Origin of the sequence: Polaromonas sp. (assembly GCF_041689105.1) — a bacterium.
GTDB lineage: Bacteria > Pseudomonadota > Gammaproteobacteria > Burkholderiales > Burkholderiaceae_C > Polaromonas.
This window is the reverse complement of the sequence record NZ_JBDNGU010000111.1, coordinates 1-55,749: the sequence shown is the minus strand read 5'-3', so window position 1 is coordinate 55,749 and position 55,749 is coordinate 1. Positions and strand designations below refer to the sequence as shown.

At 62.4% G+C, this 55,749-nt stretch carries 51 protein-coding genes and 3 pseudogenes (1 of these 54 only partly in view); 29 read left to right on the top strand and 25 right to left on the bottom strand.

What is annotated here, in order from left to right:
* The 6 genes from ACESMT_RS12225 to ACESMT_RS12200 form a co-directional block, all read left to right on the top strand.
* Positions 1–495, top strand: the final stretch of a protein-coding gene (locus ACESMT_RS12225) for a CTP synthase (protein ID WP_372826870.1). 1,173 nt of this gene lie to the left of the window's left edge; 495 of the gene's 1,668 nt are visible here — the last part of the coding sequence; its start codon lies off the left edge, out of view; the stop codon is at positions 493–495.
* 1 nt (position 496) lies between these two features.
* Positions 497–1,354 (top strand): 3-deoxy-8-phosphooctulonate synthase, encoded by an 858-nt coding sequence (gene kdsA / locus ACESMT_RS12220; RefSeq protein ID WP_372826869.1) that lies wholly within the window; start codon positions 497–499, stop codon positions 1,352–1,354.
* 36 nt (positions 1,355–1,390) lie between these two features.
* On the top strand, positions 1,391–1,696 hold the full coding sequence (locus ACESMT_RS12215; RefSeq protein ID WP_372826868.1) for a DUF1330 domain-containing protein: 306 nt from the start codon (positions 1,391–1,393) through the stop codon (positions 1,694–1,696).
* 30 nt (positions 1,697–1,726) lie between these two features.
* On the top strand, positions 1,727–3,013 hold the full coding sequence (gene eno / locus ACESMT_RS12210) for a phosphopyruvate hydratase (RefSeq protein WP_372826867.1): 1,287 nt from the start codon (positions 1,727–1,729) through the stop codon (positions 3,011–3,013).
* A gap of 290 nt (positions 3,014–3,303) precedes the next feature.
* Positions 3,304–3,579 carry a septum formation initiator family protein gene (locus tag ACESMT_RS12205; RefSeq protein ID WP_372826884.1) on the top strand — a complete coding sequence of 92 codons (276 nt, stop codon included), beginning with the start codon at positions 3,304–3,306 and terminating at the stop codon, positions 3,577–3,579.
* 125 nt (positions 3,580–3,704) lie between these two features.
* Positions 3,705–4,181 (top strand): hypothetical protein, encoded by a 477-nt coding sequence (locus ACESMT_RS12200; protein ID WP_372826866.1) that lies wholly within the window; start codon positions 3,705–3,707, stop codon positions 4,179–4,181.
* Here the strand turns inward: ACESMT_RS12200 and ACESMT_RS12195 are convergent, their stop codons facing one another.
* Positions 4,182–5,150, bottom strand: a complete 969-nt coding sequence (locus ACESMT_RS12195) for an Hsp33 family molecular chaperone HslO (protein WP_372826865.1) — start codon at positions 5,148–5,150, stop codon at positions 4,182–4,184.
* Positions 5,150–5,674: a gamma carbonic anhydrase family protein gene (locus ACESMT_RS12190; RefSeq protein ID WP_372826864.1), complete on the bottom strand. Its 525-nt coding sequence runs from the start codon at positions 5,672–5,674 to the stop codon at positions 5,150–5,152. Before ACESMT_RS12190 ends, ACESMT_RS12195 begins: the two co-directional genes overlap by 1 nt.
* A gap of 118 nt (positions 5,675–5,792) precedes the next feature.
* Here ACESMT_RS12190 and ACESMT_RS12185 point away from each other — a divergent pair, with 118 nt between their 5' ends.
* Entirely contained in the window at positions 5,793–6,608 is an 816-nt protein-coding gene (locus ACESMT_RS12185; RefSeq protein ID WP_372826863.1) for a ferritin-like domain-containing protein, read from the top strand.
* A 261-nt stretch (positions 6,609–6,869) separates the two neighbouring features.
* Positions 6,870–8,153, top strand: coding sequence for a class I SAM-dependent methyltransferase (locus ACESMT_RS12180; RefSeq protein ID WP_372826862.1), 1,284 nt, complete (start codon positions 6,870–6,872; stop codon positions 8,151–8,153).
* 305 nt (positions 8,154–8,458) lie between these two features.
* Here the strand turns inward: ACESMT_RS12180 and xerD are convergent, their stop codons facing one another.
* Entirely contained in the window at positions 8,459–9,352 is an 894-nt protein-coding gene (gene xerD / locus ACESMT_RS12175; protein WP_372826883.1) for a site-specific tyrosine recombinase XerD, read from the bottom strand.
* A 288-nt stretch (positions 9,353–9,640) separates the two neighbouring features.
* On the opposite strand from xerD, the gene ACESMT_RS12170 reads away from it, so the two are divergent.
* The 3 genes from ACESMT_RS12170 (at position 9,641) to ACESMT_RS12160 (ending at position 13,171) form a co-directional block, all read left to right on the top strand.
* Entirely contained in the window at positions 9,641–10,591 is a 951-nt protein-coding gene (locus tag ACESMT_RS12170; protein WP_372826861.1) for a TAXI family TRAP transporter solute-binding subunit, read from the top strand.
* A gap of 112 nt (positions 10,592–10,703) precedes the next feature.
* A complete protein-coding gene (locus ACESMT_RS12165) occupies positions 10,704–12,740 on the top strand; it encodes a TRAP transporter permease (RefSeq protein WP_372826860.1) in 2,037 nt (678 codons plus the stop codon).
* Positions 12,737–13,171 (top strand): DUF1850 domain-containing protein, encoded by a 435-nt coding sequence (locus tag ACESMT_RS12160; RefSeq protein ID WP_372826859.1) that lies wholly within the window; start codon positions 12,737–12,739, stop codon positions 13,169–13,171. Before ACESMT_RS12165 ends, ACESMT_RS12160 begins: the two co-directional genes overlap by 4 nt.
* 110 nt (positions 13,172–13,281) lie before the next feature.
* Here the strand turns inward: ACESMT_RS12160 and ACESMT_RS12155 are convergent, their stop codons facing one another.
* Positions 13,282–14,256, bottom strand: coding sequence for a tripartite tricarboxylate transporter substrate binding protein BugE (locus ACESMT_RS12155; protein WP_372826858.1), 975 nt, complete (start codon positions 14,254–14,256; stop codon positions 13,282–13,284).
* A 127-nt stretch (positions 14,257–14,383) separates the two neighbouring features.
* Between ACESMT_RS12155 and ACESMT_RS12150 the strand changes: the two genes are divergently transcribed.
* Positions 14,384–15,289 (top strand): AEC family transporter, encoded by a 906-nt coding sequence (locus ACESMT_RS12150; RefSeq protein ID WP_372826857.1) that lies wholly within the window; start codon positions 14,384–14,386, stop codon positions 15,287–15,289.
* Positions 15,290–15,302: 13 nt separating this feature from the next.
* Here ACESMT_RS12150 and ACESMT_RS12145 read toward each other — a convergent pair whose 3' ends face one another.
* The 3 genes from ACESMT_RS12145 to ACESMT_RS12135 are packed head-to-tail and all read right to left on the bottom strand — an operon-like array spanning position 15,303 to position 17,583.
* The gene (locus ACESMT_RS12145; RefSeq protein ID WP_372826856.1) at positions 15,303–16,142 is read right to left on the bottom strand and encodes a substrate-binding domain-containing protein; all 840 of its coding nucleotides are present in this window, start codon (positions 16,140–16,142) and stop codon (positions 15,303–15,305) included.
* The gene (locus ACESMT_RS12140) at positions 16,139–16,828 is read right to left on the bottom strand and encodes a phosphate ABC transporter ATP-binding protein (RefSeq protein ID WP_372826855.1); all 690 of its coding nucleotides are present in this window, start codon (positions 16,826–16,828) and stop codon (positions 16,139–16,141) included. The genes ACESMT_RS12145 and ACESMT_RS12140 overlap by 4 nt, the downstream gene beginning before the upstream one ends.
* The gene (locus tag ACESMT_RS12135; protein WP_372826854.1) at positions 16,825–17,583 is read right to left on the bottom strand and encodes an ABC transporter permease; all 759 of its coding nucleotides are present in this window, start codon (positions 17,581–17,583) and stop codon (positions 16,825–16,827) included. The genes ACESMT_RS12140 and ACESMT_RS12135 overlap by 4 nt, the downstream gene beginning before the upstream one ends.
* A 140-nt stretch (positions 17,584–17,723) precedes the next feature.
* Between ACESMT_RS12135 and ACESMT_RS12130 the strand changes: the two genes are divergently transcribed.
* Entirely contained in the window at positions 17,724–18,833 is a 1,110-nt protein-coding gene (locus ACESMT_RS12130; protein ID WP_372826853.1) for a substrate-binding domain-containing protein, read from the top strand.
* Between the two features lie 326 nt (positions 18,834–19,159).
* On the top strand, positions 19,160–19,717 hold the full coding sequence (locus ACESMT_RS12125; RefSeq protein ID WP_372826852.1) for a hypothetical protein: 558 nt from the start codon (positions 19,160–19,162) through the stop codon (positions 19,715–19,717).
* 589 nt (positions 19,718–20,306) lie between these two features.
* On the opposite strand, the gene ACESMT_RS12120 is transcribed toward ACESMT_RS12125, so the two are convergent.
* The 3 genes from ACESMT_RS12120 to senA all read right to left on the bottom strand — a co-directional run bounded on the left by ACESMT_RS12120 (position 20,307) and on the right by senA (position 23,892).
* Entirely contained in the window at positions 20,307–20,864 is a 558-nt protein-coding gene (locus ACESMT_RS12120; protein WP_372826851.1) for a Panacea domain-containing protein, read from the bottom strand.
* A 108-nt stretch (positions 20,865–20,972) separates the two neighbouring features.
* Positions 20,973–21,908 (bottom strand): IS1595 family transposase, encoded by a 936-nt coding sequence (locus ACESMT_RS12115; RefSeq protein ID WP_372826850.1) that lies wholly within the window; start codon positions 21,906–21,908, stop codon positions 20,973–20,975.
* Positions 21,909–22,671: 763 nt separating this feature from the next.
* Positions 22,672–23,892, bottom strand: a complete 1,221-nt coding sequence (gene senA, locus ACESMT_RS12110; RefSeq protein WP_372826849.1) for a selenoneine synthase SenA — start codon at positions 23,890–23,892, stop codon at positions 22,672–22,674.
* A 427-nt stretch (positions 23,893–24,319) separates the two neighbouring features.
* On the opposite strand from senA, the gene ACESMT_RS12105 reads away from it, so the two are divergent.
* Together ACESMT_RS12105 and ACESMT_RS12100 are read left to right on the top strand one after the other, a co-directional pair.
* Positions 24,320–24,949 (top strand): TRAP transporter small permease subunit, encoded by a 630-nt coding sequence (locus ACESMT_RS12105; RefSeq protein ID WP_372826848.1) that lies wholly within the window; start codon positions 24,320–24,322, stop codon positions 24,947–24,949.
* Positions 24,950–24,964: 15 nt separating this feature from the next.
* Positions 24,965–26,806, top strand: a complete 1,842-nt coding sequence (locus ACESMT_RS12100) for a TRAP transporter large permease subunit (protein WP_372826847.1) — start codon at positions 24,965–24,967, stop codon at positions 26,804–26,806.
* A 127-nt stretch (positions 26,807–26,933) separates the two neighbouring features.
* On the opposite strand, the gene ACESMT_RS12095 is transcribed toward ACESMT_RS12100, so the two are convergent.
* From ACESMT_RS12095 to ACESMT_RS12075, 5 genes and pseudogenes are all read right to left on the bottom strand, one after another.
* A complete protein-coding gene (locus ACESMT_RS12095; protein ID WP_372826846.1) occupies positions 26,934–28,016 on the bottom strand; it encodes a TRAP transporter substrate-binding protein in 1,083 nt (360 codons plus the stop codon).
* 167 nt (positions 28,017–28,183) lie between these two features.
* Positions 28,184–29,251, bottom strand: a pseudogene (locus ACESMT_RS12090) (TRAP transporter substrate-binding protein).
* Positions 29,252–29,407: 156 nt separating this feature from the next.
* Positions 29,408–31,303: a 1-deoxy-D-xylulose-5-phosphate synthase gene (dxs, locus tag ACESMT_RS12085; RefSeq protein WP_372826845.1), complete on the bottom strand. Its 1,896-nt coding sequence runs from the start codon at positions 31,301–31,303 to the stop codon at positions 29,408–29,410.
* 62 nt (positions 31,304–31,365) lie between these two features.
* Complete coding sequence (locus ACESMT_RS12080; protein ID WP_372826844.1) at positions 31,366–32,277, bottom strand: polyprenyl synthetase family protein; 912 nt, start codon at positions 32,275–32,277, stop codon at positions 31,366–31,368.
* A gap of 4 nt (positions 32,278–32,281) precedes the next feature.
* Positions 32,282–32,521 (bottom strand): exodeoxyribonuclease VII small subunit, encoded by a 240-nt coding sequence (locus tag ACESMT_RS12075; protein WP_372826843.1) that lies wholly within the window; start codon positions 32,519–32,521, stop codon positions 32,282–32,284.
* 217 nt (positions 32,522–32,738) lie between these two features.
* Here ACESMT_RS12075 and ACESMT_RS12070 point away from each other — a divergent pair, with 217 nt between their 5' ends.
* The 4 genes from ACESMT_RS12070 (at position 32,739) to ACESMT_RS12055 (ending at position 38,615) form a co-directional block, all read left to right on the top strand.
* Positions 32,739–33,869 carry an aromatic ring-hydroxylating dioxygenase subunit alpha gene (locus tag ACESMT_RS12070; protein ID WP_372826842.1) on the top strand — a complete coding sequence of 377 codons (1,131 nt, stop codon included), beginning with the start codon at positions 32,739–32,741 and terminating at the stop codon, positions 33,867–33,869.
* 98 nt (positions 33,870–33,967) lie between these two features.
* Positions 33,968–34,909 (top strand): DMT family transporter, encoded by a 942-nt coding sequence (locus ACESMT_RS12065; RefSeq protein WP_372826840.1) that lies wholly within the window; start codon positions 33,968–33,970, stop codon positions 34,907–34,909.
* Positions 34,910–35,063: 154 nt separating this feature from the next.
* On the top strand, positions 35,064–35,963 hold the full coding sequence (locus tag ACESMT_RS12060) for a sulfurtransferase (RefSeq protein ID WP_372826839.1): 900 nt from the start codon (positions 35,064–35,066) through the stop codon (positions 35,961–35,963).
* A 78-nt stretch (positions 35,964–36,041) separates the two neighbouring features.
* Positions 36,042–38,615, top strand: a complete 2,574-nt coding sequence (locus ACESMT_RS12055) for a PAS domain S-box protein (protein ID WP_372826838.1) — start codon at positions 36,042–36,044, stop codon at positions 38,613–38,615.
* Between the two features lie 107 nt (positions 38,616–38,722).
* On the opposite strand, the gene ACESMT_RS12050 is transcribed toward ACESMT_RS12055, so the two are convergent.
* Positions 38,723–39,205 (bottom strand): hemerythrin domain-containing protein, encoded by a 483-nt coding sequence (locus ACESMT_RS12050; protein WP_372826837.1) that lies wholly within the window; start codon positions 39,203–39,205, stop codon positions 38,723–38,725.
* Positions 39,206–39,468: 263 nt separating this feature from the next.
* Between ACESMT_RS12050 and ACESMT_RS12045 the strand changes: the two genes are divergently transcribed.
* The 3 genes and pseudogenes from ACESMT_RS12045 to ACESMT_RS12035 all read left to right on the top strand — a co-directional run.
* Positions 39,469–39,639 (top strand): hypothetical protein, encoded by a 171-nt coding sequence (locus ACESMT_RS12045; protein WP_372826836.1) that lies wholly within the window; start codon positions 39,469–39,471, stop codon positions 39,637–39,639.
* Positions 39,636–40,664 carry an SDR family oxidoreductase gene (locus ACESMT_RS12040; protein WP_372826835.1) on the top strand — a complete coding sequence of 343 codons (1,029 nt, stop codon included), beginning with the start codon at positions 39,636–39,638 and terminating at the stop codon, positions 40,662–40,664. Before ACESMT_RS12045 ends, ACESMT_RS12040 begins: the two co-directional genes overlap by 4 nt.
* A gap of 185 nt (positions 40,665–40,849) precedes the next feature.
* A pseudogene (locus ACESMT_RS12035) lies at positions 40,850–41,014 on the top strand (sugar kinase); the annotation flags it as partial.
* Positions 41,015–41,230: 216 nt separating this feature from the next.
* Here ACESMT_RS12035 and ACESMT_RS12030 read toward each other — a convergent pair.
* The 5 genes from ACESMT_RS12030 to polA form a co-directional block, all read right to left on the bottom strand.
* Positions 41,231–41,551, bottom strand: a complete 321-nt coding sequence (locus ACESMT_RS12030; protein WP_372826834.1) for a hypothetical protein — start codon at positions 41,549–41,551, stop codon at positions 41,231–41,233.
* Positions 41,552–41,554: 3 nt separating this feature from the next.
* Positions 41,555–41,716, bottom strand: coding sequence for a hypothetical protein (locus tag ACESMT_RS12025; RefSeq protein WP_372826833.1), 162 nt, complete (start codon positions 41,714–41,716; stop codon positions 41,555–41,557).
* Positions 41,717–41,833: 117 nt separating this feature from the next.
* Complete coding sequence (locus tag ACESMT_RS12020; RefSeq protein WP_372826832.1) at positions 41,834–42,622, bottom strand: ZIP family metal transporter; 789 nt, start codon at positions 42,620–42,622, stop codon at positions 41,834–41,836.
* A gap of 138 nt (positions 42,623–42,760) precedes the next feature.
* Entirely contained in the window at positions 42,761–43,660 is a 900-nt protein-coding gene (locus tag ACESMT_RS12015; protein WP_372826831.1) for a dienelactone hydrolase family protein, read from the bottom strand.
* 162 nt (positions 43,661–43,822) lie between these two features.
* Positions 43,823–46,657 carry a DNA polymerase I gene (polA, locus tag ACESMT_RS12010; RefSeq protein WP_372826830.1) on the bottom strand — a complete coding sequence of 945 codons (2,835 nt, stop codon included), beginning with the start codon at positions 46,655–46,657 and terminating at the stop codon, positions 43,823–43,825.
* Between the two features lie 64 nt (positions 46,658–46,721).
* Here polA and ACESMT_RS12005 point away from each other — a divergent pair, with 64 nt between their 5' ends.
* The 4 genes from ACESMT_RS12005 (at position 46,722) to ACESMT_RS11990 (ending at position 49,717) form a co-directional block, all read left to right on the top strand.
* Entirely contained in the window at positions 46,722–47,090 is a 369-nt protein-coding gene (locus tag ACESMT_RS12005) for a hypothetical protein (RefSeq protein ID WP_372826829.1), read from the top strand.
* 14 nt (positions 47,091–47,104) lie between these two features.
* Positions 47,105–48,106 carry a homoserine kinase gene (locus tag ACESMT_RS12000; protein ID WP_372826828.1) on the top strand — a complete coding sequence of 334 codons (1,002 nt, stop codon included), beginning with the start codon at positions 47,105–47,107 and terminating at the stop codon, positions 48,104–48,106.
* A 124-nt stretch (positions 48,107–48,230) separates the two neighbouring features.
* Positions 48,231–49,001, top strand: coding sequence for a BPSS1780 family membrane protein (locus ACESMT_RS11995; RefSeq protein WP_372826827.1), 771 nt, complete (start codon positions 48,231–48,233; stop codon positions 48,999–49,001).
* On the top strand, positions 48,998–49,717 hold the full coding sequence (locus tag ACESMT_RS11990) for an iron dicitrate transport regulator FecR (protein WP_372826826.1): 720 nt from the start codon (positions 48,998–49,000) through the stop codon (positions 49,715–49,717). The genes ACESMT_RS11995 and ACESMT_RS11990 overlap by 4 nt, the downstream gene beginning before the upstream one ends.
* Before the next feature lie 46 nt (positions 49,718–49,763).
* Here ACESMT_RS11990 and ACESMT_RS11985 read toward each other — a convergent pair whose 3' ends face one another.
* Both ACESMT_RS11985 and ACESMT_RS11980 read right to left on the bottom strand, forming a co-directional pair.
* Positions 49,764–50,234 (bottom strand): tetratricopeptide repeat protein, encoded by a 471-nt coding sequence (locus tag ACESMT_RS11985; protein WP_372826825.1) that lies wholly within the window; start codon positions 50,232–50,234, stop codon positions 49,764–49,766.
* Positions 50,235–50,358: 124 nt separating this feature from the next.
* Complete coding sequence (locus ACESMT_RS11980) at positions 50,359–51,198, bottom strand: IclR family transcriptional regulator (RefSeq protein ID WP_372826824.1); 840 nt, start codon at positions 51,196–51,198, stop codon at positions 50,359–50,361.
* A gap of 179 nt (positions 51,199–51,377) precedes the next feature.
* Here ACESMT_RS11980 and ACESMT_RS11975 point away from each other — a divergent pair, with 179 nt between their 5' ends.
* The gene (locus ACESMT_RS11975) at positions 51,378–52,517 is read left to right on the top strand and encodes an ABC transporter substrate-binding protein (RefSeq protein WP_372826823.1); all 1,140 of its coding nucleotides are present in this window, start codon (positions 51,378–51,380) and stop codon (positions 52,515–52,517) included.
* On the opposite strand, the gene ACESMT_RS11970 is transcribed toward ACESMT_RS11975, so the two are convergent.
* Together ACESMT_RS11970 and ACESMT_RS11965 are read right to left on the bottom strand one after the other, a co-directional pair.
* Positions 52,510–52,875, bottom strand: coding sequence for a hypothetical protein (locus tag ACESMT_RS11970; protein ID WP_372826822.1), 366 nt, complete (start codon positions 52,873–52,875; stop codon positions 52,510–52,512). The genes ACESMT_RS11975 and ACESMT_RS11970 overlap by 8 nt on opposite strands.
* Positions 52,876–52,920: 45 nt before the next feature.
* Positions 52,921–55,359: a UvrD-helicase domain-containing protein gene (locus tag ACESMT_RS11965; protein WP_372826821.1), complete on the bottom strand. Its 2,439-nt coding sequence runs from the start codon at positions 55,357–55,359 to the stop codon at positions 52,921–52,923.
* 23 nt (positions 55,360–55,382) lie between these two features.
* On the opposite strand from ACESMT_RS11965, the pseudogene ACESMT_RS11960 reads away from it, so the two are divergent.
* Positions 55,383–55,749 (top strand): annotated as a pseudogene (locus ACESMT_RS11960) (hypothetical protein); the annotation flags it as partial.

Below are 55,749 nucleotides of genomic sequence, written 5' to 3'. Positions count from 1 at the left end.
GAATTTGCGCGCCATGTCGCGGGACTGACAGACGCCAACAGCACCGAGTTCGAGCCCAACACACCGCACCCGGTCATCGCGCTGATCACCGAGTGGGAAGACGCCGACGGCACCATCAAGACGCGCGACGCGAAGTCCGACCTGGGCGGCACCATGCGCCTGGGGGCACAAAGCTCCGACGTGGCACCTGCCACACTGGCGCACAGCATTTACGGCGACGTCGTGACCGAACGCCACCGCCATCGCTACGAAGCCAACGTCAACTACCTCGACAAGCTGCGTGCGGCGGGACTGATCATCTCGGCCCTGACCCAACGCGAGCAACTCACTGAAATTGTCGAGCTGCCGCGCGATGTCCACCCCTGGTTCGTCGGTGTGCAGTTTCACCCCGAGTTCAAGTCCACACCCTGGAACGGGCACCCGCTGTTCAACGCCTACATCGAGGCAACGCTCGACCACCAGGCGGCCGGAAAATCATTGAAAGTAGTGGCTTGACATGAGACTTTGTGGCTTTGACATCGGCTTGGATCAGCCGTTCTTTCTGATTGCCGGCCCGTGCGTCGTCGAGTCCGAACAGTTGCAGATGGACACCGCCGGCACACTGAAAGAAATCACGGCGTCGCTGGGCATTCCCTTCATTTTCAAATCGAGCTACGACAAGGCCAACCGTTCCAGCGGCACCAGCTTTCGCGGCCCGGGCATGGACAAGGGCCTCGAAATTCTGGCCAAGGTCAAACGCGAGCTGGGCCTTCCCATCCTCACCGATGTGCATTCCGAAGCCGAGATCACGACCGTGGCTTCGGTGGTAGATGTACTGCAGACGCCGGCCTTTTTATGCCGCCAGACCGACTTCATCCACGCCGTCGCGCAGTCGGGCAAACCCGTGAATATCAAGAAGGGCCAGTTCCTCGCGCCTGGCGACATGAAAAACGTCATCGACAAGGCGCGTGCCGCCGCGCGCGAAAAAGGCCTGAACGAAGACAACTTCATGGCCTGCGAACGTGGCGCCAGTTTTGGTTACAACAACCTGGTGTCCGACATGCGCAGCCTCGCCATCATGCGCGAGACCCGCGCGCCGGTGGTGTTTGACGCCACCCATTCGGTGCAGTTGCCCGGCGGCAACGGCACCAGCAGCGGTGGCGTGCGCGAGATGGTGCCAGTGCTGGCCCGCGCGGCGGTTGCGGTCGGCATTTCCGGCCTCTTCATGGAAACCCATCCTGATCCCGCCAATGCCATGAGCGACGGCCCCAACGCCGTGCCGCTCAAACACATGAAGGCCTTGCTGGAGACGCTGCTCGAACTCGACCGCGTGACCAAGAAAAACGGCTACCTCGAAAACAACTTCAGCGCCTGAACCTGGCCTGCCAGCAACCACACGCAGGGACGACCCATGACACCCGCCTACATCATCGTTGACATGAAGATCACCGACCCCGAGCAGTACAAACAGTACATGGCGGCTGCGCCCGCCGCAGTAACGGCTGCCGGCGGTGAATATCTGGTGCGTGGCGGCAAGTTCGAGGCGCTGGAAGGACACTGGCAGCCCGCGCGTGTTGCCATGCTGCGTTTCCCCAGTTATGACAAGGCCAAGGCCTTTTACGATGACGAGATGTACCGTGCCGCGCGCGCCAAACGTGCAGGCACCACCGAATTTTTCAATATGGTGCTGGTCGAAGGCGTTGCCGCCCCGGTCTGATCGCCTCCCCTCTACAAAAAAAGGAACTCAATGAGCGCAATTGTTGATATCGTCGGCCGCGAAATCCTGGACAGCCGTGGCAATCCCACCGTCGAATGCGACGTGCTGCTGGAGTCCGGTGTGATGGGCCGCGCCGCCGTACCCTCGGGCGCCTCCACCGGCTCGCGCGAAGCCATTGAGCTGCGTGATGGCGACAGCGGGCGTTACCTCGGCAAGGGCGTGCTCAAGGCGGTCGAGCACATCAACACCGAGATCTCCGAGGCCGTGCTGGGCCTGGACGCCAGCGAGCAGGCCTTTCTGGACCGCACGCTGATCGATCTGGACGGCACCGAGAACAAGTCCCGCCTGGGCGCCAACGCGATGCTGGCTGTCAGCATGGCCGTCGCCAAAGCCGCCGCCGAAGAAGCCGGCCTGCCGCTGTACCGCTACTTTGGCGGCATGGGCGCGATGCAAATGCCGGTGCCCATGATGAACGTCATCAACGGCGGCGCGCATGCCAACAACAGCCTGGACCTGCAGGAGTTCATGATCGTGCCGGTGGGCGCGCCCAGCTTCCGCGAAGCCCTGCGCTGGGGTGCCGAGGTGTTTCACGCGCTCAAGAAGATTCTTCACGACAAGGGCATCAGCACCGCCGTGGGCGACGAAGGCGGCTTTGCGCCCAGCGTTGAAAATCATGAAGCTGCGATTGCGCTGATTCTGGAAGCCATCGACAAGGCCGGCTACACCGCCGGCGAGCAGATTGCCCTGGCGCTGGACTGCGCCGCCAGTGAGTTCTACAAGGATGGCGAGTACGTGCTCGAAGGCGAAGGCGGCCTGCGCCTCTCCGCCCAGCAATGGACGGACATGCTGGCCACCTGGTGCGACAAGTACCCCATCATCAGCATCGAGGACGGCATGCACGAGGGCGACTGGGACGGCTGGAAAATCCTGACCGAGCGCCTGGGCAAGAAGGTGCAGCTGGTCGGCGACGACCTGTTCGTCACCAACACCAAAATCCTCAAGGAGGGCATTGACAAGAACGTTGCCAACTCCATCCTGATCAAGATCAACCAGATCGGCACCCTGACCGAGACCTTTGCTGCGATTGAAATGGCCAAACGCGCCGGCTACACCGCCGTGATTTCGCACCGCTCCGGCGAAACCGAAGATGCGACGATCGCCGACATTGCCGTCGGCACCAACGCGGGCCAGATCAAGACCGGCAGCCTGAGCCGCTCGGACCGCATGGCCAAGTACAACCAGCTGCTGCGCATCGAAGAAGATCTGGGCGACGTCGCGACCTACCCCGGCCGCGAGGCCTTCTACAACCTGAAGTAGATGGCCCCCACGCTCGTCGCTTCGCGTACTTCGCAGCCCCCCGAGGGGGCGCGTTTTTCCTTGGGGCGGCCCGGCGGTAAAACCCTGGCCTTGACGTTTAAGGACCCTCTGCATAACTCTGGCGAGGCTGTGGCAGTTGGGTCGGGATGGGCTGCAAGGCGTCTTTTTGCAGGCAATAGCCCAGCTATTGCCAAGAAAAACAACGCAGCAGACCGCCCGAGTCCGGCTGATCACAGGCCGCAGGGAGTTATGCAGAGGGTCCTTAAAGCCTTCCAGCGGCATTGACCACTGTGGGAAGCCGCATCGTCCCCGCTCTGTTGATCGTGTTGCTGGTCATCGTGCATGCACAGCTGTGGATAGGCCGGGGCAGCCTTCCCAGCGTCAACGAGATGCAGCGCCGGCTCAGCGAGCAGGCCATCCAGAATGCCAAAGCCGAGGCCGACAACGAACGCCTGGCTGCCGAGGTCAAGGACCTCAAGGAGGGTCTGGAGATGGTCGAAGAAAAGGCGCGCGAAGAGCTGGGCATGGTCAAGCCCAACGAAATTTTCGTCCAGATCGCCCCCTGAGCGGAGACCGCCTGCGCCAGTCTGCGCCAGGCAGTGATTCCATTTCACTATGTTTTCGATAGCTGCTAACGCCCGACCTGAAAGGGCTGGAGCCTATTTTTATGTATAGGCTGACGGACGGAGTCATGCTGCATATCGATCTGCTCGGCGCACCTCGAACGGGCAAGACACAGCTCGCGCAGGACCTGGCAGTGGCACTGTCGGGTGGCGGCTGCCCTACCGCCTGGTTGGCGATTCACGACAACCCGCCCTTCCCCGCGCGCCCCGCCATCCCGGTTGCAAAAGGCCTGGCCTTGCTGATGGGGCTGGACCTGGCGACTTCGTCAGTGGCAAGCCGCGGGCAGCAGAGCGCCGACCAGGCGCTGCGCGACGCGCTGTCGCAAGCCGGCATCGCCTACCAGGTGGTTTACGGCCAGGGCTCTGAACGCCTGCGCAGCGCCCTGCAAGCGCTCCAGGCATGGCAGCGGGCTGTAGCAGCACCGGCCGCCCGGCCTGGCGACGGCCAGTCAGCGTGGATCTGGTCCTGCGAGACCTGCAGCGACCCGAAATGTGAACGCCGCCTGCTCAGCGACCTGCTGGCGACGCGCACTGCGGCGCCCTGATCACTGCACCGTCGGCGCCGGCGGCACCTGACCTGCAGGGTGAGTGAATATCTGCGCCGCGTCCACCGGGTCAAAGCCGTACTGCGCGCCGCAGAACTCGCAACCCACATCGATGCGACCCTGCTCGGCAATGATGCTTTCGACCTCGTCCGTGCCCAGGCTGCGCAGCATGCCGCTGACACGCTCCTGCGAGCAACTGCAGGCAAACGTCGGTGTGTTGGGCACAAAGCGGGTGATTTTTTCTTCCCAGAACAGGCGGTGCAATATCGTGTCGGCGTCCAGGCCCAGCAGCTCTTCACGCTTGAGGGTTCCGGCCAGCAGCGCAATGCGCTGGTAGTCCTCGTTGCGGCCGATCTGGTCCTCGTCGGCATCGCGGTCGCGCTGGCTTTCCAGGTTGCCCTCTCCCTTGACCGGCAGGCGCTGGATCAGCAGACCCGCCGCCACCTTGTCATCGGCGGCCAGAATCAACCGGGTATCGAGCTGCTCACTTTGGAGCATGTAGTGCTCCAGCACCTCGGCGATGTTCCCGATCTTTTCCTTGTGGTCTCCAAAAAGCGGCACCACCCCCTGGTAGGGCTGGCGGCCCGGCAATTTGTCTTTCGGGTCCAGTGTGATGGCGCAACGGCCCTGGTTGTTGACATTGACGAGCTCGCTCAGGCCAGCGCCGGGCGTCACCTCGCCCGTCACCGTGGCGGTGGCGCGCAGGCTCAGGTCGGACTGCACCTCGGCCACAGCCAGCTTGACCGGGCCGTCACCAAAAATCTGCAGCACTAGCGCACCGTCGAACTTGATGTTGCCCTGCATCAGTGCGCCGGCCGCCGTCATTTCGCCCAGCAGCTGCAGCACCTCGGGCGGGTAACCGCCGCCGGCCTCGCGGCGTTTGAGGATTTCCTGCCAGGCGTCGGTCAGGCGCACCAGCATGCCGCGTACCGGCAGGCCGTCGAAAATGAATTTATGCAGTTCGGACATCACGCAATCTTTTTGAAGCCGGCTTTATAGCGGCGAGCATTCTCTACATAGTGGTGCGCGATCATTTTTAAACCCTCTATCTGCTCGGGCGACAGCTGGCGCACCGCCTTGGCCGGGCTGCCGAGGATCATGGAGCCATCGGGAAACTCCTTGCCCTCGGTCACCAGCGAACCCGCGCCCACCAGGCAGTTTTTGCCGATCTTCGCGTTGTTCAGCACCACCGCGCCTATGCCGATCAGCGAGCCGTCTCCGATGGTGCAGCCATGCAGCATGACCTGGTGGCCGATGGAGACGTTCTCGCCGATGATCAGCGGCACGCCGAAGTCGGCGTGTAACACGCTGGCGTCCTGCACGTTGGAGCCGCGCCCGATGCGTATGGTTTCGGTGTCGCCGCGTATCACCGTGCCGAACCAGACGCTCACACCCTCCGCCAGTTCGACGTCGCCAATCACTTGCGCGCTGTCGGCCACCCACGCGGTTTCGTGCATCTTGGGGGTCAGGTCGTCGAGCTGGTAAATGGCCATGGCTTTGCTTCAGAAAGGGTGGGGGAAAGGAACAGACCCTGATTGTAAGGAGCCGCCCCGCCGCCTGCCCGCTCTGCAGCCCGGCGCGCCACCCGGCGCTTTCGCCGACAATCCAGGCATGCGCCCGCCCTGTCCCCCGCCCGAACTGCGCCAGCAGGCCCTGCAAGCGCTGCTGGCGCCGGATCCTCAACAAAAAGTGCTGCTGGCCCTTTCCCTGCGGGCGCAAGCAGCTACGTTTTCGATAGCAGACCGGCTGGACATCGAAACTCCCGCTGGCCTGCCCGGGTGCCCGGCGCGGCCCGAGCTGCGCTCGCACCTGGATGTGCCCAAGCGCTCGCCCTTCACGCCCCAGGGCCTGGGCGCCCTGCTGCATGCGGTCACCCACATCGAGTTCAATGCGATCAACCTGGCGCTGGACGCGGTCTGGCGCTTTGACGGTATGCCGCCGGCCTATTACCTCGACTGGGTCACGGTGGCCGCCGAAGAGGCGCAGCACTTCAGCCTGCTGCAGGACCATCTGCAGAGCCTGGGCTACGGCTACGGCGACTTCCCCGCCCACACCGGGCTCTGGGACATGACCCATAAAACCGCCGGGGATGTGCTGGCGCGCATGGCGCTGGTGCCACGCACGCTGGAGGCGCGCGGCCTGGACGCCACGCCGGCGATGCAGGCCAAGCTGCGCCATGTCGGCACACCCGCAGCCCTGCGCGCGGTCGAGATCCTCGACATCATCCTGCGCGACGAAATCGGCCACGTCGCCATCGGCAACCGCTGGTACCGCCACCTGTGCGCCCAGCGCGGGCTGGACCCGATTGCTACCTATGCAGAACTGGCCGCGACTTACGGCGCGCCACGTCTCAAGGGGCCGTTCAACCTGGACGCGCGCCGGGCTGCCGGGTTTGATGAGGACGAACTCGCGCTGCTGGGCAACTGAAACCAGGGGGCGCAACACCCTGCCTGAAGGCTACGCCGGACCCACTTCGCGATCGCGGGATCTCTTGCCACCGAGTAGAACCATAGAAGTAAAACACCGGCGTGGATATGCCCGTCATTTGGAAACAATCCGTTTTTTCCTACAGACGAAACCCTGAAGTTCACGCATATTCGGGACTTGCCAATGGGTCAATGGCAATCCGGTCGCCGCTGCGGCCGTCCTCGTTCCAGACCCACTTGAATGCAGAACAGGAGTGCGCCCATGATCCGGCATCTCGTTCCCCATCTGGAGTCCCGGCTGGTTGGCCTGTCGTCCCCGGTGTCCGTGCAGTTGCCCGAGGGCCAGGTCCTCGGGGCTCTGGACGCGCCGGTCAAGATGAGTTTTTCACACTGGTCCAGCCTCACGCGCCTGCGTGCCGGCTTGATCGGCGCGCTCGCGGAGGAGTACGTCGAGGGCAAGCTGCATATCGAAGGTCAAATGCGCGACGTGATGGCGGTCGCGGCCAGCCTGCTGCCGGCCAACCCCGTGCAGAGCGATGCCGGCTGGTGGACCGGCCTGCAGCGCCAGATCCGTTCGCTGCGCGCGCATTCCCCCGTAAAAGACACCGAGCAAATCCAGTTTCACTACGACGTCTCGGACGATTTTTATGCGCTGTGGCTGGACCCGCGCCGGGTTTACTCCTGCGCCTATTACCTTGACGACGCCATGTCGCTGGCCCAGGCCCAGGAAGCCAAGCTGGACCATATCTGCCGCAAGCTCATGCTCCAGCCCGGCGAGCGCTTCCTGGACATAGGCGCAGGCTGGGGCGGACTGCTTCTGTGGGCCGCCGAGCACTACGGCGTGGACGCCACCGGCATCACGCTGTCAAACAACCAGCATGCGCATGTGCAGCGCCTGATTGAGGGCAAAGGCTTGCAGGGCCGGGTGCGCGTCGAGCTGCGCGACTACCGCCACCTCGACGAAAACCTGCCCTTTGACAAGATCTCGTCGGTCGGCATGTTCGAGCATGTAGGCCGCAACAACATGACGGCGTATTTCAGCAAGATCATGCGCATGCTGGTGCCGGGCGGTCTGGTGATGAACCACGGCATCACCGCCGGCGGCCTGGACAACCATCAGCTGGGCGCCGGCATGGGTGACTTCATCGAGAAGTACATTTTTCCGGGCGGCGAATTGCTGCATGTCAGCGACGTGCTTACACACCTGGCGCGCTCGGGCCTGGAAATGGTGGACACCGAAAACCTGCGGCCGCACTATGCGCGCACACTGTGGGATTGGTCGGACGCGATGGAGGCCCGGCTGGACGAGGCACTGCAAGTCCTGTCAGCCGATGGGCATCCACCGCGCGCCGAAAAAATCCTGCGGGCTTACCGCCTCTACCTGGCCGGTAGCGCGATGTGTTTCGAGCAAGGCTGGGTCAGCCTGCACCAGATGCTGGCGGAGCGGCCGGCAAATGACAGGGGCGGTGACGGTGACACCATCAAAGGCGCGCAAAGCCGCTATCCATTCCGGCGCGACTACATGTACGCCCGGCTAGCTTCATAAGTCAAATCGGCCTCCAGCCCTTTGGTGACTTGCGCAAGCAGCTATTAAATCCATAGCAATCCCGCGTGCGCCCAGTCGGCCTTGATCTGCGCGGCTTTCGCGATGCGGGCGTTGTTGGCCAACTCCTGCGCGATCGGACGCGCGAACTCCGCCGCGCGACCGGCGGGCGGCGGCCTGCAAGATGCGGGAGCTACACGCGGTGAGCAACCGTGGGGACTCCGGCCGCAGCGACGGGCCGCCCCAAGCAAGGCCAGCCCCCTCGGGGGGCAGAGAGCTACACGCAGTGAGCGAACGTGGGGGCTCGTCTATCCCCGCGGATGATGCTGCGAATGCAGCGCCTTCAGGCGTTCACGCGCCACATGGGTGTAGATGGTGGTCGTGGAAATATCGGCGTGGCCCAGCAGCATTTGCACCGCGCGCAGGTCGGCGCCATGGTTGAGCAAGTGCGTGGCAAAGGCATGGCGCAGCGTGTGCGGCGACAGCGGTGAGTGAATGCCAGCACGCAGCGCGTATTTTTTGACCAACATCCAGAACATCACGCGGGTCATGCCGCTGCCGCGCGCGGTGACAAACAGGTCGTCGGTCTGCTGCCCGGACAAAATGGCCGGACGCGCGCCTGAAAGGTAGCGCTCGATCGCCTGCCGCGCCACCTGACCGAAGGGCACGAGGCGCTCCTTGCTGCCCTTTCCCATCACCCGCAGCACGCCTTCGTTCATGCCAACGTGAAAGGTCTTGAGCCCGACCAGCTCGCTCACGCGCAGGCCGCTGGCGTACAGCAGCTCCAGCATCGCGCGGTCGCGCAGGCCCAGAGGCGCGTCCTCATCAGGCGCGGCCAGCAGGGCCTCGACCTGGGCTTCGGACATGAGCTTGGGCACACGCAGGGCCTGCCTGGCCGACTGCAGTTTGAGGGTGGGATCGGCGCTGATGAAGCGTTCGCGCAGGGCCCAGCGGAAGTAACGCTTGAACACCGTCAGCCGCCGGTTTGCCGAGGTGGCCTTGGTCTGCGCGTGGCGCTCGCCGAAATAGGCATGGAGATCGGCCTCGCCAGCGCCGTTGAGCATCTTGCCGTGCCGGGCCAGCCACTGTGAGAACAGCATGAGATCGCGTCGGTAGGCCTGCAGCGTGTTGCGCGACAGGCCGTCCTCCAGCCACAGGGCGTCGGCAAAGGCGTCGGCAGACGCCCCGCTGGCGGTCAGCAGCGGCGAAGCCACGGGACCGGCCGGGTCGCAGACCTGGCGCGCAGCGCTTGAAGCCACTCCATCACCCCTCAAAACAGTTGTACAGACAGAGGACGCTAACACATGCGCCCACCGCCACCCGGGCCACAACATGGCGATGGCAAGTAGGCGGCTACCTGCGCCCAGCGAGCCAGTGCGGGCCCTGTTGTGCGCCTGCACGCGCGGGTTTGCCCCTATGCGTTATCCACAAGTGTCAAGCGCCGCGCTGGGGTTTAGGATAAGGTCAATCGTTTTTGAAGGAGTTTCACCATGCAACGTCGTTCCCTTATCGCCCTTTCCGCAATAAGTCTGGTTCCAGGTGCAGTCTTTGCACAGCAGCAACAGTTCATCAACGTCCTCACCGGCGGCCAAAGCGGTGTGTATTACCCGCTTGGCGTAGCGCTGTCCCAGATTTACGCCAAGGCCATTCCCAACGTCCGGGCTACCGCCCAGGTCACCAAGGCTTCGGCTGAAAACCTCAACCTGCTGCAAGCCGGTCGCGGTGAACTCGCGCTGGCCCTCGCCGACTCCGTCTCCAACGCCTGGAAAGGCGAGGCTGAAGCCGGCTTTCCCAAAAAACTCGACAAGCTGCGCGGCCTGTCCGCCACCTACAGCAACTACATCCAGATCGTGGCCAATGCGGACTCCGGCATCAAGACGCTGGCCGACCTCAAGGGCAAACGCATTTCGGTCGGTGCCGCCAAGTCGGGAACCGAGCTCAATGCACGCGCCGTCTTCAAGGCTGCCGGTCTGAGCTACAGCGACCTGTCCAAGGTCGAATACCTGCCGTTCGGAGAATCGGTTGAACTCATCAAGAACCGTCAGCTCGATGCGACCCTGCAGTCGGCCGGGCTGGGCGTGGCCTCCATCCGGGATCTGGCTACCTCGGTCAAGATCATCGTGGTGCCGGTGCCTGCCGACGTGATCGCCAAAATCGGCGATGACGCCTACCAGGCGTCAGTGATTCCAGCCAACACCTACGCAGGCCAGACCGAGGACGTGGCCACGGCTGCCATCCCCAACTTCCTGGTGACGCATTCGGGCGTGTCTGACGATCTGGCTTACCAGATGGCCAAGACCATGTACGAAAATATTGACACCCTGTACGCCGCCCACAATGCGGCCAAAGTGATCAAGCGCGAAAACGCCGTCAAGGGCATGCCTGTGCCGGTACACCCGGGCGCCGCACGCTACTACAAGGAAGTCGGCCTGATCAAGTAAGTCTGGCCCAGCGCCAGCTGATCACCAGCTGATCGCCAGCTCCAAACGGCCCCGACACAATTGGGGCCGTTTCTGTTTCCAGTTTTTGCTTCCAGTTCCCGGGGGAATTTTCATGAGTGACACCCACACCAGCCACGACCAGAACCTGCGCGGCGCGATTTTCTGGATCGCCCTCGCGTTTTCGAGTTTCCAGCTCTGGACTGCGGCTTTCAGCCCTTTGTCGAGCCAGGTCGTGCGCGCCATTCACGTGGGCTTTGTGCTGCTGATGGTGTTTGCCCTGAAACCCGCCTTTCGTGGGGACGGTCCGGGCCAGCCGGTGCTGGCATGGCTGCTGGGGCTGACAGGTTTCGCCTTCAGCTTCTACCACTGGTTTTTTGAGGCCGACCTCACCTTGCGCGCGGGCGAGCTGACGCCCGCCGACTGGGTCATCGGCACGGTCACCATCGTGCTGGTGTTCGAAGCGGCCCGCCGCATGATGGGCTGGGGCTTGCCGCTGATCTGCGGCATCTTCCTGGCCTACGGCATGTTCGGCCAGTATTTGCCGGGAGCCATGGCCCACCGCGGTTTCGGACTGGACCAGATCGTCAGCACGCTCGGCTTTGGTACCGAAGGCATTTACGGCACCCCCACCTATGTGTCGTCAACCTACATTTTCCTGTTCATCCTGTTTGGTGCTTTCCTGGAGCAGGCCGGCATGATCAGGCTGTTCAACGACTTCGCGATGGGCACGGTGGGCCACACCCGCGGCGGTCCGGCAAAAGTCGCCGTGATTTCATCCGGCTTGATGGGCACCATCAACGGCTCCGGCGTGGCCAATGTTGTCACCACCGGCCAGTTCACGATTCCATTGATGAAACGTTTCGGCTACAGCCCGGCGTTCGCCGGTGGCGTGGAAGCCACGTCCAGCATGGGCGGCCAGATCATGCCGCCGGTGATGGGCGCGGTGGCTTTCATCATGGCGGAAACCATCAACGTCCCCTACATCGAGATCTGCAAGGCCGCGTTGATCCCGGCCATTCTTTATTTCGTTACTGCGTTCTGGATGGTGCATCTGGAGGCGGGCCGCAAAGGCCTGCTGGGCCTGAGCAAGGAAGAATGCCCCAATCCCTGGACGGCGGTGCGCGAGCGCTGGTACCTGCTGCTGCCACTGGCAGGCCTGGTGGGCCTGCTGTTCTCGGGTTACACGCCGCTGTTTTCAGGCACCGTCGGTCTCGGGTTGACCGTGATCCTCATTTTCGGCGCTGCCGTGATCAGCGGCGTCAAAGGCCTGCCATTGCGCGGCCTGTTCTGGGTCCTGCTGGGCTTTGCCTGCGCCGGCTTTTTCCAGTTCGGCGTTGGCACCTTTTTTGTGCTCGCCGCCCTGCTGGTGGCACTGACCTACATCCGGCGCACCGGCGCCGACGCGCGCAAGCTGGCCGTGCGCGCGCTGGTCGACGGCGCGCGCCATGCGTTGCCGGTGGCCATCGCCTGCGCGCTGGTGGGCGTGATCATCGGCGTGATCAACCTGACCGGCGTGGCCGCCGAGCTGGGCGGTCACATCATCGCCATCGGCGAAAAAAGCCTGTTCCTGGCGCTGCTGCTGACCATGGTGACCTGCCTGGTGCTGGGCATGGGCATCCCGACCATTCCCAACTACATCATCACCAGCTCGCTGGCCGCACCGGTCCTGCTGCAGCTCGGTGTGCCGCTGATCGTCTCGCACATGTTTGTGTTTTATTTCGGCATCATGGCCGACCTCACGCCGCCGGTAGCGCTGGCAGCCTTTGCGGCCGCCCCGATCGCCCGCGAGTCCGGGCTGAAGATCAGCCTGCAGGCCATCCGCGTGGCGATCGCCGGCTTCATTGTTCCCTTCATGGCGGTTTATACGCCGGCCCTCATGCTGCAGGGCGGTGACTGGACGGACACCGGCTACGTGGTGTTCAAGGCCCTGGTGGCCATCGCCATGTGGGGTGCGGGCGCCATCGGTTTTCTGGCCGGACCGCTGAACTGGGTGGAGCGCGTGACGGCCATTGCCGCAGCCAGCTTTCTGGTCGCGGCATTGCCGATGACGGACGAGATTGGCCTCTCCGCCGTCGCCGTGTTTGTCGTCTGGCACGTCTGGCGCACGCGGCAGCTGCGTGGCGCAAGCGCCCGCCCCGGCACGTCATGAGCCTCGGGCTGGCAGGTGTCTGCCTTGCGCTGGTGACGGCTGCAGGTGCCACCTCCGGCTCCGTGGTTTTCGTACCCGTGCTCAGCTTCACCCTGGCCTGGACGCATTCGATTGAAAAGGTTCGCTGGGAAGAGGACTATGTCGTGCGGCCGGGCAAAACGCCAGGGGCAGCGCCCGTGCTAGAAGCGGTGGCCGCGCGGGTGCGCGGCTCAGGCGCCGGCATGGAACCACCGCCGGATGCCCGGCTGAGGCACGGCTGGTACGAATACACGCCGACCCTGCGCCATCCTGCCGAGTTACGCCTCACGCGTTCAGGCTTCACGGCGGACTACGACTGGTGCACCGGGGGACGTTGCCGCTCCATGGCCGGCCTGCTGCCGTCCAACGGCGGCGTGACCGTGCTGACAGCCTGCAGGTCGGCGCCTCCCTGAGAAAACCATCGCTTGCAGACGGCAGGCGGCCAAAAAAAATACCCCGCCAGGCAGAGCCTGCGGGGTGGCTGGCGCGCACCAGGCCGGGCGGCCTGCGCCGCTTGGGCAGCTTAGTCGAGCGTGAGCTTGGCGTTGGCCACCACCTGTTTATAGACCTCGTACTCGGCCTTGATCTGCGCTGCGAACTGCTCAGGCGTGTTGCCAACAATGATGGAGCCGGTGTCTTCAATGCGCTTGCGCACCACCGGGTCCTGCAACGCCTTGAGCGCGGCGGCGCTGACCTTGTCGACCACCTCTTTTGGCAGGCCTTTGGGGCCGAGGATGCCGTAATACGCCATGCGGTTGACCGGCTCCAGGCCGATTTCCTTGAAGGTCGGCACGTCCGGCAACACGGCCAGGCGCTGCGGCGCTGCCACCACGATGGGGATCAGGCGTTTTTGCTGGATGAAGGGCAGCGCCGAAGGGATGTTGTCAAAAATAATCTGCACCTGGCCGGCCACCGTGTCGTTGAGGGCCGGACCAGCGCCGCGGTAGGGAATGTGGGTGACAAAGGCGCCGCTCAGGTTCTTGTACAACTCCATCTGCAGGTGGCCGATGCCGCCGGTGCCCGAGGAGGCGTACGAGTATTTGCCGGGATTTTTCTTGAGCTCAGCGATGAACTCCTTGTAGTTGCGGGCCGGAAAACTGGGGTGGACCGCGATGATGTTGGGCGTGGCCGCGATGTTGATGATGGGCGTGAAATCATTGATCGGGTTGTAGGGGATCTTGGTGTTGATCGCCGGATTGGCGGCGGTTGTGGACACCGTGGCCATGCCCAGTGAATAACCGTCAGGCGCGGAGCGCACGGTTTCCAGCGCGCCGACCACGCCGCCGCCGCCAGCCTTGTTCTCGATGATCACGCTCTGGCCCAGCGCCTTGCCCAGCGGCTCGCTGATCACGCGGGCCACGATGTCGGTGGTGCCGCCCGGCGCAAAAGGCACTTGCAGCTTGACCACTTTGTTCGGATACGCCTGGGCAAATGCGGCACCCGTGGCAAAGGTCGCGAGGGCCACTGCGGAAAGAGAGAGAAGATAACGGCGTTGCATGTGTAGTTCCTTTCGTTCGACGAGGTTGACTCGGCAATCCTAAGCGCACAAGCACCGCCCGCGTGTTGTGGATTACGCATAGGGGCAAACCCGGGGTGGCCGGAGGATTTCGGGTTATTCTCAACGGGTGAATTACGCCCAACTGCTTTTCCCTGATTTCTCCCTCATTTTGTGCGGCTACCTGGTCTGCCGCTATACCGCTCTGAACCGCACTGTCTGGCAGCAGGTGGAAAGCCTGGTGTATTACTTTTTATTTCCGGTCCTGCTGTTCCATTCCATCGTCAGAAGCCCGCTGGATCTGGGGGCCGCGTCCAGCCTGATTGCCGCTGGACTCAGCATGGGGGTGCTGGGCATTGCGCTGGCCTACAGCCTGCCCTACCTGCCCTGGATTGGTGCGCATATCGACAGGCGCGAGCATGCGGCCAGTGCGCAAATCGCCTTCCGTTTCAACTCCTTCATCGCATTGGCGCTGGCCGAACGGCTGGCCGGCGCCGAAGGCCTGCTGCTGATCGCCATACTGATTGGCGTCTGTGTGCCTTTGTTCAATGTGGGCGCGGTCTGGCCGATGGCGCGGCACGCCAGGATCGGCTTTGTCGGCGCCCTGGTGCGCAACCCGCTGATCATTGCCACCGCCACTGGCCTGGCGGCCAACCTGCTGGGCCTGCGAATCCCCGTCTGGCTGGAGCCGACCGTCACACGCATAGGCGCGGCCTCGCTGGCCCTGGGGCTGCTGGCGGCCGGCGCGGGCATGCAGTTCCGCTCGCTGGCGTCGGCAAAAACCCTGGCGGTGTCACTGTTGGCGATCCGCCATTTTTTCATGCCGCTGATCGCGCTGGGCCTGGCCTGGGTGTTCCGACTGTCGCCGGTACAGACCACCGTGCTACTGTCGTTTTCAGCGCTGCCGACGGCCTCGAGTTGTTACGTGCTGGCCGCGCGCATGGGTTACAACGGCGCCTTTGTAGCCGGCCTGGTCACGCTGTCGACCCTGCTGGGCATCGTCAGCCTGCCGTTTGCGCTGGGCTTGCTTAGATAGCCCCCACGCTCGCTCACTGGCGGGTGGCGTTGGGGAAGAACAGCTGCTCGCCGCCTATCTTGTAGCTGGCAATGGCAGACTGCCCAGCTGGGGAGGTCACCCAGTCCACAAATTTCTGGGCCTGAGCGGCCTTGACGTGCGGGTGTCTGGCCGGGTTGACCACCATCACACCGTACTGATTGAACAGGCGCGTATCGCCTTCAACCAGCACCACCAGCTCACCGCGGTTTTTGAAGTTGAGCCAGGTGCCGCGATCGGTCAGCACGTAGGCACTGGACGAGGAGCCGATATTGAGCGCCGGGCCCATGCCGCAGCCGCAAGCCTTGTAGCCTGCGAACTGCGGGTTGTCGACAGCGGCGCTTTTCCAGTAGCGCAGCTCGGCGGCGTGGGTGCCGCTCTTGTCGCCGCGCGAGAAAAAAGTTGCGTTGGCTGCGTGGATTTTTTTCAGGGCCAGGGCGATGTCCTTGCCTTTGGTTTGGGCCGGATCGGCTGCCGGTCCGACCAGGACGAAGTCGTTGTACATGACCGGGAAACGCTTGATCGCAAAGCCTTCGGCCACGACTTTTTCCTCGGCCACCTGGTCGTGCACAAACAGCACATCGGCGTCCCCGCGTCGTCCCATGTCGATGGCCTGGCCGGTGCCCAGCGCCACCACCTTGATGTCGATGCCGCTGGCCTGCCTGAAGGCCGGCAGCAAGGCACCGAACAGGCCGGACTGCTCGGTCGAGGTGGTCGAAGCCATCACGATGGGTTGTGTCTGTGCTATCGAAAAAGTAGCTGCCAGAGCAAGCGAAACAAGGGCTGCAGCCCTGAAAACCTTGGAGAAATCGGCGTAGGAGTGACAAGAGGTCATACAATTTCTCCTTTGACAAAAATTTCGGCTTCCAGCGGCAAAGGACCGTTGAAAAAATCATGCGTAGGCAGATCGGCCAGCAGCCGGCCATGCTCGAGGTACATCACGCGGCTGGCCAGGCGCTTGACCTGGCCGAGGTTGTGGCTGCTGAAGATCAGCGTCATGCCGGCCTGCGCGAATTCGGCCATCAGGGCCTCGACCTCGCGTTTGGCACCGGGGTCCAGGCTGGCCGTCGGCTCGTCGAGCAGCAACACATCGGGCTGCAGCGCCCACGCCCGCGCCAGCGCCAGACGCTGCTGCTGCCCGCCCGACAAGGCCTTGGCATTGCGCTGCGCCAGTGCGCCCAGGCCGACTCGCTCCAGCGCGCGCAGCGCCTGGTTGTTGGCCTCATTCCAGGCCACGCCTTTGAGCCACAAGCCCAGCGCCACATTGGCCCGGGCGCTGGTGCGCAACATGTAGGGGTGCTGAAACAGCATGGCCTGGCGCGCGGCACCGTCAACCTGCAGCGTTCCCACGGTAGGCCGGACCAGGCCGTGCAGGGTGCGCAGCAAGGTGCTTTTGCCGCTGCCGTTGGAGCCCACCAGCGCCACACGTTCGCCGGCGTTGATGCGCAGCGCGCACGCCTGGAGCGCCTGCACCTTGCCGAAGTGCACGCCAACACCCTTCATGTCGAACAGCACCGTCATGGAGCGATCCCCGGCTGCCGCGCCTGCAGCGGCGAAGCGTCCGCCGGCAGGTCCTGATCAACCCGTTCGCGCCAGCGCCGCACCAACGCGATCAACACGTTGAGCAGCAGCACCACGGCCAGCAGCAACAGCCCCAACGCCAGCGCCAGCGGCAAGTCGCCTTTGCTGGTTTCCAGCGCAATCGCCGTGGTCATCACACGCGTGAAACCGTCGATGTTGCCGCCCACCACCATCACCGCACCGACCTCGGAGATGGCACGGCCGAAAGCGGCAATCAGCACCGTGAGCAGCGTATAACGCTCGTCCCAAAGCAGCAGCAGGCTGCGCATGCCCTTGCCTGCGCCCAGCGACTGGAACTGCTCGCCATGCAGGCGGTCGGCGTCTTCAATGGTCTGGCGCACCAACGCGGTCACCACCGGCAGCACGAGTACCGTCTGCGCCAGCACCATGGCCTTGAAAGAAAACAGCCAGCCCAGAAAACCCAGCGGCCCGGAGCGCGACAGCAGCAGGTAGATCACCAGCCCGACAACCACGGAAGGCAGGGCCAGCAAGGTGTTGAGCACGGTCAGCACCGCACCGCGCCCGCGAAAACGCGCCACCCCGAGCCACGCGCCCAGCACCAGCCCGGCGCTGCAGGCCAGCAGGCAGGCGCAGGCGCTGACAGCCAGCGAGCGCAACACAATGCTGCCGAGCAAGGGGTCCAGGGAGGCGATGAGCGAAAAAGCCGTGCTGACGCTGTCGGAGAAGGTATTCATGCGGATCAAAAAATTTGGCCTATGGTAGGCAGGTAAGCCTTGCAGAGCCATCCGGACTCACGAGTTATGAAACCAGCTGCATAGGTTCGGGCCGGTCAGGTCCCGGCCTTGCGCTCATAATCAGGACACCCCGGTCTGCCATGCACAAAGTCGAACTCTCCTACCTGCTGTCGCCCGAACGCAGCAAGAGCGCGCTGATCCGCAACCCGCTGATGGATCTGCTGCAAGCGGTGCGCGAGCACGGTTCGATCTCGAAAGCAGCGCGCGCGCTGGCGCTGTCCTACCGCCATGTCTGGGGCGCACTCAAGAAGTGGGAGCAGACGCTGGGGCGCCCGCTGATCGTCTGGGACAAAGGCCAGCGCGCGCAGCTCACCGAGTTCGGCGAAAAGCTGCTCTGGGCCGAACGCCAGGCCCAAGCGCGGCTGGCCCCGCAGATCGAGGCCTTGCGCGGCGACATTGAACGCGCCTTCTCCACCGCTTTCGACAACGACGCCCATGTGCTGACGCTGTACGCCAGCCACGACACGGCGCTCAGCGCGCTGCGCGACGACGCCGCCACGCGTGGCCTGCACCTGGACATCCGCTTCATGGGAAGTGTTGACGCTATCGCAGCGCTCAACAGCGGGCGCTGCATGATGGCCGGCTTTCACACGCTGGACCAGCCGGGCACGGCCTCGCTGGCGGCACGCACCTACCGCAATCTGCTCAAGCCGGGCTTGCACAAGCTGATCGGTTTTGGCCACCGCAGCCAGGGCCTGATCGTGGCCAAAGCCAACCCGCGCCGGATCCGCCAGTTGGCCGACATGCAGCAACCCGGCTTGAGGTATGTCAACCGCGCGCAGGGCACGGGCACGCGTGTGCTTCTCGATGAACTGTTGGCTGAAGCCGGCCTGGACGCCCGCAGCCTGCGCGGCTACGACACCCAGGAGCCCTCCCACACTGCCGTGGCTCAGGCGGTGGCCAGCGGCGCCGCTGATGCCGGGCTCGGCATTGAAGCCGCCGCGCGCGAAAAAGACCTGGACTTCGTGCCGCTGGTACAGGAGCGTTATCACCTGGTGTGCCTGAAGTCCGCGCTGCCGCAGGCCCCGGTGCAGGCGCTGCTGGCAGAACTGCAAAGCGAAAACTGGCAGGCCACGCTGGCCCGCCTGCCGGGTTACAGCGGCGAGCGCGCGCAAGGCGGACAGGTGCTGTCTCTGCGGGCGATGTTGCCCTGGTGGAATTACCGGAAAGCCAAGGCTTCCCAGCCTTGAGGATAATTTCGGCGAAGTATGTACTTGAAAAACCTAAAGCTACTTTAAGGTTTGCAGCCTGATCAACAGGCACTGAACACCTCTACTGCTTGGGCGTTGGAGGGGTTTTCTCTTTTGGCTTTGGTGGCGTCTCTAACATGCGGCGCAACACTTCATCCATTGGATTAACTGGCGGAGGCTCTGGTGTAGTCATTATTGAATTATCGACGCGGCAGCGGGAACTGCAACATTCACGCCTCTTGTGTCTTTACAATATCTTTACACGAACAGTGTTATCCAGTCCTTAAGCGTCTGTTGTTCCGCGTCTGTTATGGTAATATATCGTTATGGACATCGACCAACTCATCACTGATAAGCAGGACACGCTAGCCAAGCTAAAGCGTGCGGCCTCGGATATTGAGGCGCAACTAGTGACGCTGCGAGCGGCTGCTGCTGCGGCTAAGCCGACCGAGTTCGAACTGATGCTCAAGAAGCCCACGGTCAGCACAGGGAGTGAGATTTTCCAGCCAACACAAGCAAACCCAATTCTTGATCCAGTCAAGATTGTTCCGGCGGGTAATGAGAAGCCACGGGTTGATTTGTTTGCAGGGGTCAAAAACACTGAAAGAGTGCGAAATCCCAAAGGCAGCGTAGACAAGATAGCGCGTTTGGCCCTAACGCAGGAAAAACAGACGCTTGACGCGTTGGAAGTCACTATCAATTCCCGCGCTGAAAAGCCAGTTTCCCGCGCAGCCGTTCGTACGCTGATGATGAATCTTAAAAAGGACGGCTATGCCGTCAGTGATGCGCCGGGCGTTTTTCGTCTGGCTGAAAAGGGCGAAGCCGCTACAGACTCGCGATCTGTAACGGCTTCAAGTGCAACTGAGTCTAGCGGCTCGAACTGAAAGGACACCAGTGCTAACAACACCATGGAGACGGTACGCGGGTAACGCCATCCGGTTATCAATCAGCCCTAGCCTTGCGAACTAGGGCGTAGAGATTTTAGCACCTAAGGCGCGGCTTGTCCGCGCCTTTTGTCGTTTCTGGCGGCGTGTTGCGTATGTGTATTCCAGGCAGTAGCGTGGATAAGACATAACCCGCTTGAGCGGGTTATGTCGGGCAGTTTAGAAGCGCCTTAAATCTGCGGTCAATTTGAGCGGAATGGCAAAGCCCTAGACGCAGCTTTTGCAAAAGCTGAGCGCTTACGACCTCGTCTCGCGGCGCCGTCATCGCATCTAGTGCCGATGCATCGTCGGTGCGTATCGCCCGATAGTAGACATAACTTGGATGCTTAATAAACGGGTGGTCGCCCACATCCAGAACGCAAGCTGCGTCGTGTGGAGATCCGGGATAGATGGAAGTTATGCCTACGGAAATCATTTGCGGCTTGCTTGCGCGGAATGGAACGTCAGTCGGCCCCCAAATTACAACGTACAGGTGTTTTCCAACAGGGCCGCAATCAACCAGCAGCGTGTCCCCGATTGCGGCCATCGGTCAAGCGAAAGCGAGATTTATGTTTCGCTCGGCGACTATTCGACGCCGAAGATCGTCCGACACATCGGACGAAAACCCGATAGCTTTAAACAGATCGTCAAACTCAATTGACATGCTGCTGCCTCGCGGGTCTTTCCACTCAGGAAGGGTGTGAGTGTATTTCACTAGGTCCCATCGGCTCATGTGGCCAAACCTTGCCCAAACCTCCCCTAATACCTCAAGATCGCTATCGCTAAGCGCCATCAAGTCATTTTCGGGAGTGTCGCCCACTACGCCGTCGCGCAAAGCAACCATATGATCAGCGCGATCAGAAACCCACGAATCCCAACCATTCTCTTTTGAGCGAATGGCACCATTCATGTGATTGAGGGTGGTGGAAAGGACGGGGCCATAGTCCATTGAAACAAGCGAATCGCCGGTCAACGGCACCCCGTATCGTTCAAATGACAGGCGCTCAGAAAGATACATGAGCTTAACCAGAGACAAAAGGTAAAGCTTTCCCTTCGCGCGACTTAGCAAGAAAGCGGCAGCTTGCGCGGCTTTTTCTTCGTCATACATGCTTGCGGATTCCTTCTGGCTCAGAACGGCCAAGTTGCCGAACACTAACATTTTATGCCTAATTGGCAAACTTAGCCAGCGCGACGCATCAGCAGGTGCAGCAGGGTCTCAAGCGTTGGCTTCTTGCTGGCCGTTAATCCGCCGATAGGTCAGACGCTTGCCTGCGATACCTTTGAGCGCTGCATCAGCACGGTCTGAATCAGTGAATCCGTTGCCCAGTCGGAAATTCCAGCGGAAATCAAACTCGTTGGCGTAGCGCTGTAGATGACGCTCAGAGACGCTGTGGAAAGTGCCGTTAAGGCCGCGCTTGAAAATGGCGAAGGACGCCTCTACGGTGTTGCTGGTGACGTTACCGCGTGCGTATTCTTTGCGGCTGTGGTTCACAGTGCTGTGAGCGTCAAAATCCTTGCCGATGCGCTTGTAGACTACGGATTCATCGGTCATCAGGTGAGTGTCTGCATGCACTTGAGACTTGAGAATTGCGCCGACAGTTTCGGAAGTGACGTTAGCCACATGGAAAGAGCGCTTTTGGCCTGACTCGCGCTCGACGAGGGACACGACTTTCATTTTGTGTGCAGGGCCACGGCTGCCTTTGTAGAGGTTGCCCCAATAGGTTTCGTCAGCTTCCACGATGGTGTCAGGGCCGCCCATTGGGCCGGTGGCGGTGTGGTCAGGGGTCATTGCTTCGCGGATGCGATGGCACATGAACCAAGCTGTTTTGTAGGACACGCCCAACATGCGCTCGATCTGCTTGGCAGATACGCCCTTTTTGCTGGCGCTCATCAGGTGGACAGCTTGCAGCCAGATATGCAGTTTGATTTTTGAACGTTCAAACACGGTGCCCACGGTCACGGTGAACTGATCGGAGCAAGCGCCGCACTTGTACAGGCCAGGGCGCGTAGAGGTGCCCTTGAGTTCATAGTGACCACCAATCACGCCGCAATGAGGGCAGACAACACCGTTAGACCAGCGCAGAGCTTCAAGGTAAGCGCGGGCAGCGTCCTGGTTCTGGAAGTGGGGTTGATTCAGGATTGGTTCAGCCATGATCGTCTTTCGGTATGGCTCTATTATCCCTATTTATTAGGGTTTGTCAAGTACATACTTCACTAATTTCGGCCTCTAGCCCATGTCGGACGGGCGCGAGCAGCTATTGAATTCATAGCGGATCATTCTCGCGGCTGTCATCCCGGACTTGATCCGGGATCCATGGTCACTGACTGTTTACGTTGTTCAAGGTGCGGTAGCTTGCCAACAAGCCGGGGCTTGCCCGGCGGCAACTCACTTTCTTTTTGCGTCGCCAAAAAGAAAGTAAGCAAAGAAAAAAGCGACCCGATGGTCTGGGTCCCCTGCGCTGCGCTTCGGGGCAACCTGTGGTGCTCGCCAAAAGCGGGGTCGAGCTCGAACTCGCCTTCGGCTCAGACAATCGCTCGCCCTGATCCGTTTTCGGCTGTGCTCCTCGGCCCAGCCCGACGGGTGGGGAGCGGACTCGAATCCGGGTCGGGGATGGATTCCGGCCTTCGCCGGAATGACAACCGGTGTGTGCGCGCAAAGCGCACACACCGGTGAATACGCGACCGCCAGGTTTGCACGCGAGCGCAGCACACGCGGCCAAATGGGGCTCCCTTCTCTCGCCCAGCGGGGCGAGAGAAGGGTCGGGAGTGGGGAGTTGCGCCTACTGTCCCGGGCGAGCCGGAGACGCAGCGTGACGCCTTACAGACGGCGAACCCGCTCACACAGTCGATTTCATGAAGAAATTAGCCTCTAGCCCTTATGTAGCAAGCGCAGAAAGCTATCAAACCGATAGCGCCTACAACGCACAGGACCGAAACCCGCAAAAGATGTCATCCCGCTCCGGGAGGTAGAAATTGCGGTACTTCAGATGTTTCATGCGCGCGCGGGTCGCCATCGAGGCACCGCGCAGCACCTTGTGGGTGCCGAACCAGGGTTGCGAATAGTCGGCATAGGGACCGGGCGTAAAACCCGGGTAGGCCCGAAAGCTGCTGCCCGTCCATTCCCATACATCGCCCCAGCGAAACCCGCGCCGCGCGGCAGTGTGCGCCGCCACCTCCCACTCGACCTCGGCCGGCAGCCGCCGCCCGGACCAGCGGCACCAGGCGTCGGCCTCCCACCAGCTCATGTGCATGGCCGGCTGGTTGCCGAGCATGCGCATGGGCTGGCCAAACCGCGTCTGCATCACCGCGCCGCTGGCTACGCCAATCTGCTCCACATAACGCGGACCGCGCCGTCCTTCACGACTCGCCGTGGCCTGCAGCCAGTCCCAGCCTTCGCGCTGCCAGAACTCCGGCTGGTCATAACCGCCGTCATCGACAAACTCGACAAACTGTGCCCAGCTCACCGGTTGGGCGTCTATCTCGAACTCGGGGACACTGACATCGTGTTGGGCCAGCTCGTTGTCAAACACAAACCCTGGTGCTGCGGCACTACCGAGCCTCCAGACGGTGGCCGGCACCAGCAGCGGCTCACGCAGGGTCATGGGAGGCGGCGCAAAAGCCTGCAAGAGCGCCTTGTCCAGGCTCAGACCCAATGTCTGCGCGGTGTAGCTCAGGGCCTCGGCATGCATGTCTTCGTGGAACAGGCAAAGACGGAAAAAATAGAGGGCGTCATCGTCCTCTTCCGTTTTTTCCAGCAGCTCCAGTGTGCTTTCAAGCGTATCGAGCAAATAAGAACGGCAACTCGCGACCTCGGGAAGGTCCAGCGTCCAGCGCTGGTGGTGCGGCACGTTCGCCGAGTCCCACCAGCGGTCGGCGTCCGGTTCGATGGAAGCCAGCCGCGCGTGAACGGGCTCACAGCGGACACCGCGCGCCCGCTGCATGTTGCGGCCCGTCCACCACTCCTGAAACCAGCCGATATGCCCCAGCTCCCAGACGGGAGGATTGAGGACGGGCAGCTCGGGCACCACAAAGTTGACGGCCTCCAGCGCCTGCTGGTACTGGCCAAACAGGTGCAAGGTGTGGTTGCGTGCATCCATCAGGGCCAGCGAGAGGGCATCCCGTCCGGCACTGCGCATCAAGGGCGAATCAATCAGGCTGGCCGCTTGGGCCGCAGATGAATGGGCAGATGAAGGAGGTAATGAGGGAGGTAAAGAGGGGAGTGGAGGGTCTGAAGCCAAAACCGTCGTCCTGGTAAGCCGGCTGCAGCCTGCCAACCCTGGCAAGTGCGCACCGCGCATGGGGTGAGCCAGAATAGCAGACAAGCGTATGCCCTGAGTTGGTCCGAGGCACCCAAGACCCGTCAGCTCACTGGTGCCAGTGCCTCTGCTGCTTGACCTCTGGTTGCCCGCCTCCCCAAGACCCTCTACCAGACAAAATTCAGGGTTAACCCGAAAATTCTCCCTCTCCTGCTTTCAGTGCTGCGTCAGGCTTACCGCTTAACATCAGGGAACCGAAGAGTCACTTCCTGCACAGCGCTTTTCCTCTTTTTCTCGGAGACCTCTCTTGTCCGCACTTCTCAAACTGGCGAAAGCCATCGACTGGCTGAATGCCCAGGTCGGTAAATACGTGATCTGGCTGATCTTTGCAGCCACCATCATCAGCGCCGTCAATGCCATCGTGCGCAAAGTTTTTGACATGAGCTCCAACGCCTATCTTGAAGCCCAGTGGTATCTGTTTGCCTGGTCCTTCCTGATGGCGGCCGGCTACACCTTGCTGCACCGCGAGCATGTGCGGATTGACGTGCTCAACAGCCGCTTGTCCAAGCGGACCCAGGTGTGGATAGACATCTTCGGCCTCACCTTCTTCCTCACACCTCTGTGCCTCGTCGTACTCTATTTCAGCGCACCGATGGCCGTGCAGATGTACCAGAGCGGCGAAACATCAGGCAACTCTGGCGGTCTGATCCGTTGGCCGGTCTGGGCCGCCCTGCCCTTCGGTTTTCTGCTGCTGATGCTGCAAGGGTGGTCTGAACTCATCAAGCGCATCGCCTTTTTACGCGGCCAGGGACCGGACCCCATGGGCCGGCTCACGGACAAGTCGGCCGAAGAGGAGTTGATCGAGGCGCTGCGCGTCCAGGCCCTTTCCGAAATCCCTGAAACCAGCCTTCCGGCCGGCAACCCCACTCAACGCTGAGCGCGCGGACTTTTTATGGAATTTTTCACCACCAATTTCGCCCCCATCATGTTTGTGGGGTTGATCATGTTTTTGCTGCTGGGTTTTCCAGTGGCCTTCAGCCTCGGCGCTTGCGGGCTGTTTTTCGGCTTCGTTGGCATAGAGATGGGCGTGTTCCCTTCTTCGGTGATTGCGTGGTTGCCGCAACGCCTGATCGGCATCATGTCCAACGACACCTTGTTGGCGGTGCCCTTTTTCACCCTGATGGGGCTGGTGCTTGAACGCACCGGCATGGCCGAGGACCTGCTCGACACCGTCGGCCAGGTGTTTGGCCCCCTGCGCGGCGGCCTGGCGCTTGCCGTGATTTTTGTGGGCGCCCTGCTCGCGGCCACGACCGGCGTGGTAGCGGCCTCGGTGATCTCCATGGGCCTGATCTCTTTGCCCATCATGCTGCGTTATGGCTATGACCGGCGACTGGCCAGTGGCGTCATTGCTGCCTCCGGAACTCTTGCACAAATCATTCCCCCCTCCCTGGTGCTGATCATCATGGCCGACCAGCTCGGCCGCAGTGTCGGCGACATGTACAAAGGTGCGTTCCTGCCGGGCTTCATGCTCATGGGCCTGTACGTGGGCTATGTGCTGTTGCTGGCATTCTTCAAGCCCGAACGGGTTCCGGCGCTGCCACAGGAAGCGCGCACTTACCGTGAAGCCGATGGCAGTGGCGGTTACACCTCGCTGGCGATATTGGCAGCGCTGTCCACCACGGTCGCCGTCTTTCTGGCACGTCACATGGAGGACTTGCACAGCTGGTGGCAGGGCAAGGAAGTCGCCATGGTCGCGACCGACGAAAAAGTCGTGGTCGCGTTGTGTGGCGGCGTGTTTGTGGCGCTGGTCATTGCGCTGCTCAACCGCAGCGCCAAGCTTGGCCTGCTGTCGCGCCTGGCCGAACGCGTGACGTTTGTACTGATCCCGCCGCTGCTGCTGATCTTCCTGGTGCTGGGCACCATTTTCCTGGGTGTGGCGACGCCGACCGAGGGCGGCGCCATGGGAGCCATGGGTGCGCTGATCATGGGTTGGGCGCGCAAACGACTGAACATGAAACTGCTCAAGCAGGCATTGGCCTCGACCACCCGGCTCTCGAGCTTTGTGATGTTCATTCTGATCGGCGCGACCGTCTTCAGCCTGGTGTTCCAGGCCGCAGATGGCCCTGTCTGGGTTGAGCATCTGCTGGCAAACCTGCCAGGAGGCCAGGTCGGATTTCTGATTGTGGTCAACCTGCTGATTTTCTTCCTGGCCTTCTTCCTCGACTATTTCGAGTTGTCTTTCATCGTGGTTCCCCTGCTTGCGCCGGTCGCCGACAAGCTGGGCATCGACCTGATCTGGTTTGGCGTGTTGCTGGCGGTGAACATGCAGACATCGTTCATGCACCCGCCCTTCGGGTTTGCCTTGTTCTTCCTGCGCTCGGTGGCCCCCGAAAAGCCTTATGTCGACCGCCTGACCAAGAAAATCATGGAGCCGGTAACCACCATGCAGATCTACAAGGGCGCCATTCCCTTCGTGATCATCCAGCTGACCATGGTCGGCCTCCTGATTGCCTTCCCGCAGTTGGTCACTGGCAGCCTTGACAAAAAGCAGGTTTACAACATGGAAAGCATCGGCGAGCAGATGCGCGACAGCTTGCCATCGACAGACTCACTCTACGGCTCAGAAGAGCCAAAACCAGCCGAGGAAGCGCCTGCCGAGGAAGCCCCCAGGCCGGAGGCTGCTGAACCGGAAAGTCCAGGTGCCGAAGACGATCCGATGAAGGCCATGCAGGAAGCCCTCAAGGACAAGAGCGGCAGTAAAGACAGCAAGGCAAGCAAAGGGATCAAGAACTAGCCACCCCGCTCCGCCGGGGCGCAGCCACTTCCTTCCGATCAAGCCGCAAATCCCCGCCCAATAAAAAAGCCGCCCTGGGGCGGCTTTTTGCATGATCACCTGCCTTGAAGGGCAGGTAGTCAACAACTCAGATCTTGACCGTGTTCATGTACTGGTTGAACGGGTACTCGGAGAAGCGGTTCCACAGGATTTGGTCGCGCTGGAAAGCACGCATGTCCTGGTGGATCTTCTTGAACTCGGGTGACTTGGCTTCATGCTCGGCAAACACCTCCATGGAGGATTTGTAGCCAGCGTCCATGACGGCCTTGGGGAAAGCCACGAGCTTGGTCTTCTCGGCCACCAGTTTTTTCAGGGCGATCGGGTTGTACGCGTCGTACTTGGCAGTCATGTCGGACGCTGCAACCTTGCAGGCGGCATCCAGAATGGCTTTGTTCTCGTCCGACAGCGTGTTGAACTTCTTGATATTGATAAAGAACTCCAGGTCGGCGCCGCCTTCCCACCAGCCGGGGTAGTAGTAGTAAGGGGCAACCTTGTTGAAGCCCAACTTGGCATCGTCGTAAGGACCGACGAATTCAGCGGCGTCCAGCGTGCCCTTTTCGAGCGCCTGGTACACATCACCGGCGGGCATGTTTTGTGCCACCACGCCGAGCTTGGCCATGGCCTCGCCGAACAGACCGCCACCCAGGCGCATTTTCAGGCCTTTGAGGTCGGCCACGGTCTTGATCTGCTTGCGATACCAGCCACCCATCTGGGTACCAGTGTTACCGCCGCTGGCCGTCTTGAAGTTGTACTGGGCGAAGAAGGCATCCAGCAGCTTGCGGCCATTGCCGAAATCTTTCCAAGCGGCGTTCTGACGTCCTGTCAACCCAAAAGGCACGGCAGTGCTGAACGCAAAAATGGAATTTTTTCCGCTGAAGTAATAAGCGGCCGTCTGGGCCATATCGATCGTGTCCGCCTGCAACGCGTCCACCACGCCGAAAGCGGGCATCAGCTCGCCAGCAGGATGCACCGAAATTTCAAACTTTCCGCTCGACAGCGTCTTGACGGTTTTGGAGAGCATCTCAGCGCTTCCGAAAATGGTGTCCAGCGATTTGGGGAAGCTCGACGCCAGGCGCCAGCGGACTGCAGCCTGCGCATGGACCGCCGGTGCAATACCGGCAGCCAGCACGCCGGCGATGCCGGCATTTTTGATAAGGGAACGACGATCCATGAATTCACTCCAGGTGCATTAAAAAAAACACGGCTTGTGGCCGGGTCACCAACTATTTTCAAGTTGTTTTCGATTGTAAAACTCGCCCTCAGGGGTCCAAGGGCGGGTTTACCCTGCGGGGCGTTGCGCGCCAAACAAGCAGTCAGTCGGCTGTCAGCACGGAGCCTTCATAGCTTCTGGCTTTGCATGAAGCGGTCAAACGTTGATTCGGTGAAGCGGAACCAGAGGTTCTGGTCGCCGCGAAATCTCGCATAGTCGGCATACACCTTGCGCCAGTTTTCGTTGCTGGCCGACAGTTCGCCATAAAGCTGCATGGATTCCTTGAATGCGGCATTCATGACGTCCGCGGGGAATGGCCGGAGCCTGGTGCCGGCCCCGACCAGCTGCTTGAGCGCCGTCGGGTTCCTGGCATCGTATTTGGCCTGCATTTCCACATGGGCCGCAGAACTGGCGATTTTCGCGACCGCCTTGTTGGCGCTGCTCAGAGCCTCATAGGCCTTCTGGTTGATGTACAGGTCCAGCTGCAGGCCGCCTTCCCACCAGCCAGTTGGGCGCGACTTTGTTGAAGCCCAGCTTCTGGTCATCGTAGGGTCCTATCCATTCGACGGCATCGATGCTGCGCTGCTGCAGCGCCTGGTAGATGTCGCCGCCAGGCAGGTTTTGCGGCCGCGCGCCCAGGCGCTCGATGACCTTGCCGGCGAACCCGCCGATCCGGAATTTCAGGCCCTTCATGTCCGCGACGGAGCGGATCTCCTTGCGGAACCAGCCCCCATCTGCGCCCCGGTATTGCCGCAGGCGAAATTGATGATGTTGTAGCCGGCATAGAAATCGCGCATCAGCTTGAGGCCGTTGCCCTCGAAGGTCCATGCGCTCATCTGGCGGCTGTTCAGGCCAAAGGGAATCGCGCCGCCAATGGCAAAGGTTTCGTCCTTGTCCGAGAAATAATAGGGCGCCGTATGGGCCGCTTCGATCAAACCATTTCGCACGTTGTCGACCACATCAAAGGCGGGCATCAACTCGCCAGCCGCGTGGACGGAGATTTCAAACTTGCCGCCCGACACGGCCCGGACATGCTGGGCAAAACTTTCCGCCCCGCCGTAAATCGTGTCCAGTGACTGGGGGAAGCTCGACGCCAGGTGCCAGCGGACCGTTGCCTGCGCATGCACAGCTGGCGCCACGTCAGCCGCTAGCACGCCGGTGATACCCGCATGTTTGATCAGGGCGCGACGATTCATGAAGGACTCCGAAAAGGGAAAGCCAGCTTGCACGGGACCGCGGATCAAGGACAGACGCAGAAGTTACTTCTTGAGCGATTGTAAAAAACCTGGCGCACAGGGGCTTCGTCGGCCCTTGCGTTTCAGCGCTTTCGGAGCCACGCCGCGCCGACGCCGCTAACTCACTGACTTCAGCACCGGCTGGGTCGCCCTTGAAGGGGCCAACAAGCTGTTGAAACGCGCGGTGATCGAATGCGCAATGCCCGCAGCATCCAGGCCCTGCAGTGCCAGCAACCTGGCCGGATCGCCGTGCTCGGTGAACTCATCGCGCAGACCCAGTTGCAGCAACGGTTTGCCGATGCCGGCCTGGGCCAGCGCCTCGGCCACCGCACTGCCGGCGCCACCCATGACGGCGCCCTCTTCCAGCGTGACCAGCGCCTCGTGGCTGGCTGCCACCTGCAGCAGCAGGTCCAGGTCCAGCGGCTTGGCCCAGCGCATGTTGACGACGGTGGCGCCGAGTTTTTCGGCGGCTTGCAGCGCCGGATACAGCAGCGTACCGAAGGCCAGAATCGCGACGCCCGCGCCCTGGCGGCGCACCTCACCCTTGCCGAAAGGCAGGGCATCGAGATTGGGCTGGGTCGCCACGCCGGCACCTGCACCGCGCGGGTAACGCACGGCCACCGGGTGGTTTTGCTCAAACGCGCTGCTCAGCAGCATGCGGCATTCGTTCTCGTCAGCGGGGCAGGCCACGCTCATGTTGGGGATGCAGCGCAGGTAGGCGATGTCGTAGGCGCCCGCATGCGTGGCGCCGTCGGCCCCCACCAGGCCGGCGCGGTCGAGTGCAAACACCACCGGCAGATTCTGCAGCGCCACATCGTGGATCAACTGGTCATAACCGCGCTGCAAAAAGGTCGAATAGATCGCCACCACCGGCTTGAGGCCTTCGCAGGCCATGCCTGCGGCAAACGTGACCGCGTGCTGCTCGGCAATGCCGACGTCGTAATAACGGTGCGGAAACCGCTGGTGAAACTCGACCATTCCCGAACCCTCGCGCATGGCCGGCGTGATGCCAACCAGCCGACTGTCTTTTTCAGCCATGTCGCACAACCAGTGGCCGAACACCTGGGTGAAGGTCTGTTTGGCCGGTGCCGTGGATTTTTGCAGCCCCATGGCCGGGTCAAACTTGCCAGGGCCGTGGTAGGCCACCGGGTCGGCCTCGGCCAGCTTGTAGCCCTGGCCTTTTTTGGTCACCACATGCAGGAACTGCGGGCCCTGCAAATGCTTGATGTTTTCCAGAGTCGGGATCAACGACTCCAGGTCGTGGCCGTCAATGGGACCGATGTAGTTGAAGCCAAAATTTTCAAACAGCGTGGCCGGCACCACCATGCCCTTGGCATGGGTCTCCAGCCGCTTGGCCAGCTCGAACAGCGGCGGTGCGACCTTGAGCACCTGTTTACCGACGTTTTTGGCCGAGGCATAGAACTGCCCGCTCATGAGCTGCGCCAGGTAGCGGTTCAGCGCGCCAACCGGCGGGCTGATGCTCATGTCGTTGTCGTTGAGCACCACCAGCAGCTTGCAGTCACACACGCCCGCATTGTTGAGCGCCTCAAAAGCCATGCCCGCGCTCAAGGCGCCGTCGCCGATGATGGCCACCGCGTGGCGGTCTTCGCCCTTTTGCCTAGCCGCCATCGCCATGCCCAGCGCGGCGGAAATCGAGGTGGACGAATGCGCGGTGCCGAAAGTGTCGTATTCGCTTTCTTCGCGGCGCGGAAAGCCGCTGAGGCCGCCGAGCTGTCGCAAGCTGGCCATGCGCTCACGCCGGCCGGTCAGGATCTTGTGCGGGTAGGTCTGGTGGCCCACGTCCCAGACCAGGCGGTCGTCCGGCGTGTTGAATACATAGTGCAACGCTACCGTCAGCTCGACCGTGCCCAGGTTGGAGCTCAAATGCCCGCCGGTTTGCGACACGCTGTGCAGCACATACTCGCGCAATTCGTCGGCCAGCGTCTTGAGCTGGGCGCGCGGCAGCAGCCGCAGGTCTGCGGGGCTGTTGATGGTTTCAAGCAGTGGGTACATCGTGGCGTGCCTTGTTGTTTGCGGGCGCTGCGCGCCTCATTCCTGTTGTTCCTGGCGCATGCTCAGGTCTTTCGGTTCACCAGCATGTCGGCCAGCGCACTGAGCGCCTCCGTGTGCCGGAGTTCGCTGGCCTTCAGGCTGTGATGCGCCTGCGACAGCAGCTCTTGCGCATAGTTGCGCGAGGCAGGCAGGCCCATCAGCGACACAAACGTGGGCTTGTCCTGGGCCGCGTCCTTGCCGGCCGTTTTGCCCAGTGTGGCTGAATCGGCCGTCACGTCGAGAATGTCGTCAACCACCTGGAAAGCCAGGCCAATCGCCGCGCCGTATTCGCGCAACGCGTTCTGTGCCGCCGGCGAGATCGCGCCGCAGGCTGCCCCCATCATCACACTGGCCTGCAGCAGGGCGCCGGTTTTCAGGCGGTGCATGTCGTGCAACTGTTCCGACGACAGGGCCTTGCCCACGCTGGCCAGGTCAATCGCCTGCCCGCCGGCCATGCCCTGGTAACCGGCTGCCCGGGCCAGCATGCGGCACAGCACGGCCTGCGACCGCGCATCGAGCGAGCCGTCCTCCGGCGTCAGGAATTCAAAGGCCAGCGCCTGCAGCGCGTCGCCGGCCAGAAGGGCCTGCGCCTGGCCGAACTTGACGTGCACCGTGGGTTTGCCGCGCCGCAGGATGTCGTTGTCCATGCAGGGCATGTCGTCGTGCACCAGCGAATAGGCGTGGATCAGTTCGACCGCGCAGGCCACACGCAGGGCGGCGGCCGGGCTGCCCTCCACCGCTTCGCAAGCGGCCAGCACCAACAGCGGACGCAGTCGCTTGCCGCCGTCGAGCACCGCGTAACGCATCGCGTCCCCCAAGCCGGCCGGGGCCGGCACCGGCTCGGGAGGCGCGACCCAGTGCATCAAGGCCTTTTCTACGGCAGCGAGTTGCCGGGCGCTCCAGGCGTCCAGCGCAAAAGAGGTGTGCTCAGTCAATGATTTACTCTTGGTTCCAGGGCTTGAGCTCGCCGCCTTCCAGCACCTTGATCTGGCCCTCCACCGCTTCGAGCTTGCTGCGGCAGAACTTGAGCAACTCGGCTCCTCGCTGGTAGCCGGCGAGCAGCTGGTCCAGCGGCAACTGGCCCGATTCGAGCCGGGCCACCAGGGCTTCGAGCTCTTCCAGCGCAGCTTCATAACTGGCCGGGGGAGTGGGGACGGGAGAGGAGGACGTTTTTGCCATGGTATTGGTTCAATGCCTGATTTTAGGCTGTTACGCAGCCTCTGCCGGCGGGCTGTCACTGTCAGCGGCGGCGGGGCCCCTCTGCGGGCCGCGATCCATGCCCGGCGCCAGGGTGCTCACGTTACAATTAACCTTGGTTTCCGTCCTGGCGGCCCCGGCCATGTGGCAAGCCGCCTGCCTGTTCCTCTACCCCCGAACCGCCTCTTTCGGCAAACCCATGTCAGACTTAAGCCTTCGCTTGCTGCAGGCCACCAGCCAGCTTCCCATCTCCAGCTATTTTGATGTCGGCCTGTACCAGCGGGAGCAGCAAAAGCTCTTCACCCGCGGCCCGCGTTATGTGGGGCATGAGCTGGCGGTGCCGAACCTGGGCGACTACTACGCCCTGCCGCAGGAGCTGGGCGGGCGCGCGCTGGTGCGCAATGCGACCGGCGTGGAGCTGATCTCCAACGTCTGCCGCCACCGCCAGTCGACCATGCTGCAGGGCCGCGGCTCGCTGGGCAATGGCGCCGACAGCAACATCGTCTGCCCGCTGCACCGCTGGACCTACAACACCACCGGTGAGCTGATAGGCGCGCCTCACTTCCAGGTCGACCCCTGCCTGAACCTGAACCGCTACAAGACCAGCAGCTGGAACGGCCTGGTGTTCGAGGACAACGGCCGCGACATTGCCGCCGAGATGGCACCGCTGGGCCCGATGCAGGACCTTGATTTTTCCGGCTACCAGCTCGACAAGATCCACCTGCACGAGTGCAACTACAACTGGAAAACCTTCATCGAGGTCTATCTCGAGGACTACCACGTCGGCCCCTACCACCCGGGCCTGGGGGCCTTCGTCACCACCGACGACCTGCGCTGGGAACTGACGCCGCATTACTCGGTGCAAACCGTCGGCGTGTCCGACAAGCTGGGCAAGCCCGGCACCGACACCTACAAGAAGTGGCACGACGTGGTGCTGCAGTACCGCAATGGCGTGCCGCCCAAACACGGCGCGATCTGGCTGACCTGCTACCCCAACGTGATGGTGGAGTGGTACCCGCACGCGCTGGTGGTCAGCACGCTGCACCCGCAAGGCCCGGACAAGACCCTCAATGTGGTGGAGTTTTTCTACCCCGAGGAAATCTGCGCTTTTGAGCGCGAGTTCATCGAGGCCCAGCAGGCTGCCTACATGGAGACCTGCGTCGAGGACGATGAAATCGCCCTGAGCATGGACGCGGGCCGCAAGGCACTGATGCAGCGCGGCGACAACGAGTTCGGCCCCTACCAGAGCCCGATGGAAGACGGCATGCAGCATTTTCACGAGTGGTACCGGCGCGAGATGGGCGCCAGCAAAACCACGCAAATGCTCTGAGGCCGCAGCAGGGGCTGCACTCTATTACTGATTTGATAGCTGCTCGCGCCCGACGCATATGGGCTAGAGCCACTTTCTACTTATAAAAACAGGACACAATGCAAGCCCTCTGGATGCTGGCCGCCGCCTTCTTCTTCGCAACCATGGCGGTCTGCGTCAAGTTTGCGTCCGAGTATTTCAACAGCGCTGAACTGGTTTTCTACCGTGGCCTGCTGGGCATGTTTTTCATGTGGGTGCTGGCCCGCACACGTGGCGTGGCGCTGGCCACCCGCTATCCTGCCATGCACATGTGGCGCAGCCTGGTCGGCGTGATCTCGCTGGGTTCCTGGTTTTACGCCATCGCGCATCTGCCGCTGGCTACCGCGATGACCCTGAACTACATGAGCAGCGTCTGGATCGCCACCTTTCTGGTCGGCGGCGCGCTGCTGATGGGCTTGCTGCCGGCGCGCGGTGACGGCGCAGTACCCGGAGCGAAAGGCGTGGGAGCTCTGTCCAGCCAGGGGCCCCTCGTCCTCACCGTGCTCGCCGGGTTCATCGGCGTCATCATGATGCTGCGCCCGACCATCGAGCAGAACCAGGCTTTTGCGGGCCTGATCGGTCTGATGTCCGGCCTGCTGGCCGCCTTTGCCTACATGCAGGTGATGGCACTGGCACGGGTTGGCGAGCCCGAGACGCGCACCGTGTTTTATTTTGCCGTCGGGTCAGCAGTGGCCGGCGGGTTGGCGATGTTTGTAGCCGGCACCTCCGACTGGAACTGGCATCACGCGCTCTGGCTGATCCCGCTGGGCGTGCTGGCCTCGCTGGGCCAGTTGTGCATGACGCGGGCCTACACCCAGGCGAAAACCCGCAGCGCCACCCTGGTGGTGGCCAATTTGCAGTACTCGGGCATTGTGTTTGGCGCCATCTACAGCCTGGTGCTGTTTGGCGAGCGGCTGCCGCTGATCGGATGGGCTGGCATGGCGCTGATCATGGCCAGCGGCATTGCAGCCACCGTGCTGCGCGCCCGCGCCGCGCCAGGTGCGCCCGCGGAAGAACACTAAGACCAGCCGGGGGCACTTGTCCGACACCACCCGATGCCAAAAGCCAAAAGTCCTTGCAGCCCCTTGCCCCTGCGCGAGATACTTGGCAACACCCTGCGCTGGCCCGCGCTGGCAAATTCCTACCCAGAATTCCATTTTTTGAGCACCGTCTGCCATGTACACCACCCTGATCTCCGCCGAACAACTGCAGGCGCTGGTCGCCGCCCAGCAGCCCCTGCGCGTTTTTGACTGCAGCTTCGAGCTGACCCAGCCGCACGCGGGCAAACAGCACTACCTGCAGGCGCACATTCCGGGGGCGGTGTACGCCGACCTGGACGTCCATCTCAGCGCCAAACACGGCTTGCCCGGCTCGCACGGCGTGGTCACCGCCGGCGGGGCCGACCACCCTGCCTCCGGCGGGCGTCACCCGTTACCCAACCGCGAAAAATTCGCCATCTGGCTGTCCAGCGCGGGTTTGACCAACAACATGCAGGCCGTGGTGTATGACCGCAACGGTGCCAACTATTGCGGCCGGCTGTGGTGGATGCTCAAGTGGGCGGGCCATGAGGCGGTGGCCGTGCTCGACGGCGGGCTGCAGGCCTGGCAGGCGGCAGGCGGCGCCGTGGCCAGCGGCGAGGAGGCTTCTCACTTCCAGTCCAACTTTGAGCTCGGTCCTGAACGCGCCGTGCTGGTCGATGCCGGCCAGGTGGCAGACAGGCTCGGGCGACCGGCGCAAACCCTGATCGACGCCCGCGCTGCCGCGCGGTTCCGCGGCGAGGTCGAACCGCTGGACCCGGTGGCTGGCCACATTCCCGGCGCATTGAACCGCCCCTTCGGCCAAAACCTGGGCGCAGACGGCAAGTTCAAGCCGGCCAGCGAACTCCGGGCCGAGTTTGATGCCCTGCTGGGCGGCCGTGAGCCGGCCAGCGTGGTGCATCACTGCGGCAGCGGCGTCAGCGCCCTGCCCAACCTGATCGCCATGGAAATCGCGGGTCTGGGCCGCACCGGCCTGTATGCCGGCAGCTGGAGCGATTGGTGCAGCGACACGGATCGTCCGGTTGCGCGTGACGCGTGACGCGTGACGCGTGACGAATAAAAATAGCGCCCCCCGGTGCCGCACTGCGCTAGCATCAAGTTGTAACCCATTGCCGCCATGCCCGCCATTCCCCCGCTGGAGTCGGCCTATCTTCTGCCAGAAGAGCTGATTCAAAAACGCCAAACACGAGACCTGCAGACCGTGTCGCTGGTGCTTTTGGTCGGGATGCCGATTCTGATCGCCATCTCGGTGCTGCAAAAACGCCTGTGGTTCGAAGCCCTGATTTGTCTTGCCACCCTTGTCACGGCGGGTGTGGCGCTCTGGCTGCTGCGCCGTGGCCGCTACCTGTGGGCAGGTCACCTGTTGGTATTTTCAATGATCGCCTGCGCGGCGGTGGGCATTTATGCCTTTGGCTCCGTGCGCAGCGCCCTCGTCGTGGGATTCACGGGCGCGGTGGTGACCGCAGGGATGGTCCTGGGCAAAAAGGCGTTGGTCGCGGCGGTGGCGCTCAGTGCGGCAGCGCTGGGCGTCATGACCTGGGCCGAGCGGGCCGGCCTCATGGGCCAGCCCGACCTGTCGGTCGGTCTGCTCTTCTGGCTGCTGCATGTGCTGCTGCTGGTGGGAACCGGTATTGGCCTCTACACCAGCCGCGAGGTTGCCCTGCGCGCCCTGCGCGAGCAACGCACCCAGTTGAAGCGGCGCCAAGAGGCAGAGGCCGAACTGCGCCTGAGCGAAGACCGCTTCAGCCGCATCTTCCGCAGCAGCCCCGCCGCCATCGTTGTGCAGACTTTCGGCAGCATGCAGGTGCTCGACGTCAATCCGGCCTTTGAGCGTCTGTACGGCTACAGCCGGGGTGAATTTATTGGCGGTACCGATGCCGCACTCTGGAACTCACCGGAAGACCGAAAAACGTTTGTACATCAGATGGCCAAAGCCGGTCGCGTGATCAACCTGCCGATGGACGGGCGCACCAAAGACGGTCGCCAGATTCATATCCTCCTGTCCACCGAGATTGAAGGGGATGGCCCGGGCCGCATCGTGGTCTCCACCATCACCGATGCCACCGCCGAGCACCAGGCCAGGCAGGCGGCACGCCAGTCGGCAGAGCTGTTTTCGAAGGCCTTTGATTTCAGCCCCATCAACATGACCATCACGCGGGTGGCCGACGGCCAATTCCTGGCCGTCAATGCGGCCGACGACCAGGTGCAGGGCTTTACCCCGGCCGAATTGATAGGCCGCACGTCGGTGGAGGCCGGGGTTTGGCGCAATGACGCCGAGCGCCAGCAATTCATCAAGGAACTGCGTACACACAGCCATGTAAAAACGCGCGACACGCAGATGCGTCACAAAAACGGCGCCCTGGTGGATTGCCGGATTTGGTCAACGATCGTTGATATTGACGGTGAACCCTGCGTGCTGAGTTCAACCATCAACATCAGCGAAGAAAAGCGGCGAGAGGCCGTGCTGATCGACATCGCCAAGGGACTGTCGGCTGAAACCGGCGAAGCCTTCTTCCGCGCCGTGGTCGAGCACCTGGGCAAGGCCGTGGGTGCTGACCTGGTGATGGTGGGCGAAACGGCCGACGACCGGACGGTGAATTCACTGGCCATGATGCAGGACGGCGTGCTCAAGCTTCCCCTCAGCTATGCGCTGGCCGGCACACCGTGCGACATGGCTATCGCCCAGGACGATTTGTGCGTGTACGGCGACGGTGTGCAAAAGCTGTTTCCGCAAGACCAGTTCCTGGTGGACGGCGGTTTTCAAGCCTATGCGGGCGCAGCGCTGCGTGATGCGGACGGCTCGGTCATCGGTATCGTTAATGCTTTCTGGCGTCGGCCGCAAGCCGCTTCACCCGACCGCAATGCGTTGTTGCAGATTTTTGCCAGCCGCATCACGGCCGAGCTGGTGCGGCTGCGCCGTGACCGCGAGATCCAGCGCCTCAACGAAACGCTGGAGCAGCGCGTCAACGAGCGCACCGAACAGCTTCAGGCCACCAATGCCGAGCTGGAGTCCTTTGGCTACTCGGTTTCGCACGACCTGCAGTCCCCGCTGCGCAGCATCGAAGGCTTCAGCGTGCTGCTGGCCCGCCGGCTCAAGGGCCGGCTCAGCGACGAGGAAGAACGCCTGTTTGACCGGGTCCGCAGCAACGTCGTGCGTATGCACGAACTGATCAACGACCTTCTGGCCCTGGCCCGCGCCAGCAAGGGCAAGCTGGTCCTGGAACGTGTGGATCTCAGCAGCATGGCCAGTCAGGTGCTTGCACAGCTGCGCCAGCGCAATCCGCAGCGCCAGGTGGAGGTGACGATACAGAGCGGCATCAGCGCGCGCTGCGACAGCAAGTTCGCGCGCATCATTCTGGAAAACCTGATCGGCAACGCCTGGAAATACTCACGCGACAAGGACGACGCCAGCATCAGCTTCGGTGCCCTGCCGATCCGCGAAGACGGACGCCGGATGCTGGCCGTCAAAGACAAAGGCGCCGGTTTCAACATGGCCTTTTCAGCCAGTTTGTTCAAACCTTTCCACCGCCTGCACCATGACAACGAATTTGAAGGCAGTGGCATTGGCCTGGCTACCGTGCACCGCATCCTGGAACGCCATGGCGGCCTTATCCGGGCCGAGTCGACCGAAGGCGCGGGCGCAGTTTTCTACTTTTCTTTCGATCCGCGCGGAGGCGTTGCGGGTAGCTGAACCTGCTGCTTGCGGCAGCGTCGCCTGAGAGGACAAGGGTAGCTGCCCGGTTCAGCCGCACGCAAGGGTTGCCGCAGCCAGCGGCGAACCCAGCGTACGGCCTTCACTCAGGCTGTGGCGCTGTCGTTGGCCAGCAACTCTTCCTTGAGCGCGGTGAGCTCGTCCACCATGCCTTTGAGGTCCATATCGCTTTTTCGGGCTTTTGGAAACATCTCGTTGCGCTCTTCTTCAACGTGGTGGTCGATGTATTCGCCCAGCACGATCACCTTGGCATCAAACAGCGCTTCGTCGGGGTCCATGGCGGATATCTGGGCAATCAGGTCCTTGGCGCTGGCATGCTCGACTTCCGCTTCATCGAGCAGCGGATCGTCGGCGATGGCCTCGCGCGCGGCGGGATAGAAGATCTGCTCTTCAATCTCTGCATGCACCGTCAGCTCCGTGCAGATCTTGTCGGCAATCGCCTTGCGCTCGTCACCGGGCGCCTTCGCTTCACTGAGTTTCTTGAACTGGGTAAACATTTTTTTGACAGCAATATGGTCGGCATCGAGCAGGTCGACCGCATCGTTCATCTTGGGGGGTGCTTTGCTCATGTTGAGGTTCCTTGTTCGTGGGTCATTTCACTTCACAGCAAGGTGTGTGTGCTTGCTGTATGCATGGCGGACATGCCAAACACAAAAAAGACTTTAGGTAGCGCCAGCAGGCGCCTGTGTCGGACGCCTTTGATGTTGTTGTAGGACAGTGCGCGGGGGCGCCTGCGCATGATTTGTCCTACACGCAAAGACTGACCGGGTTGACAAGCGCCCCGCGCAGACCCTGCTCAGATGGCCTCATCTTTTTTTCAAGGAGCAAGGCCATGCCGCAAGGAGACAAATCAGCCTACACCGACAAGCAAAAACGCCAGGCCCGGCACATCGAGGAAGCTTATGAAAAAAAAGGCCTGCCTGAAAGCAAAGCTGCGGCTCGCGCCTGGGCCACGGTCAACAAGACCGACGGCGGCGGCAAGAAAAAAAGCGGTCAGGCATGACCGCCTCCTCCAAAAAACCTGCGGCAAGAAAAAGACCTGCGGCCAGGGGTGATCGCGACGAGGCGACTTCCACGGTGCGCAAGCAGCGCAGCATCCAGGCTGACCAGGATGCCAGAGACAGGCGCAAGCCCAACAAACTGCCTGCCAAAAAGGCGGTTCAGGCCGGCGCCCGCGACCAGCCCGCCACACCGCTGCCGGCGCAGCACCTGGACAAACCCGGCCTGGAAGCCGGCATGGCGCTCAAGCCCAACTTCCTGGCGCCTGCCTACGAAGGCAGCAACAAGCTGCGCGGCAAAGTAGCGCTAATCACCGGTGGCGACTCCGGCATAGGCCGGGCCGTGGCCGTGCTGTTTGCGCGCGAGGGTGCCGACATCGCCATCGCCTACCTGAACGAACATGAGGATGCCCGCGAGACCCGGCGATGTATCGAGGCCGAAGGCCAAGCCTGTGTACTGATCCCGGGCGACGTCAAGAACCCGGCTTTCGCGCGCAAGGCGGTGGCAAAAACCCTCAAGGCGTTCGGCCAGCTCGACATCCTCGTCAACAACGCCGCCTTCCAGGAGCACGCGCAAAGCCTGGAGGAACTCGACGAGAAGCGCTTCGAGGAAACCTTTCGCACCAATGTCTTCGGCTACTTCCACATGGCCAAGGCGGCCGTGCCGCACCTGCGCCGCGGCAGCTGCATCATCAACACCGGTTCAGTGACAGGCCTCGAAGGCAGTGCCCAGCTGCTCGATTACTCGGCCACAAAGGGCGCCATCCATGCCTTCACCAAGTCGCTGGCCAGCAACCTGATAGACAAGGGCATACGCGTCAACGCGGTGGCGCCGGGTCCGGTCTGGACGCCGCTGAATCCGGCCGACAAATCGGCGGCCGACATCCGCAAGTTCGGTGAAAAAACCGACATGAAACGCCCGGCGCAGCCCGAAGAGATTTCGCCGGCCTATGTGTTTCTGGCCGCGCCGGTGTGCTCGGGCTACATCACCGGCATCGTGCTGCCCATCACCGGCAGTGTGGGTGCCTGAAGGCGGGGCCGCCGGGTTTTCATTCAAAATCGGGCTGCTGCCCTTGACCAGTATGGGAAAGCAGCTATCAATTAGATAGCCATTTTGGAATACCAGGGACACTCTGTATAACTCTGACGAGGCTGTTGCAGTCGGGCCGGGATGGGCTGCAAGGCGTCTTTTTGCAGGCAATAGCCCAGCTACCGAGCATGGACCTGATGTGCCGCGCCGGGCGCACGGTGTCGTTTGACCCCAACCTGCGACCCACGTTGTGGGCCACGCCGGAGCTGATGCGTGAAGCCATCAACGACCTGGCGGGGCGCGCCGACTGGGTCCTGCCCGGACTGATGGAAGGCCGTTTCCTGACCGGATAATCCACGGCTGAAGGCATTGCCCACTCTCAGCCCTTTGCGGTCGGGCGTCAGCGGCTATCAAAAAGGGAGCGTTTGCCTTGTCGCGCATTGCGGTCACCCGTGCCACGGTATCAGGCGCGGGGAAATCACATCGGCTTCGGCGTGGGCTGGACCTGACCGGGGTTCGGCGGAGTGGTCAAGGGCTGCACCGGCTCGGGCGGCGGCACGTTGGGATCAGTGGCCATGTTTGCTCCGTGTGGTTGTGCCTTCGGGCTTTTTTTCGGGAGAAGGCTCGACTGGCTTGTCCAGCTCACGGATCATGCCCTCGCCTTCCCGGTCTCGGCCGTCGGAAGGAAGGTCGCGTTCATGGTGGATATCAGGCTCTGCCTTGTCGTGATTTTTGAGGGGTTGACGGGTGCTTCCCGACGAGCCTGCCGGATTGCGCCCAGGGATATTGCGGTCAGGCTCCGCAGGCAGCGGCGGTGTCGGGTCGTCGTTGCTGTCGTCGCCCGGCGGCACAGACTCTTGCTCCGGGAGGCGCGGGACGGCGTGCATGACTCAGAACCCCGTGACCAGCAATATCGGCGCGGTTTCTTTGACCACAACTGCCGCAGCAGCCATGCTGGCGCAGACGGTGGTGAAGTAAGCGACGTACGCGGCCAGCAGGCGGCGCGCGCGGCGGGGTTTGGCGGGGCGGTATTGGGGGGTGAGCGGGTTCATGGCGCATTCCTTGAAAGATTGATTCCATGATCTCCCCCGGGCAGCGCCCCGGTTATAGGCAGCCATGCCCTGTTCTTGTCAGCATCCGGCTGACACGGCCGCAGGCATCCGGAACGCTCAGCGCGCGTGCGCCAGCGCGCTGACGAGCGTCACCAGGGCAATGCCCACGCCCAACCAGCCGATTTGCGCAAAGGTTTCACGCGCGCTCAGACGTTTTTGCAGTTGCGGGATCAGGTCGGCCAGCGCCACATAAACAAAGCTGCTGGACGCAACCACCAGGAAATACGGCAGCCAGTCGTGCAGCATGTCGACCAGCGCATAACCGACCAGGCCGCCCAGCGCCGTCACGGCGCCCGCCAGCGACACCTTGACCAGCGCGGCGCGCTGATTGCTGGAGGTCTGGCGCAGCACCACCAGGTCGCCCATGTGGTGCGGTATCTCGTGCGCCAGCACGGCCAGCGCCGTGATCACACCCAGGCGCATGTCGGCCACAAAGGCCGACGCGATCAGGATACCGTCGCCAAAAGCATGAACACTGTCGCCCGTCAGCACGGCCCAGCTGCCCGACAGGGGCGCATGGCTGTGTGGGTGGTGGTCGTTGTGCCCATGGCCATGCTCCTGCGAACTGTGGTGCTCATGGCCATGGTGATAAAGCTCGGCCTTGTCGAGCAGAAAGAAAAACACCAGCCCGACCAGCAAGGTGCCAAACAGCTCCTTCGCGCCAGCCTGGCTCTCGAAGGCTTCGGGCAGCAGATGCATGAAAGCGGTGGCCAGCAAGGCACCGGCCGCCAGGCTCAGCATGTGGGTGGTGTAACGCGCCAGAATGCCAAAACTGAGCAGCGCCGCCAGCCACACGCTGCCAATGCCGGCGGCCAGCGTACCAACCAAAATTGCTATCAATGTCATAGCTGCTTGTGCCCGATCCATAAGGGCTGGAGCCCTAATAAGTTATAAAAAACTGCCCGCCGCCGAAAAGCGCACGAAAAAGCCGCCACACATTGCTGTGGGGCGGCTCCATGCCGGCTCGCTTCCAGTGCTTCTGGTTTAAGCGACGCCGTTGGCCTTGAACCACGCCAGAGCGCGTTTCCAGCCGTCTTCTGCCGGCTCCTTGCGAAAGCTCGGGCGGTAGTCGGCGTGAAAAGCGTGCGGGGCATTAGGGTACACCACAAACTGCGATGCCTTCGCCGCCGGGCTGCCGGCGGCAAGAGCCGTTTTCATCTTATCAACTGTGTCAAGAGGGATGCCGCTGTCCTGCCCGCCGTAGAGGCCCAGCACCGGCCCATTGAGGATGGGCGCGATCTCCACCGGGTGTTTCGGTGTCATGGGCGTGCTGGCGCCGACCAGGCGGCCGTACCAGGCCACGCCGGCCTTGACGCTGGGGCTGTGCGCTGCATACAGCCAGGTGATGCGGCCACCCCAGCAAAAGCCGGTGATGCCGACCTTGCCAGTGTCACCGCCATTCGCGCCGGCCCATTTGACCGCGCCGTCCAGGTCGGCCATGACCTGGGCATCAGGCACCTTGGAGACAACTTCGGCCATCAGTTTGGCGATTTCTCCGTATTGCAATGGGTCGCCCTGGCGCGCGTACAGCTCGGGCGCGATCGCCAGGTACCCGGCTTTGGCAAAACGGCGCGCGGTGTCGGCAATGTATTCATGCACGCCGAAAATCTCCTGGATCACCAATACAACCGGGAGATTGGTCTTGCCGGCCGGCGCGGCGTAATAAGCGGGCACCTTGAAACCGTTGACCTCGAAACTCGTTTCGCCGGCCTTCAGGCCGTCGGCAGGGGTCTTGATGGCGGTCTGCGCCATGATGGGCAGGGCCGTGGCGGCATAACCCACACCCAGTGCAGCCTTGAGCGCGGTCCGGCGGGTGGCACCGTTTTCGGTGCTCTGGCCGGGCAGCAGGGAATCAAACTCGTTTTTCTGGTCCTTGTTGAGCATGGTGGTTTCCTCAATATCTGGGTTGATGGGGAGTGAAAGAGCCGTGAACGAAAGCAGACGGAGTCTAGGTGGTCGCGCAAGTTGTTGCCGGTGCAGGGAATTATCGGAGGGTATGCCCTGCCGCCCATTCGCTGGCCGCCTTGTGGCCTTTACCCTGCGGATTCAATGTGCCTGTTCCCAGTTCGGGCCGATGCCGATTTCAGCGAGCAGGGGTACCCGCAGCTCGGCCACGCCGGCCATCAGGCGCGGGATTTCGGTGCGCACCCACTCGACCTCCGCTTCGGGCACCTCGAACACCAGTTCGTCGTGCACCTGCATGATCATTTTGGTGGCACGTTTTTCAGCGTCCAGCACCTGCTGCACCTTGACCATGCTGAGCTTGATCAGGTCGGCTGCCGTGCCCTGCATGGGTGCGTTGATGGCTTGACGCTCGGCGGCCTTCTTGCGCGGGCCGTTGCCACCGTTGATCTCGGACAGGTACAGGCGGCGGCCGAAGACGGTTTCCACAAAATGGTTCTCCTGTGCAAACACCACGGTCTGGTCCATGTAGTTCTTGACGCCCGGGTAGCGCTGGAAATATTTGTCAATGTAAGCCGCCGCGGCCTTGGTTTCAATGCCCAAATTGCGCGCCAGGCCGAAGCTGCTCATGCCGTAAATCAGGCCGAAGTTGATGACCTTGGCATAACGTCTCTGCTCGCTGCTGACCTGATCGACCGCCACGCCAAAAACCTCGGCGGCGGTGGCGCGGTGCACGTCCAGGCCGTCAGTGAAGGCGCGCAGCAGCGCCTCGTCGCCGCTGAGGTGGGCCATGATGCGCAGCTCGATCTGGGAGTAGTCGGCGCTGGCGATCACGCTGCCGGCAGGGGCCACAAAGGCCTCGCGCACGCGCCGGCCTTCCGGTGTACGCACCGGAATGTTCTGCAGGTTGGGGTCGTTGCTGGACAGCCGCCCCGTCACCGCCACGGCCTGCGCATAGTGCGTGTGCACCCGGCCCGTGCGGGGTGAGGCGAGCTGGGCCAGCTTGTCGGTGTAGGTGCCCTTGAGCTTGCTGAGCGAGCGGTGCTCCAGCAGCTTGGCCGGCAGCGGGTAGTCCTCGGCAAGTTTTTCCAGCACCTCCTCATCGGTGCTGCGCGCGCCGCTCGGTGTTTTCTTGATCACCGGCATGCCCAGCTTGTCGAAAAAAATCTCGCCTAGCTGCTTGGGGCTGCCCAGGTTGAAAGGCTGGCCGGCGATCTCGTAAGCTTCGGCCTCGAGCTGCAGGATGCGCTGGCCGAGCTCGTGGCTTTGCGTGGCCAGCATGGGCGCGTCGATCAACACGCCGTTGCGCTCGATGCGGTAGAGCGCCTCGCTGCTCTGCATTTCCAGTTCATACACAAAGCGCAGCCGCTCGTTGGCCTGCAACTGCGGCCAGAGCACACGGTGCACGTCCAGCGTCTGGTCCGAGTCCTCGCAGGAGTATTCGGCGGCTTTGGCGATGTCGACCTGGTTGAACTTGATCTGGTGCACCCCCTTGCCGCACAGGTCCTCGTAATTGATACCACTGCGGCCCACATGGCGCTCGGCCAGGCTGGCCAGGCCATGCGGCTTGGTCACCTCCAGTACATAACTCTGCAGCATGGTGTCGTGCGCATACCCCTGCACCTCGATGCCGTGGTTGGCAAATACATGGCGGTCGTACTTGACGTGTTGTCCCAGCTTGGCTTTGGTTGGGTTCTCGAGCCAGGGCTTGAGGCGCGCCAGTACCTCATCGCGTGGCAGCTGCTCTGGCGCGTCGGGATAGTCATGGGTCAGCGGGATGTAGGCTGCCTCGCCGGGCTTGACGCTGAAACTCAGGCCCACAATCTGCGCGAGCATTTCGTCGAGCGAGGTGGTCTCCGTGTCCAGCGCGACCAGCTCGGCCTGCTCAATTCTCGCGAGCCAGCCCTCGAATATTTTCCAGGTCAACACAGTGTCGTACAGGAGGTTGGTCGTGCGTTCGGCCGGCGGTGCAGCCGCATCGACCGCATCCGCCGGCTCGTCGAACAGGCCGGGCGAGGAGGCGTCGACGGCTTTGGCTTTGGGCTGTACCTGCCGGCCTTCGGGACCCCCGATCAGCTCCGGGGGTGTGTTTTCAACGTCAATCTGCCGGACCAGGCCCTTGAAGCCGTACTTCTCATAGAAATCCTTGAGAGCCCCGGTCTGTTGCGCCCCCATAGCGATGGATTCCATAGCAGGCAAACCTTCGATGTGCGCCTGTAGCTCGCAGTCTTTCTTGATGGTCAGCAGTTCGCGGCCCTTGGGCAACCAGTCCAGCGAGTTGCGCAGGTTGTCGCCGACCACGCCCTTGATCTCGCCCGCGCGCGCCACCAGCGCGTCCAGCGAGCCGTACTCCAGCAGCCACTTCACCGCCGTCTTCGGGCCCACCTTGGACACACCCGGCACGTTGTCCACGGCATCCCCAACCAGCGTCTGGTAGTCCACCATCAGGCGCGGCGGTACGCCAAACTCGGCCTCGACGCCAGCCAGGTCGCGGCGCCGGTCGTTCATGGTGTCGATCACGGTGATGTGTTCATCCACCAGCTGGCTCAGGTCCTTGTCGCCGCTGGAGATGATGACTTCAATGCCCTGGCTGGAGCCCATACAGGCCAGGGTGCCAATCACGTCGTCGGCTTCCACGCCGGGCACGGTCAGGACTTTCCAGCCCAGGAGCTGCACCACCTCGTGGATCGGCTCGACCTGACTGCGCAGGTCGTCGGGCATGGGTGAGCGCTGGGCCTTGTAGTCGGGGTACATCGCGTCGCGAAAGGTCGGGCCCTTGGCGTCAAACACGCAGGCTGCGTAGTCGGCCCGCACGTCCTTGCGCAGCTTTTGCATCATGTTGACCATGCCGCGGATCGCGCCGGTGGCTGGACTTTGCGGGTCGCCGGGGTTGGCGCGCAGGTCGGGCATGGCGTGAAAAGCGCGGTACAGGTAGCTGGAGCCGTCCACCAGCAGAAGTGTTTTTTTGTCGGTGCTCATGGCCGCAATTGTCACCGTTTTGCCTGCGCTACCCATCACCCCGCCAGCCCCCTACAATGGGCCCATGCAACACCCTATTTGCTCCCTTCTGATCGCCGCCGTTGCGGCGGTGCTGACCGGCGCCCCGGCACTGGCCCAGACGGCGGCACCTGCCCCGGCAGTGGCCCCTGCGGCGGCCCTGGAGCCCGGTACCAACCCAGCCAGCCGCCGACCCGATCCGGCGATCCAGCGCATCCGCACTGAAGATGCCGGTTCGCGCATCGACGAAGTGCGTGTAGGCGGTGAAACACAAAGCATCACGGTGCAGCCCAAGACCAATGTGCCCGCCTACGAAGTGTTGCCGTCTGACTCGACCAGGGGCGGCGGCACCGCTCCGTCCAAATCGGGCACCGGCACCACCGGCAGCCGTGTCTGGAACGTGCTGAAGTTCTAGCCGCCGGTTAGGGCATGGCCGTTTACACCGAAGTCTCGCTTGACGAGGCAGCCCCTCTTTTGCAGTCGCTCGGCCTGGGCCAGCTGCAAACTATCAGTGCCTGCGCAGGCGGGATCGAAAACACCAACTATTTCGTGGACACCGACCAGGGTCGGTATGTGCTGACCCTGTTCGAGCGCCTGAGCTTCGAGCAACTGCCCTTTTACCTGTACCTGATGCAACACCTTGCACAGCACGGCATCCCCGTCCCCGAGCCGCAGGCCATCACGGCGGCTGGTGCCGGGCCGTCCGGCAAGGCCGGCGACATCCTGCTGCGCCTGAAGGGCAAACCTGCCGCCGTGGTCAACCGGCTGCGCGGCCGCAGCGAGCTGGCGCCTGCGCCAGGCCATTGTGCGGCGGTCGGGCAAACCCTGGCGCGCATGCACCTGGCCGGCCGGGACTTCCCGCGCAGCCAGCCCAATCTGCGCGGCCTGGCCTGGTGGAACGAGACGGTGCCGGTGGTTCTTGCACACCTGGACGAAGGGCAACGCCGTCTGATCCTGTCCGAGCTGGCTTACCAGAACCACGTCGCGGCCTCATCAAGCTGGCAGGCCCTGCCGCGCGGACCCGTCCATGCTGACCTGTTTCGCGACAACGTGATGTTCGACGGCGAAGGCCAGGACGGTGCCCCGGAAATCACCGGTGTTTTTGATTTTTATTTTGCTGGCTGCGACGCCTTCCTGTTTGACATTGGCGTCAGCCTGAACGACTGGTGTATTGACCTGGCCAGCGGTGCGCACGATGCGGCGCGGGCTGATGCCTTCCTGGTCGCTTACCAGGCGGTGCGCCGGCTGACCCCGCAGGAACGCGCCCTGCTGCCGGCCATGCAGCGCGCCGGCGCGCTGCGCTTCTGGATTTCACGCTTGTGGGACTTTTACCTGCCGCGCGAGGCCGCCGTGCTGCAGGCGCACGATCCCGGTCATTTTGAACGCGTTCTGCGCGAGCGTGTCGCCCATCCCCACTCCGTTTCACACTGAAAGCGGGCCGTGATGACCGCACGCACATAAAGTTGCTGCGCCGCCTTCTTTTAAAGCAAACTTCAACGGCAGCGTTAAATTGTTCACCCTGTCGCCCTGAACCTCTCAACATGCAACTGACGCAATGAAACTCAACATCGTTCCCGCACGCACCGGCATCACATGGGTCAAGCTCGGCATCCAGACTTTCTTCAAGCAGCCTCTGGCGCTGGCGGGGCTGTTCTTTCTCTATATGGCGGCCGCCACATTGGCGTCGCTGATTCCGTTTGTCGGCGTTGTGCTGGCGCTGGCCATCGTGCCGGCGGCCACGCTGGGCCTGATGGCCGCCACGCTGGAAGCCACCAAAGGCCGGTTCCCCATGCCGGCCATCCTGGTCAGCGCCTTCCGGGCCGGCCAGCAGCGCGGCCGTGCCATGCTGGTACTGGGCTTTCTGTATGCGGCCGCCTGCCTGCTGATCGTCTCCATCGTGCCGCTGTTTGCCGATGCCCCTGTCAGCCGTGAAAGTGCGCTGTCGCCCGAGATGCAGGGGGTGATGCTGATGGTCATGGTGCTTTATCTGCCGGTGTCGGTGCTGTTCTGGCATGCGCCAGCGCTGGTCCACTGGCACGGCGTTACGCCGGTCAAGAGCCTGTTTTTCAGTGCCGTCGTGTGTTTCAGAAACGCTGGCGCCTACGTCGTGTTTGGCATCACCTGGATGGCGGTGCTGTTGCTGGCGGGCGTCGTCATCACCCTGCTGGCGGGCCTGTTGGCCAGCCCCGAAGCGGCGGCCGCGCTGATCATGCCGGCAGCCTTGTTGATGGCAGCGATGTTCTCAACATCGATTTATTTCACTTTTCGCGACAGTTTCGAAGCTTCCCCGCCTGAAGGCTCCACCCCCCAGGGAGACACACCATGACCCAGCACCTGCTACAAGGCCGCCAGGAAAAAGAAATCCTTTGGTTTCAGAGGCGAGACACGCTCAAGGCAGCGGCCGCCTGGCTGGCACTGGGAGGCTTGCCCGGCGCCATGGCCCAGCAGCGCGGCAACATCGTTCAGCTCACGGGCGACGCCACACTCAACGGCAGCCAGCTGAATCCCCAGCAGGCGATCCAGACTGGCGACGAGATCCAGACGGGACCCGGCAGCAATCTCATTTTCGTGATCGGCAACGCATCGTTTCAGGTCCGGCAAAACTCGCGGCTTTCGGTGGAGCGCGGCAATACGCTCAACGCCGTCAGCCTGCTGCGCCTGCTGACCGGCGCGGTGGCCAGCGTCTGGGGCAAGGGTGTCAACCGCAGCATCGTGATGCCCACGCTGACCGCAGGCATACGCGGTACCGGGGTGTACGCAGAAATTTTTGCAGAGCGGGACAACCGCAATTATTTCTGCAATTGCTACGGCACGGTTGATGTGGGCGCGGGCAACCAGAAGCTGGTCTCGCAAGCCGACTACCACCAGTCATTCTGGGCCGATTCAGAGGCCAAAAACGGCGTCTTCCTGACGCCGGCGCAGGCGCTAAACCACACCGACGAAGAGCTGGAGTTTCTGGCGGGGTTGGTTGATCAGCGCACCACCTGGCAGATTGCCGGTAAAAAAGGCACCAAGGATGGCAGCGGCAAGATGACCTACTGAGAGGCTGCGCGCAGCAGGCCCCGCAGGGGACTTGTTCAGCGCGCCCTCAGTTCTTCGCCTTGTAGTCAGCGATTGATTTGCTCAGGTCGGCGTACTCTTCGCAGGTCTTGTTGCCACAGATCTTTTCCAGCTCGGCCAGATGTTTCTCGGCCTCCAGCGGTCGCTTTTCCATCAGATAGGCCTGGCCGATGTACTCGTGCGCGCCCTTGTGCCGGGGATCAATTTTTAACGCGGTGTAGTAGTGCTCGAAGGCTTTGGTGATGTCAGGCGTGGCGCGCTTTCTATAGCTGTAGCCGAGCAGGTTGTGCACATCAGCGTTGCGCGGCTCTTCCCGCGCGGCTGCACTCAGTTCGGACATGGCGCGGCTCCAGTCCTTGGCGGCAATCGCGGTGCGGGCTATGCCCAGCCGGTCGCTGACCGAAGTGCGCGGCATGTTGGGAATGCTGCCAGGGGAATCAACGGCATGAGCCAAAGAGGCGCAGGCCGCCAGGACAATCAGTAAAGGCTTGAAGTTCATCGCGAATTCTCCGGAAGTCGGCGTTGTTGCCGATTGTAGTAACGCTGCAAAACAGCCAGCGGATGCGGCACCAAGTCACGACTTTGCTGCCCGCGTCCGATCTGACGCACAAAAGTGCGCGTTTTCAAAAAGCCTCGCCGGAAGCGCTCTGCAGCTTCCTGACCAGGCTCACCAATTGCGGGCGCACCTGCATCATCAAAAATTGCGGCGACAGCTTGAACCCCGGTCCGCCGCAACTGACCACCATCACTGCGCGGCCGCCCTCTGGACGAAAGGCAGAGGCAATGGCGTTGACATCTTTTTGCCAGTCACCAAACGAAGCACAGCAACCGTGCTCCCGGTAGTGGGCCAACGCCAGCTCAATGCCTGTGCGGGCCGCTGGCCAGGCTTTCTCGTCATGGGCGCGGATACGCTCCATCAGATCGGCACGCTCGCTCTCGCTGGCGCCGGCCAGGTAGGCACGCCCCATCGCACTGACGCCCAGCGGAATGCGTGAGCCCACATCCAGACTGAGGGTCAGCGCCGATTCGCTGCGGCAGTTTTCAACATAAATCATGCTGAGCCGGTCGCGTATGCCCAGCGAGACCATGGCCTGCGAGCTGTCAGCCAGATCCTGCATCAGCGGCCGCGCGATCTGGCGCATGTCCATGCGTGCCAGCATGGCGCCGCCCAGGGCCAGCACCGCACTGCCCAGGCGATAACCAGTTGCGCCTTTTCCATCGGTCGCCGGGACCAGGTAGCCTTGCCGCGTCAGCGTGTAGGTCAGGCGTGAAATGGTGGACTTGGGCAGACCGCAGCGCCGCGCCAGCTCCTGGTTGCCCAACATCCGGTCACGCGAGCGAAAGGCGCTGAGCACATCAAGGCCACGCGCAAGCGCAGTGACGAAGTGCCGGTCTTCCTTGGCCTGGACAGGTCGGGTTGTCGCCTTGGCGGTGACGGATGAAGCGGGTTGTTTATTTGGCATACTGTTCTGCATTGCGGAATTAGATTCTAGCAAGCACTTGATCGAGTGTCACCTGTGCGCCTCTATCCCCGGGAATACCATAGTTAGTGGTTGGAAAGTCTCTTCCAGAATCCGCAAACCACATCTGTGGATCATTATTCTGCAGTGCAGAATTAAAACCAAACGAGGAGACATTCGACATGAAGTACCCACAATGGATTGCATTTTTCGCCATCGCGATGGCGGCCGGCCTGGCGCAGGCAGCGCCCGGGCGCGAAGATATCGTCATCGGCCAGGTCGCGCCGCTGACCGGCGTGATCGCTGGAACCGGCAACGAATACGTGGCGGGTGGCGCTGCGTATTTCGCCTATATCAATGACAACGGCGGCATTTATGGCCGCAAGATCCGCGTCGCCCTCAAGGACGACAGCTACAAGCCGGACCAGACCCTGACCCTGACACGCCAGATCCTTGCGGAGGACAAACCGCTGGCGCTGTTTGGTTTTGTCGGCACTGGCAACGTGCTGGCGCTGAACAAAAACAAAGTGCTCGAGGAAGCAGGCATTGCGCTGCTCGCACCCTATACCGGCGCCAAGGATTTGCGCGACCCGATGAACCCGCACATCTTCCACATCCGGGCCAGCTACACCGACGAGACCGCGCGCATGGTCGAGCATCTGCACACCATCGGTCTGCGGCGCTTCGCCGTGATGTACCAGGACGATCCTTTTGGCAAAAGTGGCCTGGTGGGTGCCGAAACCGCGCTGCAAAAGCTCGGCATGAAGGCCGTGGCCACGGGCGCTTATGACCGCACCAAGCCTGAAGAAGTTGATGCAGCGGTAGCTGCCATCGCCCCGGCCAATCCCGACGCCATCATCATGGTCTCAGTCAATCGGGCTTCTGCCGCCTTCGTCAGGAAAATGCGTGCACAGGGCAGCAAGGCGCGCCTGTTCAGCATCTCTGTGGTGAACTTCAAGGAGCTGCTGAAAAACGCTGGCGAGGACAACGCCCGCGGCATCGGCATTTCACAGGTCATGCCCTACCCTTACTCCACGCTGGCACCGGTAGCGCGGGAGTTCCAGACCCTGATGGCCAAATACCAGCCGGACAAGGTGGTTTCCTACGCCAGCATGGAGTCCTTCATCGCAGCCAAGATTCTTGTGGAAGCGATACGCCGCAGCGGTGCCGATCCGACCCGTGCAAAGATCATCAGCCAGCTGGAAAAAATGAACAGCTATGACGCGGGAGGCTTCAAGGTGAGTTTCTCGCCGGAAAACCGCGTCGGCTCGAAATTTGTCGAAGTCACCGTGATCGGGCAGGACGGACGGCTGCTCAGGTAGCGCGACGTACTTCCAGGATTTCGTACTCGATCGCTTCCCGGTAGGTCCTCGCATCATGAAGCGCCAGATGCAGCAGGATTTTGGCGGCATGCGCCTTGATGACGCGGGGCATCAAGGCGCCGACAAGCACCAGTGGCAGCCCCCACCACACAAAGCCAGACAGGGCCAGTGCCGTGCCTATGCCCAGAAGCGGCAGCGCGATGCCGACCACGAACAGTCGGTGCTTGACGTATTTCTGAGCGCGCTCGGGGTTGACGATCAGGCGGAAACGGCCCATGGGCAGGCCGTTCTTGAATTCCTGGTGGCTGACCTCGACGGTAGCATCGTCTGCTTCAAGGCTTGTCCCGGTCTCATTCATGGTTGTCTCGCAGTTTTTTCGAACAGTTGTCGCCGGTCATCTTACCTAGACGACCGTGAGCTTGGCCACGCTCAGAGCCAGCCATTTCACGCCATGCCGCGTGAAGTTGATCTGAGCGCGCGCGTCGTCGCCGCTGCCTTCGAGCATCATCACGCGGCCTTCACCGAACTTGGCGTGAAACACTTCCATGCCGGTCTTCAGGCCGTGCGCCGGCGCGTTGCGCTGCGGAGGCACCGGCGGATTGGCAAACTTCTCGCCGCCCTGATTTCTTGATGAAAAAGCAGCTGCAGCCCAGTCCCCACGGGTGCCAACAGTTCCTGAATGTGTAGCGCCCCAGGCACTGCTGCCACCGCCGTAGGCCGATGCCAAGCCCTGGTTTTTCGGCGTAATCCATTTGAGCGCCGCCTCCGGCAGCTCGTCGAAAAAGCGGCTTTTGAGGTTGTAGCGGGTCTGGCCGTGCAACATACGTGTCTGCGAATGGCTCAGGTACAGGCGCTGGCGCGCGCGTGTGATGGCCACGTACATCAGGCGGCGCTCTTCCTCGATGCCGCCGGCGTCGCTCAGGGAGTTTTCATGCGGAAAAATGCCGTCTTCCAGGCCGGATATGAACACGCAGTCGAACTCCAGGCCCTTGGATGAATGCACCGTCATCAGTTGCACCGCGTCCTGTCCGGCCTGCGCCTGGTTGTCGCCGGATTCGAGTGCGGCATGGGTCAAAAAAGCGGCCAGCGGCGACAGCGTCTCGCCGGTCTCCTGGTCGGGCGCCAGCAGTTCCGGCAGCGGCTCGTCGCCCAGCGGCGCCGACGGGTCCAGCCCCTGACTGGCCGGGGACTGCCGCAGCGGCGTGCCCAACTCGTCCACCGGCAGCGCCACGGCATCGCGGCCGAAGCCTTCCATGCTGACAAAGGATTCGGCCGCGTTGACCAGTTCACCCAGATTTTCCAGCCGGTCCTGGCCTTCCTTTTCGAGCTTGTAGTGTTCTTCGAGCCCGCTGTGCTGTAGCACCAGCTCGATGATTTCGCGCAGGCTCAAGGTCGGCGTCTGCTCGCGCAGCACATCGATTTTGGCAACAAAGGCGCCGAGGTTCGCGCCGGCCTTGCCGGGCACGGCACTGACTGCGTCGTGCAGCGAACAGCCCGATGCGCGCGCGATGTCCTGCAGTTGCTCGATGCTGCGCGCACCTATGCCGCGCGGCGGGAAGTTGACGATACGCATGAAACTGGTGTCGTCATGCGGGTTGTCCATGAGGCGCAAATAGGCCAGCGCATGTTTGATTTCGGCGCGCTCGAAAAAGCGCAGCCCGCCGTAGACGCGGTAGGGAACGCCGTTGTTGAAGAGTGCGGTCTCCATGACCCGGCTTTGCGCGTTGCTGCGGTAGAGCAGCGCGATTTCCTTGCGCGCCGTGCCATCACGCACCAGCTGGCGCACTTCATCGACAAACCACTGGGCCTCGGCAAAGTCCGAGGTGGACTCGAACACGCGCACCGGCTCGCCGGGACCGGCCTCGGTACGAAGATTCTTGCCCAGGCGGTTGCTGTTGTGGCTGATCAGCGCGTTGGCCGAGTCGAGAATGTTGCCGAAGCTGCGGTAATTGCGCTCCAGCTTGATCTGGTGCTGTACATCGAACTCGCGCACGAAATCCGCCATGTTGCCGACCCGCGCGCCGCGAAAGGCGTAAATGCTCTGGTCGTCGTCCCCCACAGCCACCACCGAGCCACCCGGCATGGCATTGCCTGCGGAGGTAGCGTCATCGCCCTGCCCGGCCAGCATCTTGATCCAGGCGTACTGCAGCTTGTTGGTGTCCTGGAACTCGTCGATCAGGATATGGCGAAAGCGCCGCTGGTAGTGCTCACGTACCGGCAGGTTGTCCCGTAGCAACTCATAACTGCGCAGCATCAGTTCACCAAAATCAACCACGCCCTCTCGCTGGCACTGCTCTTCGTACAGCGCATAAATTTCGGCCTTTTTACGGGTTTCTTCATCGCGCACCACCACGTCTTTGGCGCGCTGGCCGTCTTCTTTGCAGCCAGCGATGAACCACATCAGTTGCTTGGGCGGGAAGCGCTCGTCGTCGATGTTGAACTGCTTGCACAGGCGCTTGATCGCCGAGAGCTGGTCCTGCGTGTCCAGTATCTGGAAGGTCGACGGCAGATTCGCCAGCTTGTAATTCGCGCGCAAAAACCGGTTGCACAGACCGTGGAAGGTACCTATCCACATGCCGCGCACATTGACCGGCAGCATGCTGGTCAGGCGTGTCAACATCTCTTTGGCTGCCTTGTTGGTAAAGGTCACCGCCAAAATGCCGCCGGGCGAGACGTAGCCGTTTTGCAGCAGCCAGGCGATACGGGTGGTCAGCACGCGGGTTTTGCCGGAACCGGCGCCGGCCAGGATCAGCGCATGGGTGGCCGGTAAAGTGACAGCCGCCAGTTGCTCCGGATTAAGATTTTGTAAGAGTGGGGAGCTGGGTGCGACTTCTGAGAACATCCCCTGATTGTAGAAAGCCCGCCATGCCCCTGATGTTTGCGCTGCGCATACCCGTTTTGATGCCCCTGCTGCTGGCCACCTGCCTGTTGCAGCCTGCCCGCGCCCAGTCGTCGTGCGCCAGCGACGGCCAAAGCCGGCCGGTCGCGCTGTTGGAGCGATTTATCAGTGCCGATTGCCGCGACTGCTGGGCCGATCCGGCCACGGCAAGGGCGCGCCCGCGCGAGATCGCGCTGGACTGGATTTTTCCCGGCACCCAGGGCGAGGACGCGCCGCTGTCAGCGGTGGCGACGCGAGACGGCCTCAACCGCCTGCAGGCACTGGGCATAGCGCCCCCTGCGGGCGGCGGCAGCCGCAAGACAAACATGACCCGTGCGCCGGGCACACTGCGGG

What these genes read in the sequence shown, in the direction of transcription:
- ACESMT_RS12145 (WP_372826856.1), bottom strand. Translation starts at nt 16,142, where the DNA reads ATGACCTCTTGTCACTCCTACGCCGATTTCTCCAAGGTTTTCAGGGCT.
- ACESMT_RS12195 (WP_372826865.1), bottom strand. Translation starts at nt 5,150, where the DNA reads ATGTCCGAACTGCATAAATTCATTTTCGACGGCCTGCCGGTACGCGGC.
- ACESMT_RS11965 (WP_372826821.1), bottom strand. Translation starts at nt 55,359, where the DNA reads ATGTTCTCAGAAGTCGCACCCAGCTCCCCACTCTTACAAAATCTTAAT.
- ACESMT_RS12215 (WP_372826868.1), top strand. Translation starts at nt 1,391, where the DNA reads ATGACACCCGCCTACATCATCGTTGACATGAAGATCACCGACCCCGAG.
- ACESMT_RS12065 (WP_372826840.1), top strand. Translation starts at nt 33,968, where the DNA reads ATGCAAGCCCTCTGGATGCTGGCCGCCGCCTTCTTCTTCGCAACCATG.
- ACESMT_RS12050 (WP_372826837.1), bottom strand. Translation starts at nt 39,205, where the DNA reads ATGAGCAAAGCACCCCCCAAGATGAACGATGCGGTCGACCTGCTCGAT.
- senA (WP_372826849.1), bottom strand. Translation starts at nt 23,892, where the DNA reads ATGCGCAGTGCCGGACGGGATGCCCTCTCGCTGGCCCTGATGGATGCA.
- ACESMT_RS12005 (WP_372826829.1), top strand. Translation starts at nt 46,722, where the DNA reads ATGCAACACCCTATTTGCTCCCTTCTGATCGCCGCCGTTGCGGCGGTG.
- ACESMT_RS12160 (WP_372826859.1), top strand. Translation starts at nt 12,737, where the DNA reads ATGAGCCTCGGGCTGGCAGGTGTCTGCCTTGCGCTGGTGACGGCTGCA.
- ACESMT_RS12060 (WP_372826839.1), top strand. Translation starts at nt 35,064, where the DNA reads ATGTACACCACCCTGATCTCCGCCGAACAACTGCAGGCGCTGGTCGCC.
- ACESMT_RS12180 (WP_372826862.1), top strand. Translation starts at nt 6,870, where the DNA reads ATGATCCGGCATCTCGTTCCCCATCTGGAGTCCCGGCTGGTTGGCCTG.
- ACESMT_RS12030 (WP_372826834.1), bottom strand. Translation starts at nt 41,551, where the DNA reads ATGCACGCCGTCCCGCGCCTCCCGGAGCAAGAGTCTGTGCCGCCGGGC.
- ACESMT_RS12135 (WP_372826854.1), bottom strand. Translation starts at nt 17,583, where the DNA reads ATGAATACCTTCTCCGACAGCGTCAGCACGGCTTTTTCGCTCATCGCC.
- ACESMT_RS12115 (WP_372826850.1), bottom strand. Translation starts at nt 21,908, where the DNA reads ATGGCTGAACCAATCCTGAATCAACCCCACTTCCAGAACCAGGACGCT.
- ACESMT_RS12190 (WP_372826864.1), bottom strand. Translation starts at nt 5,674, where the DNA reads ATGGCCATTTACCAGCTCGACGACCTGACCCCCAAGATGCACGAAACC.
- ACESMT_RS12185 (WP_372826863.1), top strand. Translation starts at nt 5,793, where the DNA reads ATGCGCCCGCCCTGTCCCCCGCCCGAACTGCGCCAGCAGGCCCTGCAA.
- ACESMT_RS11985 (WP_372826825.1), bottom strand. Translation starts at nt 50,234, where the DNA reads ATGAACTTCAAGCCTTTACTGATTGTCCTGGCGGCCTGCGCCTCTTTG.
- ACESMT_RS12155 (WP_372826858.1), bottom strand. Translation starts at nt 14,256, where the DNA reads ATGCAACGCCGTTATCTTCTCTCTCTTTCCGCAGTGGCCCTCGCGACC.
- ACESMT_RS11975 (WP_372826823.1), top strand. Translation starts at nt 51,378, where the DNA reads ATGAAGTACCCACAATGGATTGCATTTTTCGCCATCGCGATGGCGGCC.
- ACESMT_RS12170 (WP_372826861.1), top strand. Translation starts at nt 9,641, where the DNA reads ATGCAACGTCGTTCCCTTATCGCCCTTTCCGCAATAAGTCTGGTTCCA.
- ACESMT_RS11980 (WP_372826824.1), bottom strand. Translation starts at nt 51,198, where the DNA reads ATGCCAAATAAACAACCCGCTTCATCCGTCACCGCCAAGGCGACAACC.
- ACESMT_RS12165 (WP_372826860.1), top strand. Translation starts at nt 10,704, where the DNA reads ATGAGTGACACCCACACCAGCCACGACCAGAACCTGCGCGGCGCGATT.
- ACESMT_RS12000 (WP_372826828.1), top strand. Translation starts at nt 47,105, where the DNA reads ATGGCCGTTTACACCGAAGTCTCGCTTGACGAGGCAGCCCCTCTTTTG.
- kdsA (WP_372826869.1), top strand. Translation starts at nt 497, where the DNA reads ATGAGACTTTGTGGCTTTGACATCGGCTTGGATCAGCCGTTCTTTCTG.
- ACESMT_RS12040 (WP_372826835.1), top strand. Translation starts at nt 39,636, where the DNA reads ATGACCGCCTCCTCCAAAAAACCTGCGGCAAGAAAAAGACCTGCGGCC.
- ACESMT_RS12055 (WP_372826838.1), top strand. Translation starts at nt 36,042, where the DNA reads ATGCCCGCCATTCCCCCGCTGGAGTCGGCCTATCTTCTGCCAGAAGAG.
- ACESMT_RS12200 (WP_372826866.1), top strand. Translation starts at nt 3,705, where the DNA reads ATGCTGCATATCGATCTGCTCGGCGCACCTCGAACGGGCAAGACACAG.
- ACESMT_RS12095 (WP_372826846.1), bottom strand. Translation starts at nt 28,016, where the DNA reads ATGGATCGTCGTTCCCTTATCAAAAATGCCGGCATCGCCGGCGTGCTG.
- ACESMT_RS12130 (WP_372826853.1), top strand. Translation starts at nt 17,724, where the DNA reads ATGCACAAAGTCGAACTCTCCTACCTGCTGTCGCCCGAACGCAGCAAG.
- ACESMT_RS12025 (WP_372826833.1), bottom strand. Translation starts at nt 41,716, where the DNA reads ATGAACCCGCTCACCCCCCAATACCGCCCCGCCAAACCCCGCCGCGCG.
- ACESMT_RS11990 (WP_372826826.1), top strand. Translation starts at nt 48,998, where the DNA reads ATGACCCAGCACCTGCTACAAGGCCGCCAGGAAAAAGAAATCCTTTGG.
- ACESMT_RS12100 (WP_372826847.1), top strand. Translation starts at nt 24,965, where the DNA reads ATGGAATTTTTCACCACCAATTTCGCCCCCATCATGTTTGTGGGGTTG.
- ACESMT_RS11970 (WP_372826822.1), bottom strand. Translation starts at nt 52,875, where the DNA reads ATGAATGAGACCGGGACAAGCCTTGAAGCAGACGATGCTACCGTCGAG.
- dxs (WP_372826845.1), bottom strand. Translation starts at nt 31,303, where the DNA reads ATGTACCCACTGCTTGAAACCATCAACAGCCCCGCAGACCTGCGGCTG.
- ACESMT_RS12075 (WP_372826843.1), bottom strand. Translation starts at nt 32,521, where the DNA reads ATGGCAAAAACGTCCTCCTCTCCCGTCCCCACTCCCCCGGCCAGTTAT.
- eno (WP_372826867.1), top strand. Translation starts at nt 1,727, where the DNA reads ATGAGCGCAATTGTTGATATCGTCGGCCGCGAAATCCTGGACAGCCGT.
- ACESMT_RS12070 (WP_372826842.1), top strand. Translation starts at nt 32,739, where the DNA reads ATGTCAGACTTAAGCCTTCGCTTGCTGCAGGCCACCAGCCAGCTTCCC.
- ACESMT_RS12120 (WP_372826851.1), bottom strand. Translation starts at nt 20,864, where the DNA reads ATGTATGACGAAGAAAAAGCCGCGCAAGCTGCCGCTTTCTTGCTAAGT.
- ACESMT_RS12140 (WP_372826855.1), bottom strand. Translation starts at nt 16,828, where the DNA reads ATGACGGTGCTGTTCGACATGAAGGGTGTTGGCGTGCACTTCGGCAAG.
- ACESMT_RS11995 (WP_372826827.1), top strand. Translation starts at nt 48,231, where the DNA reads ATGAAACTCAACATCGTTCCCGCACGCACCGGCATCACATGGGTCAAG.
- ACESMT_RS12020 (WP_372826832.1), bottom strand. Translation starts at nt 42,622, where the DNA reads ATGACATTGATAGCAATTTTGGTTGGTACGCTGGCCGCCGGCATTGGC.
- ACESMT_RS12015 (WP_372826831.1), bottom strand. Translation starts at nt 43,660, where the DNA reads ATGCTCAACAAGGACCAGAAAAACGAGTTTGATTCCCTGCTGCCCGGC.
- ACESMT_RS12125 (WP_372826852.1), top strand. Translation starts at nt 19,160, where the DNA reads ATGGACATCGACCAACTCATCACTGATAAGCAGGACACGCTAGCCAAG.
- polA (WP_372826830.1), bottom strand. Translation starts at nt 46,657, where the DNA reads ATGAGCACCGACAAAAAAACACTTCTGCTGGTGGACGGCTCCAGCTAC.
- ACESMT_RS12045 (WP_372826836.1), top strand. Translation starts at nt 39,469, where the DNA reads ATGCCGCAAGGAGACAAATCAGCCTACACCGACAAGCAAAAACGCCAG.